At 71.0% G+C, this 56,536-nt stretch carries 53 protein-coding genes and 3 pseudogenes (1 of these 56 cut by a window edge); 35 read left to right on the forward strand and 21 right to left on the reverse strand.

The window, feature by feature from the left end; genetic code table 11:
- The 7 genes from ABD299_RS10210 to ABD299_RS10240 form a co-directional block, all read left to right on the forward strand.
- Window positions 1-2,919: type I polyketide synthase (locus ABD299_RS10210; RefSeq protein WP_344260681.1), on the forward strand; the 2,919-nt coding region annotated here is incomplete at its 5' end.
- Between the two features lie 81 nt (window positions 2,920-3,000).
- Window positions 3,001-3,780: a thioesterase II family protein gene (locus ABD299_RS10215; protein ID WP_344260683.1), complete on the forward strand. Its 780-nt coding sequence runs from the start codon at window positions 3,001-3,003 to the stop codon at window positions 3,778-3,780.
- A gap of 48 nt (window positions 3,781-3,828) precedes the next feature.
- Window positions 3,829-5,082 (forward strand): activator-dependent family glycosyltransferase, encoded by a 1,254-nt coding sequence (locus tag ABD299_RS10220; RefSeq protein WP_344261005.1) that lies wholly within the window; start codon window positions 3,829-3,831, stop codon window positions 5,080-5,082.
- 149 nt (window positions 5,083-5,231) lie between these two features.
- On the forward strand, window positions 5,232-6,140 hold the full coding sequence (locus tag ABD299_RS10225; protein WP_344260685.1) for an ABC transporter ATP-binding protein: 909 nt from the start codon (window positions 5,232-5,234) through the stop codon (window positions 6,138-6,140).
- A 25-nt stretch (window positions 6,141-6,165) separates the two neighbouring features.
- Window positions 6,166-6,903, forward strand: coding sequence for an ABC transporter permease (locus tag ABD299_RS10230; protein WP_344260687.1), 738 nt, complete (start codon window positions 6,166-6,168; stop codon window positions 6,901-6,903).
- 10 nt (window positions 6,904-6,913) lie between these two features.
- On the forward strand, window positions 6,914-8,236 hold the full coding sequence (locus ABD299_RS10235; protein WP_344260689.1) for a sensor histidine kinase: 1,323 nt from the start codon (window positions 6,914-6,916) through the stop codon (window positions 8,234-8,236).
- Window positions 8,237-8,875, forward strand: coding sequence for a response regulator (locus ABD299_RS10240; RefSeq protein WP_344260691.1), 639 nt, complete (start codon window positions 8,237-8,239; stop codon window positions 8,873-8,875).
- A 97-nt stretch (window positions 8,876-8,972) separates the two neighbouring features.
- Here the strand turns inward: ABD299_RS10240 and ABD299_RS10245 are convergent, their stop codons facing one another.
- Window positions 8,973-9,188, reverse strand: a complete 216-nt coding sequence (locus ABD299_RS10245; protein ID WP_344260693.1) for a DUF5988 family protein — start codon at window positions 9,186-9,188, stop codon at window positions 8,973-8,975.
- A gap of 188 nt (window positions 9,189-9,376) precedes the next feature.
- Here ABD299_RS10245 and ccrA point away from each other — a divergent pair, with 188 nt between their 5' ends.
- The 4 genes from ccrA to ABD299_RS10265 all read left to right on the forward strand — a co-directional run bounded on the left by ccrA (window position 9,377) and on the right by ABD299_RS10265 (window position 14,481).
- Window positions 9,377-10,717: a crotonyl-CoA carboxylase/reductase gene (ccrA, locus tag ABD299_RS10250; protein ID WP_344260695.1), complete on the forward strand. Its 1,341-nt coding sequence runs from the start codon at window positions 9,377-9,379 to the stop codon at window positions 10,715-10,717.
- 42 nt (window positions 10,718-10,759) lie between these two features.
- The gene (locus ABD299_RS10255; protein ID WP_344260697.1) at window positions 10,760-11,368 is read left to right on the forward strand and encodes a dTDP-4-dehydrorhamnose 3,5-epimerase family protein; all 609 of its coding nucleotides are present in this window, start codon (window positions 10,760-10,762) and stop codon (window positions 11,366-11,368) included.
- Entirely contained in the window at window positions 11,361-12,317 is a 957-nt protein-coding gene (locus ABD299_RS10260) for an NAD-dependent epimerase/dehydratase family protein (RefSeq protein ID WP_344260699.1), read from the forward strand. The genes ABD299_RS10255 and ABD299_RS10260 overlap by 8 nt, the downstream gene beginning before the upstream one ends.
- A gap of 190 nt (window positions 12,318-12,507) precedes the next feature.
- A complete protein-coding gene (locus ABD299_RS10265; protein ID WP_344260701.1) occupies window positions 12,508-14,481 on the forward strand; it encodes an AfsR/SARP family transcriptional regulator in 1,974 nt (657 codons plus the stop codon).
- Here the strand turns inward: ABD299_RS10265 and rfbA are convergent.
- Window positions 14,478-15,392 carry a glucose-1-phosphate thymidylyltransferase RfbA gene (gene rfbA, locus ABD299_RS10270; protein ID WP_344260703.1) on the reverse strand — a complete coding sequence of 305 codons (915 nt, stop codon included), beginning with the start codon at window positions 15,390-15,392 and terminating at the stop codon, window positions 14,478-14,480. The two genes, ABD299_RS10265 and rfbA, sit on opposite strands and share 4 nt — an antisense overlap.
- A 145-nt stretch (window positions 15,393-15,537) precedes the next feature.
- On the opposite strand from rfbA, the gene ABD299_RS10275 reads away from it, so the two are divergent.
- Window positions 15,538-16,647: a DegT/DnrJ/EryC1/StrS family aminotransferase gene (locus ABD299_RS10275; RefSeq protein WP_344260705.1), complete on the forward strand. Its 1,110-nt coding sequence runs from the start codon at window positions 15,538-15,540 to the stop codon at window positions 16,645-16,647.
- A 109-nt stretch (window positions 16,648-16,756) separates the two neighbouring features.
- Here the strand turns inward: ABD299_RS10275 and ABD299_RS10280 are convergent, their stop codons facing one another.
- Window positions 16,757-18,211 carry an NDP-hexose 2,3-dehydratase family protein gene (locus tag ABD299_RS10280; protein WP_344260707.1) on the reverse strand — a complete coding sequence of 485 codons (1,455 nt, stop codon included), beginning with the start codon at window positions 18,209-18,211 and terminating at the stop codon, window positions 16,757-16,759.
- 347 nt (window positions 18,212-18,558) lie between these two features.
- Here ABD299_RS10280 and ABD299_RS10285 point away from each other — a divergent pair.
- Both ABD299_RS10285 and ABD299_RS10290 read left to right on the forward strand, forming a co-directional pair.
- A pseudogene (locus tag ABD299_RS10285) lies at window positions 18,559-18,845 on the forward strand (ATP-binding protein); the annotation flags it as partial.
- 123 nt (window positions 18,846-18,968) lie between these two features.
- A complete protein-coding gene (locus ABD299_RS10290; protein ID WP_344261007.1) occupies window positions 18,969-19,646 on the forward strand; it encodes a leucine-rich repeat domain-containing protein in 678 nt (225 codons plus the stop codon).
- Here the strand turns inward: ABD299_RS10290 and ABD299_RS25125 are convergent.
- Both ABD299_RS25125 and ABD299_RS10300 read right to left on the reverse strand, forming a co-directional pair.
- Window positions 19,537-20,325 carry a phosphotransferase gene (locus ABD299_RS25125; protein ID WP_425581296.1) on the reverse strand — a complete coding sequence of 263 codons (789 nt, stop codon included), beginning with the start codon at window positions 20,323-20,325 and terminating at the stop codon, window positions 19,537-19,539. The genes ABD299_RS10290 and ABD299_RS25125 overlap by 110 nt on opposite strands.
- 41 nt (window positions 20,326-20,366) lie before the next feature.
- Complete coding sequence (locus ABD299_RS10300) at window positions 20,367-21,170, reverse strand: adenosylcobinamide amidohydrolase (RefSeq protein WP_425581297.1); 804 nt, start codon at window positions 21,168-21,170, stop codon at window positions 20,367-20,369.
- Window positions 21,171-21,428: 258 nt separating this feature from the next.
- Between ABD299_RS10300 and ABD299_RS10305 the strand changes: the two are divergent.
- The 7 genes and pseudogenes from ABD299_RS10305 to ABD299_RS10335 form a co-directional block, all read left to right on the forward strand.
- A pseudogene (locus ABD299_RS10305) lies at window positions 21,429-21,929 on the forward strand (ATP-binding cassette domain-containing protein); the annotation flags it as partial.
- A gap of 202 nt (window positions 21,930-22,131) precedes the next feature.
- On the forward strand, window positions 22,132-22,809 hold the full coding sequence (locus ABD299_RS10310; protein WP_344261029.1) for a hypothetical protein: 678 nt from the start codon (window positions 22,132-22,134) through the stop codon (window positions 22,807-22,809).
- Complete coding sequence (locus ABD299_RS10315) at window positions 22,806-23,414, forward strand: hypothetical protein (protein WP_344261031.1); 609 nt, start codon at window positions 22,806-22,808, stop codon at window positions 23,412-23,414. Before ABD299_RS10310 ends, ABD299_RS10315 begins: the two co-directional genes overlap by 4 nt.
- Before the next feature lie 93 nt (window positions 23,415-23,507).
- Window positions 23,508-23,894 (forward strand): nucleotide pyrophosphohydrolase, encoded by a 387-nt coding sequence (locus ABD299_RS10320; RefSeq protein WP_425581298.1) that lies wholly within the window; start codon window positions 23,508-23,510, stop codon window positions 23,892-23,894.
- Between the two features lie 5 nt (window positions 23,895-23,899).
- Entirely contained in the window at window positions 23,900-24,817 is a 918-nt protein-coding gene (locus ABD299_RS10325) for an LLM class F420-dependent oxidoreductase (protein ID WP_344260713.1), read from the forward strand.
- 14 nt (window positions 24,818-24,831) lie between these two features.
- Complete coding sequence (gene mmuM, locus ABD299_RS10330; protein ID WP_344260715.1) at window positions 24,832-25,764, forward strand: homocysteine S-methyltransferase; 933 nt, start codon at window positions 24,832-24,834, stop codon at window positions 25,762-25,764.
- Between the two features lie 84 nt (window positions 25,765-25,848).
- Window positions 25,849-26,499, forward strand: a complete 651-nt coding sequence (locus tag ABD299_RS10335) for an O-methyltransferase (RefSeq protein WP_344260717.1) — start codon at window positions 25,849-25,851, stop codon at window positions 26,497-26,499.
- 82 nt (window positions 26,500-26,581) lie between these two features.
- Here ABD299_RS10335 and argF read toward each other — a convergent pair whose 3' ends face one another.
- The 4 genes from argF to ABD299_RS10355 all read right to left on the reverse strand — a co-directional run bounded on the left by argF (window position 26,582) and on the right by ABD299_RS10355 (window position 30,104).
- Complete coding sequence (argF, locus tag ABD299_RS10340) at window positions 26,582-27,580, reverse strand: ornithine carbamoyltransferase (protein ID WP_344260719.1); 999 nt, start codon at window positions 27,578-27,580, stop codon at window positions 26,582-26,584.
- Window positions 27,581-27,696: 116 nt separating this feature from the next.
- The gene (locus ABD299_RS10345; protein ID WP_344260721.1) at window positions 27,697-28,935 is read right to left on the reverse strand and encodes an arginine deiminase; all 1,239 of its coding nucleotides are present in this window, start codon (window positions 28,933-28,935) and stop codon (window positions 27,697-27,699) included.
- A gap of 290 nt (window positions 28,936-29,225) precedes the next feature.
- Window positions 29,226-29,759 carry a hypothetical protein gene (locus ABD299_RS10350; protein ID WP_344260723.1) on the reverse strand — a complete coding sequence of 178 codons (534 nt, stop codon included), beginning with the start codon at window positions 29,757-29,759 and terminating at the stop codon, window positions 29,226-29,228.
- A 138-nt stretch (window positions 29,760-29,897) separates the two neighbouring features.
- Window positions 29,898-30,104: a hypothetical protein gene (locus ABD299_RS10355; RefSeq protein WP_344260726.1), complete on the reverse strand. Its 207-nt coding sequence runs from the start codon at window positions 30,102-30,104 to the stop codon at window positions 29,898-29,900.
- Between the two features lie 370 nt (window positions 30,105-30,474).
- Here ABD299_RS10355 and ABD299_RS10360 point away from each other — a divergent pair, with 370 nt between their 5' ends.
- The 3 genes from ABD299_RS10360 (at window position 30,475) to ABD299_RS10370 (ending at window position 31,837) form a co-directional block, all read left to right on the forward strand.
- Complete coding sequence (locus tag ABD299_RS10360) at window positions 30,475-30,900, forward strand: RlpA-like double-psi beta-barrel domain-containing protein (protein WP_344260729.1); 426 nt, start codon at window positions 30,475-30,477, stop codon at window positions 30,898-30,900.
- A gap of 11 nt (window positions 30,901-30,911) precedes the next feature.
- Window positions 30,912-31,526: a cell wall protein gene (locus tag ABD299_RS10365; protein ID WP_344260730.1), complete on the forward strand. Its 615-nt coding sequence runs from the start codon at window positions 30,912-30,914 to the stop codon at window positions 31,524-31,526.
- Window positions 31,527-31,678: 152 nt separating this feature from the next.
- Window positions 31,679-31,837 carry a hypothetical protein gene (locus ABD299_RS10370; RefSeq protein WP_344260732.1) on the forward strand — a complete coding sequence of 53 codons (159 nt, stop codon included), beginning with the start codon at window positions 31,679-31,681 and terminating at the stop codon, window positions 31,835-31,837.
- Window positions 31,838-31,895: 58 nt separating this feature from the next.
- On the opposite strand, the gene rpsR is transcribed toward ABD299_RS10370, so the two are convergent.
- The 5 genes from rpsR to rpmF form a co-directional block, all read right to left on the reverse strand.
- Window positions 31,896-32,132, reverse strand: a complete 237-nt coding sequence (gene rpsR / locus ABD299_RS10375; RefSeq protein WP_344260734.1) for a 30S ribosomal protein S18 — start codon at window positions 32,130-32,132, stop codon at window positions 31,896-31,898.
- Between the two features lie 89 nt (window positions 32,133-32,221).
- On the reverse strand, window positions 32,222-33,409 hold the full coding sequence (locus ABD299_RS10380) for a CobW family GTP-binding protein (protein ID WP_344260736.1): 1,188 nt from the start codon (window positions 33,407-33,409) through the stop codon (window positions 32,222-32,224).
- Complete coding sequence (locus ABD299_RS10385; protein WP_344260738.1) at window positions 33,406-34,299, reverse strand: class I SAM-dependent methyltransferase; 894 nt, start codon at window positions 34,297-34,299, stop codon at window positions 33,406-33,408. Before ABD299_RS10385 ends, ABD299_RS10380 begins: the two co-directional genes overlap by 4 nt.
- A gap of 107 nt (window positions 34,300-34,406) precedes the next feature.
- Window positions 34,407-35,579, reverse strand: coding sequence for a GTP-binding protein (locus tag ABD299_RS10390; protein ID WP_344260740.1), 1,173 nt, complete (start codon window positions 35,577-35,579; stop codon window positions 34,407-34,409).
- A 9-nt stretch (window positions 35,580-35,588) separates the two neighbouring features.
- Window positions 35,589-35,759 carry a 50S ribosomal protein L32 gene (gene rpmF, locus ABD299_RS10395; RefSeq protein ID WP_344260742.1) on the reverse strand — a complete coding sequence of 57 codons (171 nt, stop codon included), beginning with the start codon at window positions 35,757-35,759 and terminating at the stop codon, window positions 35,589-35,591.
- A 222-nt stretch (window positions 35,760-35,981) separates the two neighbouring features.
- On the opposite strand from rpmF, the gene wrbA reads away from it, so the two are divergent.
- Window positions 35,982-36,593, forward strand: coding sequence for an NAD(P)H:quinone oxidoreductase (wrbA, locus tag ABD299_RS10400; RefSeq protein ID WP_344260744.1), 612 nt, complete (start codon window positions 35,982-35,984; stop codon window positions 36,591-36,593).
- A 105-nt stretch (window positions 36,594-36,698) separates the two neighbouring features.
- On the opposite strand, the gene ABD299_RS10405 is transcribed toward wrbA, so the two are convergent.
- The 3 genes from ABD299_RS10405 to ABD299_RS10415 all read right to left on the reverse strand — a co-directional run bounded on the left by ABD299_RS10405 (window position 36,699) and on the right by ABD299_RS10415 (window position 40,201).
- Complete coding sequence (locus tag ABD299_RS10405; RefSeq protein WP_344260746.1) at window positions 36,699-37,025, reverse strand: hypothetical protein; 327 nt, start codon at window positions 37,023-37,025, stop codon at window positions 36,699-36,701.
- A gap of 48 nt (window positions 37,026-37,073) precedes the next feature.
- Entirely contained in the window at window positions 37,074-37,421 is a 348-nt protein-coding gene (locus ABD299_RS10410; RefSeq protein ID WP_344260747.1) for an ATP-binding cassette domain-containing protein, read from the reverse strand.
- A 761-nt stretch (window positions 37,422-38,182) separates the two neighbouring features.
- On the reverse strand, window positions 38,183-40,201 hold the full coding sequence (locus ABD299_RS10415; RefSeq protein ID WP_344260749.1) for a helix-turn-helix domain-containing protein: 2,019 nt from the start codon (window positions 40,199-40,201) through the stop codon (window positions 38,183-38,185).
- A gap of 1,222 nt (window positions 40,202-41,423) precedes the next feature.
- Here ABD299_RS10415 and ABD299_RS10420 point away from each other — a divergent pair.
- The 8 genes from ABD299_RS10420 (at window position 41,424) to ABD299_RS10455 (ending at window position 51,789) form a co-directional block, all read left to right on the forward strand.
- A complete protein-coding gene (locus tag ABD299_RS10420; protein ID WP_344260751.1) occupies window positions 41,424-42,596 on the forward strand; it encodes a 3-deoxy-7-phosphoheptulonate synthase in 1,173 nt (390 codons plus the stop codon).
- An 18-nt stretch (window positions 42,597-42,614) separates the two neighbouring features.
- The gene (locus ABD299_RS10425) at window positions 42,615-42,827 is read left to right on the forward strand and encodes an FAD-dependent monooxygenase (RefSeq protein ID WP_344261009.1); all 213 of its coding nucleotides are present in this window, start codon (window positions 42,615-42,617) and stop codon (window positions 42,825-42,827) included.
- 362 nt (window positions 42,828-43,189) lie between these two features.
- Window positions 43,190-43,735 (forward strand): SRPBCC family protein, encoded by a 546-nt coding sequence (locus ABD299_RS10430; RefSeq protein WP_344260754.1) that lies wholly within the window; start codon window positions 43,190-43,192, stop codon window positions 43,733-43,735.
- Window positions 43,736-43,843: 108 nt separating this feature from the next.
- Window positions 43,844-45,457: a class I adenylate-forming enzyme family protein gene (locus ABD299_RS10435; protein ID WP_344260757.1), complete on the forward strand. Its 1,614-nt coding sequence runs from the start codon at window positions 43,844-43,846 to the stop codon at window positions 45,455-45,457.
- Window positions 45,457-46,869: a nitrate/nitrite transporter gene (locus ABD299_RS10440; RefSeq protein WP_425581306.1), complete on the forward strand. Its 1,413-nt coding sequence runs from the start codon at window positions 45,457-45,459 to the stop codon at window positions 46,867-46,869. Before ABD299_RS10435 ends, ABD299_RS10440 begins: the two co-directional genes overlap by 1 nt.
- Complete coding sequence (locus ABD299_RS10445) at window positions 46,862-49,018, forward strand: molybdopterin oxidoreductase family protein (RefSeq protein ID WP_344260763.1); 2,157 nt, start codon at window positions 46,862-46,864, stop codon at window positions 49,016-49,018. Before ABD299_RS10440 ends, ABD299_RS10445 begins: the two co-directional genes overlap by 8 nt.
- A complete protein-coding gene (locus tag ABD299_RS10450; RefSeq protein WP_344260765.1) occupies window positions 49,015-50,415 on the forward strand; it encodes an FAD-dependent oxidoreductase in 1,401 nt (466 codons plus the stop codon). Before ABD299_RS10445 ends, ABD299_RS10450 begins: the two co-directional genes overlap by 4 nt.
- Window positions 50,416-50,508: 93 nt before the next feature.
- The gene (locus tag ABD299_RS10455) at window positions 50,509-51,789 is read left to right on the forward strand and encodes an NAD(P)/FAD-dependent oxidoreductase (RefSeq protein ID WP_344260767.1); all 1,281 of its coding nucleotides are present in this window, start codon (window positions 50,509-50,511) and stop codon (window positions 51,787-51,789) included.
- A 210-nt stretch (window positions 51,790-51,999) separates the two neighbouring features.
- Here the strand turns inward: ABD299_RS10455 and ABD299_RS10460 are convergent, their stop codons facing one another.
- On the reverse strand, window positions 52,000-52,449 hold the full coding sequence (locus ABD299_RS10460) for a carboxymuconolactone decarboxylase family protein (RefSeq protein ID WP_344260769.1): 450 nt from the start codon (window positions 52,447-52,449) through the stop codon (window positions 52,000-52,002).
- 158 nt (window positions 52,450-52,607) lie between these two features.
- On the opposite strand from ABD299_RS10460, the pseudogene ABD299_RS10465 reads away from it, so the two are divergent.
- Window positions 52,608-52,859, forward strand: a pseudogene (locus ABD299_RS10465) (GntR family transcriptional regulator); the annotation flags it as partial.
- Between the two features lie 196 nt (window positions 52,860-53,055).
- Window positions 53,056-53,709, forward strand: a complete 654-nt coding sequence (locus ABD299_RS10470) for an NADPH-dependent FMN reductase (RefSeq protein ID WP_344260771.1) — start codon at window positions 53,056-53,058, stop codon at window positions 53,707-53,709.
- A 110-nt stretch (window positions 53,710-53,819) separates the two neighbouring features.
- Here ABD299_RS10470 and ABD299_RS10475 read toward each other — a convergent pair whose 3' ends face one another.
- From ABD299_RS10475 to ABD299_RS10485, 3 genes are all read right to left on the reverse strand, one after another.
- Window positions 53,820-54,188 carry a hypothetical protein gene (locus tag ABD299_RS10475; protein WP_344260773.1) on the reverse strand — a complete coding sequence of 123 codons (369 nt, stop codon included), beginning with the start codon at window positions 54,186-54,188 and terminating at the stop codon, window positions 53,820-53,822.
- A gap of 106 nt (window positions 54,189-54,294) precedes the next feature.
- Window positions 54,295-54,678, reverse strand: coding sequence for an ATP-binding cassette domain-containing protein (locus ABD299_RS10480; protein ID WP_344260776.1), 384 nt, complete (start codon window positions 54,676-54,678; stop codon window positions 54,295-54,297).
- A 164-nt stretch (window positions 54,679-54,842) separates the two neighbouring features.
- On the reverse strand, window positions 54,843-56,536 hold the 3' portion of the coding sequence (locus ABD299_RS10485; protein ID WP_344260779.1) for a glycogen debranching protein. It continues 670 nt past the right edge of the window; the window shows 1,694 of its 2,364 coding nt (coding positions 671-2,364); its start codon lies off the right edge, out of view; its stop codon occupies window positions 54,843-54,845.

Below are 56,536 nucleotides of genomic sequence, written 5' to 3' on the forward strand. Positions count from 1 at the left end.
TACGGCATCCACCCCGCACTCCTCGACGCCGCACTCCACGGAATCGCCCTGGGTACCCTCTTCGACAGGCCGCAGGAGAACGAGGGAAGCCAGGGCCGGATGCCGTTCTCCTGGACAGGGGTGTCGCTGCACGCCGTCGGCCCGGACGAACTGCGGGTGCGGATCTCTCCCGCCGGCAGCGGCGAGACCGTGTCGCTCGATGTCGCCGACACCGCCGGAGCCCCCGTGGCGCGTGTCGACGGACTCCTGCTGCGGAAGATGGCAGGTGACCAGCTGCGAGCCGCGACGTCGCGGAGTGACTCCTCCCACGAAACGCTCTTCCGGCTCGACTGGCCCACGCAGGCCACCAAGGGCTCCGCCACGGCCCCGCTCGCCCGGGCCGCACTCATCGGCGAGGACAGCCTGAAGATCACCGAGACGCTTTTCGACACCGGGGTCCATCTGGAGTCCTACGCCGACTTCGGGGCACTGGCAGCCGCGGCGGACGCCGGTACCGCGGTGCCGGACATCGTGCTGCTGGCCTGCTCCCCGGAGCCGGCCGGGCTCGCGGAGCCGGTGCACACCGCGGTGCACCGGGCGCTCGAACAGGCCCGGAACTGGCTGGAGGAGGAGCGGTTCGCCGAGTCCGTGCTGGCGATCGTCACCCGCGGCGCGGTCGCCACGGAGCCCGGGGAGGACGTCAGCGACCTCGCCCACGCCGCGGTGTGGGGACTGACGCGTTCCGCGCAGTCCGAGAACCCGGGCCGCTTCCTCCTCGCCGATCTCGACGACGACGAGCGGTCCGTGCGGAAACTGCCGGACGCCCTGGTCTCCGGCGAACCGCAGCTCGCCCTCCGCGGCGGAACCGTCCGGGTACCCCGGCTTTCCCGTGCGCGGGTGGAGGTGGACAGCCTGCCGGCCGGCCTGGACCCGGACGGAACGGTGCTGATCACCGGAGCGCTGGGTTCGCTGGGCAGGACGCTCGCCCGGCACCTGGTGAGCTGGCACGGTGCCCGGCACCTGCTGCTGACCAGCCGGCGCGGCCCGGCGGCCGAAGGGGCCGAGGAACTGCGGGCCGAGCTCGAACAGATGGGCGCCACCGTCACCGTGGCCTCCTGCGACGCGGCCGACCGCGACGCGGTCGAGGCGCTGCTCGCACAGGTTCCTGTCGCGCACCCCCTGACCGCCGTCTACCACACGGCCGGCGTGCTGGACGACGGGACTCTCTCCTCTCTCACCCCCCGGAAGGTGGACCGGGTGCTGCGGCCGAAGGTGGACGCCGCGCTGCACCTCCACGAACTGACCCGCGAGCTGGACCTCTCGGCGTTCGTACTGTTCTCCTCCGCCGCCGGTGTGCTCGGTGGCGCCGGCCAGGGCAACTACGCGGCGGCCAACGGCTTCCTCGACGCCCTGGCCCAGCACCGCAGGGCCCACGGCCTGCGTGCCACCTCCCTTGCCTGGGGACTGTGGGCGCAGGACGGCGACGGGATGGCCGCAGGCGCCTCAGCCGCCGGGGACACCGACGGCGCCCCGACGACCCGTTCGGGCATCGCGCCGCTCAGCACCGAGGAGGGCCTGGAACTGCTGGACACGGGCATCGTGCTGGACTCGCCGCTGCTGATCCCGATGAAGATCGACATCCGGGCGTTGCGGGCCCAGGCCGGCACCGGCTCGGTGCCGCAGCTGCTGCGCGGATTGGTGCGAGCCCCGGCGCGCCGTGCCCGGACGGCCACCCGTGCCGCGTCGGGCGCCGGCTCGCTGCGCGACCGTCTGGCCGGCCTGGCGGAACCCGAGCAGACCTCGATGCTGGAAGAACTGGTCTGCCTCCACGTGGCGGCTGTCCTCGGCCATCAGGACGCGTCCGCCGTCGTGCCGGATCACGAGTTCGCCGATTCCGGCTTCGACTCGCTGACCGCGGTGGAACTGCGGAACCGGCTGAACACCGCGACGGGGCTGCGGCTTCCCGCCACCCTCGCGTTCGACCACGCGACGCCGGCCGAACTCGCGGCCCGGCTGCGCACCGACCTCTTGGCCGCACAGCCGGCCACAGCCCGCACCTCCGAGGCGGCAGCACGGCCGGGCGCCCCGTCCGACGGAGAACCCTCCCACTCACTCCTGACGCAGTACACACGAGCCTTCGAGACGGGGAAATGGAAGGAGATCTTCGACCTCCTCCACGCCACCGCCGCGCTCCGGCCCCGTTTCCGTACCGCGGCAGAACTCGACCGCCTGCCCAGGCCGGTGCTGCTCAGCAAGGGATCCGCCGCGCACCCGATGTTCTGCTTCTCCTCCTGCCTGGCGGTAGCGGGCATCCACCAGTACGCGCGTTACGCGGCGTCGTTGCGGGGCCGCCGGAACGTGTCGGCGCTCGCCCTGCCGGGCTTCGGGCGCGGAGAGAGTCTGCCGGAGGACATCGGCGCGGTGATGGAAGCCCAGGCTGTCGCGGTGGCGGAGGCCGCCGACGGCGCGCCGGCCGTGCTGCTCGGTTCCTCCGCCGGGGGCTGGTTCGCGCACGGCACGGCCGCCCGCCTGGCCCGGATGGGAGCCGAACCGGCAGCCGTCGTACTGGTGGACACCTACGTGCCCAAGAGCAGCATCCTCAACCAGTTCGGGCTCTCCCTCATGGACGGCATGACCGAGCGCGAGGGCGTCTTCGTCACCATGGACGACGACCGGCTGTCCGCCATGGGCTGGTACCTGAACATGTTCGGGACCTGGGAACCCGAACCGCTGCCGACGCCCACTCTGCTCGTCCGGGCCACGGAACCGCTGTCCACCGGCTCCATGCTGCTGGACGACCTTCCGGACTGGCGTTCCTTCTGGGAACTGCCGCACGACACCGTGGACGTGCGGGGCAACCACTTCTCGATGATGGAGGAGTACTCCGTCGAGACCGCGCAGGCCATCGAGGACTGGATCGAGCGGCGGCTGCCCCGGTGAGGGCCGTACCGAGCTGATCCGCTCACCGGTGTCCAGCCGGACACCGGTGAGCACCACGTGACGAAAGGAGTACCACGATCCATGGCAACACCCGCGACCGATGAGGCCCTGTGGCTGCGCCGGTACCACCCCAGGGCGGAGGCCGAGGTCACCCTTGTCTGCCTGCCGCACGCCGGCGGCTCCGCGAGCTTCTACTTCCCCCTGTCGGAGCTGCTGCCGCCTCAGGTGGAAATGCTGGCCGTTCAGTACCCGGGGCGGCAGGACCGGCGGCACGACCCGTGCATCGAGAACATTCAGGACATGGCGCGCGGAGTGTTCGACGCGCTGGGCCCCCGGCCCGCCGGCGGGCGGCCTCTTGCGCTGTTCGGCCACAGCATGGGGGCCAGCGTCGGGTTCGAGCTGATCCGCCTCCTGGAGGAGAAGCTGGACCTCGTACCGGAGGTCTTCTTCGCCTCGGGCCGGCCCGCCCCCTCGCGGCACCGCAGCATTGACGTCCATCTGCGGGACGACGCGGGCATCATCGCCGAACTGCAGAAGGTCAGCGGCACCGACCGGCGGATCCTGGGCGACCCCGAACTGCTGCGGTTCGCCCTGCCCGCGATCCGCAGCGACTACAAGGCGGCCGAGACCTACCAGTACCGGCCCGGCCCGCCGCTGCGGTGCGACATCGTCGGCCTCATCGGCGACAGCGACCCGCGAGTCGAGCCGGAGGAGGTGGGGAGCTGGCAGGAGCACACCACCGGACGATTCCGCCTGGAGGTCTTCCCCGGCGGCCACTTCTACCTCGGCGAGCAGAAGCAGGCCGTCGCGAATGTCATCGCGGAAACCCTCCATGCCTCCGCGTCCGGCCCCCGCGCCTGACAATCCGTATCCACCCCGACCCGCTCCGACAAGAAAGGCCGCGTGACGATGCGCGTTCTCTTCGCCACAGTCTCCGAGAAGTCCCACCTCTACACGATGGTCCCGATGGCCTGGGCGCTGGCGAGCGCCGGTCACGAGGTGCACGTCGCCAGCAACCCGTCCCTGACCGAGGCCATCAAGGGCACCGGCCTGACCGCGGTCTCCGTCGGCACCGACCACAACCTGCACGAGATGCTGGCGGCCAACCGGGACAACCTGGAGAACCCGCTCTCGGACTGGAGCAATCCGGTGCCGGAGGAGCACACCTGGGAGCAGGTGCACATGAAATTCAAGGTGAGCGTCATGTTCGCCTACCAGACCTACAACGACTGCATGGTCCACGACCTGATCGACTATGCCCGGCACTGGGAGCCGGATCTGGTGATCTGGGACTCCTCCTGCTACGCCGGGCCGGTCGCCGCCCGGGTGACCGGCGCGGCGCACGCCAGGCTGCTGTGGTGCATCGACATCTACTCCCGGATGCGCGACACCTTCCTGCAGCGGATGGCCGAGCAGCCCGAGGAGCGTCGCGAGGACCCCATGGCGGAGTGGCTCGGCGGCCTGCTGTCCCGCTACGGTTCCGACTTCGACGAGGAGGTCGTGGTCGGCCAGTGGAGCATCGACCAGATCCCCTCCAGTCTCCAGCTGCCGCTGAGTGTCGAGCGGCTCCCGATGCGCTACGTCCCCTACAACGGCCCCTCCGAGATCCCCTCCTGGCTGCGGCAGGCACCGGAGCGGCCGCGGGTGATGCTGTCCTCCGGGATCTCCTCCGGGGCTCTGGGCGGCACCTTCATGCCGATCGAGGACATTCTCGCCACACTGGGCGACATGGACGTCGAGGTGGTCGCCGCCCTGGACGCCGGGACGGCGGCGAAGCTCCCCGCCGTCCCGGAGAACACCCGCGTCGTCGACTTCGTCCCGCTGCACGCCATCCTGCCCAGCACTTCGGTCCTCATCCACCACGGAGGATTCGGCTCCTGGAGCACCGCACTGGCCAATGGCGTTCCGCAGTTCATTCCCACCATCCGCCACGGTGACTGGTGGAACAAGGGAACCAGCCTTCAGGAGGCGGGCGCCGGCCTCTCGCTGCACGCGGGAGAGCTGACACCTCAGACGCTGCGCACCGGTGTCGAGAGGCTCATCAGGGAGGAGTCGTTCCGCAAGGCCGCCGAGCGGCTGCGCCACGAGAACCTGGACAATCCCACCCCCAGCCGGATGGTGCCCGAACTGGAACGGCTCACCGCGCGCTACCGCGCTCGGTGACCTTCGGCATCCACCGATCGGTTGATACCGGGATCAGCCGATCGGTGGGTGAGGATCATCCGTTCCCGCACCTGATAGGCCGATGTCCGCCGCGCTCCGGATTCCTATGCTCAACGGGTGAGACAGGGCAATAGGAAAGGTGGGGAACGATGCCGCTGATCGAAGTCAGGAATCTACGGAAAGAATACCCCGGCCACGTGGCCGTGGCCGACGTCTCTTTCGACGTGGAAGAAGGCGAGATCTTCGGAATTCTGGGGCCCAACGGGGCGGGAAAGACCACTGCCGTCGAATGCATCGAGGGCATGAGGAAACGCGACGGCGGCCAGGTCAGCGTCATGGGACTGGACCCGCTGCACGACGTGGCGGAACTCCGGCAGAGTATCGGTGTCCAACTGCAGCAGAGCGAACTGCCGCCCAAGCTGAAGGTCTGGGAGGCTCTGGAGCTCTACAGTTCCTTCTACCGCGACCCGGCCGACTGGCGCCGGCTCATCGAGGACTGGGGGCTGTCGGAGAAGGCCGACTCGGCCTTCGAGCAGCTCTCCGGGGGGCAGCAGCAGCGGCTGTCCATCGCCCTGGCGCTCGTCGGAAACCCGAAGATCGTGGTGTTCGACGAGCTCACCACTGCCCTCGACCCGCACGCGCGGCGGGAGACCTGGAAGCTCATCGAGAAGGTGAGGGCCCAGAATGTCACCGTCCTGCTGGTCACTCACTTCATGGAAGAGGCGGAACGGCTCTGCGACCGCATTGCCATCATCAAGGCGGGCCGAGTGGTCGCCCTGGACACCCCCTCGGGACTGGTGTCCAGAGTCAGCGAGGAACAGATCATCCGCTTCAAGCCCTCGGTGCCCATCGAGGAGGAGCTGCTGACCCTGCTGCCCGAGGTCACCCACATCACCCGCGCCGGATCGCAGGTGACCGTGGTGGGCAAGGGCAACGTCCTGTACTCGGTCATCTCGGTGCTGGCCCGCAACCAGATCGTGGCGAACGAGCTGCGTCTGGAGCAGGCGACTCTCGATGACGCCTTCGTGGCGCTGACTGGCTCTCAGCCGGCCAACTGATCCCATCCCGGAGGAGAACCGTCCCATGTCAGGGCGTACCAAACTTACCTATGTCGAGAGCAAGCTCTTCCTGCGCGACCCCACCGCGGTATTCTTCGTCGTCGCGTTGCCGATCATGCTGCTGGCCATCTTCGACATCATCACGACGAGCTCGACCGACGACGCGGCGACCAGGGAGGCCATGGCGGCCTTCGTGCCGGCCATGGCCATGGCCATGTGCATCACGATGCTCGCGCTGAATGTCCTGCCGACGACGCTGGCCACCTACCGGGAGAAGCAGATCCTGCGGCGCATGGCCGCGAGCCCTGTTCACCCGTCCAATCTGCTGTTCGCGCAGCTCTTCATCAACCTGGTCACCGCGGTGATCGCCGCGACCTTGGTGCTGATCGTCGGGCAGACCGCCTTCGGCACCAGGATGCCCGATCACATTGGCGCCTTCGGGCTGGCCTTCGGCCTGGGCACCTGTGCCCTGTTCGCCGTCGGACTGTGCGTGGCCGCCATGGCACCGGGCAGCAAGGCGGCAACCGCCATCGGTCTTTCCCTGCTGTTCCCCAGTCTCTTCTTCGGCGGAGTGCTGCTTCCCAAGGAGGACCTGCCCGACGCGGTCGCCACCATCGGCGACTACACCCCGCTCGGGGCGGCACTGGAGTCCCTGCGCAACGCCTGGGACGGGCTGATGCCCCAGACCTTGCACCTGGTGGTTCTCCTGGTCACTGTGGTCGTGGCGAGTACGGTGGCGGCAAAGTTCTTCCGATGGGAGTAGGTTGACGCCGATGGCTGACGAGTACCGGAGGTGGGAGCGGCACTCCGATCTGGTTTTCGGGGCGCTGCCCTACCTCCTGCTCGGGCTTTCCGTGGTAGTGAGCCTGGCCGACTCGGACCTGGACGCCTGGGGCGAGGAACATCTCAGCACGGGCTTCTGGGTACTGACGGCAGTGGTGTGGATCGGCCTCACCTTCACCCTGCCGACCCGCGGTCACTACCGCCGGGCCCGCGGGCACCCCCTGACCGTCCTCTACTTCATCGGACTGCTCGCCATCGCCGCGGTGCTGCTGAGCAGGGACGAGGCGTTCCTGCTCTTTGCCGCCACCATCTTCCTCCAGGCCCTGGTACTGCTCTCCACCGGCTGGGCGTTCGTGTGTGTGGCCTGCGCGTCGTTCGTCGTCAATACCGTCCCCGGAGGGCTTCCCGAGGCGGAGCCGGTGGCCCTGAGCTGGTACCTGGGCACGATCACGGTCCAGACACTGGTGGTCGGCTGGATCAACCTGCTGTTCTCCAAACTCGACGAACTCCATGAGCAGCGCCGGAAGACGGTCAGCGAGCTGCAGACCGCGCTGGCCGAGAACGAGGGGCTGCACGTACAGCTCATCGCCCAGGCACGCGAGGCAGGCGTGCACGACGAACGACAGCGGATGGCGGCGGAGATCCACGACACGCTCGCCCAGGGACTGGCCGGCATCATCCGGCAGTTGGAGGCGATCGGAGCCGAGGACGCCCAGGTGCTCCCGGACGAGACGTGGCGCCGCCGGGTGGTGGCCGCACGGAACCTCGCCAGTGAGAGCCTGGCCGAGGCCCGGCGGTCGGTACAGGCGCTGCGCCCCGAACAGCTCGAGACCTCGACGTTGCCCGATGCGATCGCCGCACTGGCCGTCCAGTGGTCGGACGAGCAGAGCCCATGCGCCGAGTTCACCACCACGGGTACCGCCCGCGCCATGCACGGGGATCTGGAGGCGACCCTCTACCGGGTGGTGCAGGAGGCGCTCGCCAATGTCGCCAAGCACGCCAGGGCGACCAAGGCGCGGATCACCTTGTCCTATATGGAGGAACTCGTGATGCTCGACGTCGTCGACGACGGCGTGGGCTTCGACCCGTCGTCGGCACCGGACTCCGCCGGCCGGTACGACGGAAGCGGGCTCGGCCTGGTGGCCATGCGGACCCGGCTGCGTCGCGTCGCCGGCACGCTGGAGGTCGAGTCCGCCCCGGGCGAGGGCACCGCCGTCAGCGCGTGTGTCCCCTTCATCCCCGCTCACATCGCGGACGGTCCGGCACGGACCGTCCGGGAATCTCCCGCAGCACAGGTCACAGGAAGCCGGTGAATGAACGGTAACGGCACGCTCATCCGCATTCTCATCGTCGACGACCACCCCGTGGTCCGGGACGGACTGCGCGGTGCGCTCGAAAGAGATCCCGGCCTCGTTGTCGTCGGCGAGGCGTGCGACGGGTCGGAAGCGGTCGCCCTCTACCGTCCCGGCGAGGTCGATGTCGTGCTGATGGATCTGAGAATGCCGCGCATGGGCGGCGTGGAAGCCACCACAAGACTGCTGAAGCGGCACCCCGAGGTACGGATCCTGGTGCTCACCACCTACGACACAGACACCGACGTGGCCGGCGCCCTGGCCGCCGGAGCGACCGGCTACCTGCTCAAGGACACCCCGCGCGATGAACTCATCCGCGCGGTGCGATCAGCGGCCGCCGGGCAGTCGGTGCTTTCGCCGGCGATCACCAGCCGGGTGCTCAGCCAGGTGCGCAAGCCCTCGAAGGGCCCGCTGAGCGAACGCGAACTGGAAGTGCTGAAGCTGATCGCCGACGGCAACACGAACCGGCAGGTGGCGTCCCTCCTTGTCATCAGCCAGGCCACCGTCAAGACGCATCTGCTGCACATCTACGGGAAGCTCGGCGTCAAGGACCGGGCGGCGGCCGTCAGCGAGGCGCACAAACGGCAGTTGCTGCGGTGAGCCGGCCTCCGTGCCGCGGAGGGCCGGCAACGGCGCAAGTACGGCGCACGGCGGTGGCAACGGGCCGTGAGGCCCGCGCCATGGCTGTCGGCCGGGCTCACTCGGCGACGTAGGTGCGGTGGTCCCAGCGGAAGACTCGCAGCTCCCGGCCGGCGACGGAGATTTTCTCCTGGGTCGGCCGGAAGTGTTCGTAACGGTGGCCCATGAAGAGTTTGAACGTGGAGTCCACATTGGCCGTGTAACGGACCCGCAGGTGGTCGGGGACGAAATCCGGGGAACCACCCTGGAGGACAATGTTCGGCATTTCATCCATGCGGCGAGCGTAGGACGGCACACCCGCGCGAGTAACCCCTGTCCTCCGGCCCGGCCACCCCTACTCCACCCCGTGCCGTACACCCCCTACGTTCCCGAGAGGGCTCGAACATAGGGGTTGTTGGGGCCGTCCTCCCCTCGTACCGTGAGGTTCGCATTGACGGCCGAAAAGGTGCCCGGGAGTTTATCGTGCAGGAAATCGTGAATGCCGCACTGTCGGACGACGTGAGCAGTTCGGATTTCTCTGCCCTGATTCTTCCCGACTCCTACCGGGCGGCGGTGGTCCTCAAGGAGGAAACCGAGATGTTCGCCGGCATGGCCACGCGTGACAAGGAGCCGGAGAAGTCGCTCCACGTCCGCGATGTGGCCACACCGGAACCCGGGCCGGGGGAGGCACTGATCGCCGTCATGGCCAGCGCCGTCAATTACAACACGGTATGGACCTCCATCTTCGAGCCCCTGCCCACCTTCGGCTTCCTGGAGCGGTACGCGCGGTCCGGTGACCCCTGGGCGGTACGGCACGACCTGCCGTACCACGTGGTGGGCTCCGACCTGTCCGGCATCGTGCTGCGGACCGGGCCGGGTGTGCGCAACTGGAGACCCGGTGACCGGGTGGTGGCCCACTGCCTGTCCATCGAACTCACCTCGCCCGACGGACACGACGACGCGATGCTCGACCCGGAACAGCGAATCTGGGGCTTCGAGACCAACTACGGAGGGCTCGCGGAGCTCTCGCTGGTCAAGGCCAACCAGCTGATGCCCAAGCCCGCGCACCTGAACTGGGAGGAAGCCGCCGCCTCCGGCCTGGTCAATTCCACGGCCTACCGGCAGCTGATCTCCCGCAACGGCGCAGCTCTCAAGCAGGGAGACATCGTGCTGATCTGGGGCGCGGCCGGAGGGCTCGGCTCGTACGCCACCCAGCTCGTCCTCAACGGAGGAGGGATCCCGGTCTGCGTCGTCTCCGGGGCCCGGAAAGCAGCACTGGCCCGCGCCATGGGAGCCGAGCTGGTGATCGACAGAGCCGAGGAGGGTTACCGGTTCTGGCGCGACGAATCGACGCCCGACCCCCGGGAATGGAAACGGCTGGGAGCCCGCATCCGGGAACTCACCGGAGGCGAGGACCCCGACATCGTCTTCGAGCACCCGGGCCGGGAGACGTTCGGCGCGAGCGTCTTCGTGGCGCGGCGCGGAGGTACGGTCGTCACCTGCGCCTCCACCACCGGTTACCGGCACGAGTACGACAACCGGTACCTGTGGATGGGGCTCAAGAGCATCATCGGCAGCCACTTCGCCAATTACCGGGAGGCCTGGGCGGCCAACCGGCTCATCGCCAAGGGCATGATCCACCCGAGCCTGTCCACGGTGTATCCGCTGGCCCAGGTGGGAACGGCCACCCAGTCCGTGCACCGCAACCAGCACGCGGGAAAGGTCGGCGTGCTGGGTCTGGCACCCGAGGAAGGTCTCGGGGTCCAGGACCACGAAATGCGACACCGGCACCTCGGCGCGCTCAACCGCTTCCGGAACTGCTGATGCGTGATTGCCCCCACACGCCCACGAGAGAAGTGAGTCTCCATGCCCGCTGAGTTCCGCCCGCTCAACGTCGAGGGCGCCTTCGTCTTCACCCCCAAGGTGTTCCCCGATGACCGGGGACTGTTCGTCTCGCCCCTCCAGGAGCCGGCGTTCCGTGAGGCGCTCGGACACCGCCCGTTCCGCGTGGCGCAGAGCAACCACAGCCTCTCCAAGCGCGGTGTGGTCCGCGGCGTGCACTACACCCTCACCCCGCCCGGCGTCGCCAAGTACGTCTACTGTCCCCGCGGCAGGGCGATCGACATTGTCGTCGACCTGCGCATCGGGTCACCGACCTTCGGGCGCTGGGACGCCGTGGAACTCAACTCGGAGACCTTTCAGAGCATGTACTTCCCGGTCGGTGCCGGGCACGCCTTCATCGCTCTGGAGGACGACACCGTCATGTCCTACATGATCTCCGGTACCTATGTGCCGGAGTACGAGCTGGCGATCTCCCCACTGGACCCGCAACTCGGCCTGCCGATCCCCGAGGACATCACCCCTCTGATGTCGCCCCGGGACGAGGCCGCCCTCACCCTGGAACAGGCCCGGGACCAGTCCCTGCTCCCGGACTACGCCACCTGCCTGGAGATCGAGGCAGGGCTCCATGACTGAGCCGCGGTCCGGCCGGGCGCGCACCGCGGTGGTGGGAGCTACCGGCTTCCTGGGGCGACACGTCTGCCAGGCCGTGGAACAGGCCGGCCACGACCTGCTGGGCATCGCGCGGGCCCCTGGGGCGAACCCGCCCGCCCGGCAGTTCACCGCCTTCGATATCGCCGCCGCCGAACCGGAGGACCTCGCCGGACTCCTCCGCTCCCAGAACATCACCACCGTGATCAACACGGCCGGTGGCTGGGGGAGAACCGAGGAGGACATGGTCTCCGCCCATGTCCGTCTGGTCCAGCGCCTGACCGCGGCGGCGGCGCTGAACACCGCCCGGGGCGTCGCGCCACTGCGTGTGGTCCAGGTCGGTTCCATCCATGAGTACGGGCCGGTGCCCGAGGGCACCGCCATGGACGAATGGGTGTCTCCGAAGCCGGTGACCCGCTACGGGCAGACCAAGCTCGCCGGCTCGCAGGAGATCCTCCGGGCCGCCGGGGAGGGACACGTGCACGGCGTGGTGCTGCGCGTGGTCAACGTCTGCGGCCCCCGCACCACGCCCGCCAGCTTCCTCGGCACGGTCGTCTCCCGGCTGCGCGACATTCGCCCAGGCCAGCGGCTCGAACTGAGCATCGCCCCGGCACGCCGCGACTACGTCGACGTCCGTGATGTCGCCCGCGCCGTGCTGCTGGCGGCCCGGGCCCCCCTCACCGCCCGGGTCGTCAACGTCGGGCGCGGTGAGGCGGTGCCCATACGGGACCTGCTGGCCCTGCTGACCGAAGCTGCCGGACTGCCGCCGGAAACCCTCCACGAGACCGGCGGCCGAGTGGAGAGCAGGGGCGGTGACTGGGTTCAGGCAGACATCCGTCTGGCCCGGGAACTGCTCGACTGGACTCCCCGTATCGGACTCCGCGAGTCCATGCGGGACATGTGGGAGGCGGCGGACGCCACCGCGTCCGTGTGACCCACGACCACAACGGATCGCCCTGGCCGCACCGACCTGCGTGCTGACGGCGACCCGCTGACCGACGAAGAGAGCCCTGCGCCTGGCACACCGGACCGGTGCTGCCGGGCGCAGGGAGAAGCGGAAGACCGCCGTTGTCCGGCGAGGTCTTGGGAAATGACGGGGACGGGGTGTTTCTGTGGAGTTCCGGGTGCTCGGCCCTCTGGAGGTCGTGGAGGACGGTCGCACGGTCCACGTGACGGCGCCCAAACTCCGGCAGGTCCTGTCCCTCTTCATCCTCCGCAGAAACTCGTTCGTCAAGCTCTCGGAAATCGTCGACGAACTGTGGCCCGGCAACCCCCCGGCCAGCGCGGTGTCCACCGCCCAGACCTACGTGTACAAGGTCCGCAAGCTGCTGGCCCGGCACGGAGCGGCCGGGGCGCTGCGCAGCCGGCCCGGCGGCTACCTGCTCGCTGTCCCTGACACCGGCATCGATCTGCACGCCTTCGAAGCAGCCATGGACCGGGGCCGCGCATTCCTCGACCAGAGCGAACCGGCGGCCGCCTCACAGACCCTGGCCGGTGGACTGGCACTGTGGCGCGGCCCGGCACTCGCCGACGTCACCTGCGGGGAACTGCTCTCCGCCTACCTCACGCGCATCGAAGAACTCCGCCTTCTCGCTCTCGAACTGCGCATCGAAGCCGACCTCCGGCTCGGCCGGCATCTGGAACTTCTCAGCGAACTCAAGTCGCTCGTGGTCGCGTACCCCCTGCACGAGCGCTTCCACATCTCCCTCATGACGGCACTGCACCATGCCGGCCGGCGCAGCGAAGCGCTCGGCGTCTATGCCGCACTCCGGCGTGCCATGGTCGACGGCCTCGGCCTGGAACCGGGCGAGGAGGTACGACAACTGCACCACGAACTGCTCACCGCCGAACCTGCCGGTGGCCAGGACCCCGGCCACCGGCCCGTCGCTCCCGCCCTGCTCCTCCCCCCGTCGGCTCCGGACCGGATCACCGCACCGCCCGCCCAGCTTCCCCACGACATCGCCGACTTCACCGGCCGGGCCCGCGACCTCCGCCGGCTCACCGAGGCACTGACGGCACAGCCCGGAAGCGGCACCCCCCGGACAGCCACTCCGATGGCGGTGCTCACGGGGCCACCGGGCTCCGGTACCACCGCGTTGGCCGTGCACACCGCCCACCGCCTGCGGCCCAGCTTTCCCGACGGGCAGCTGTACGCCGATCTCGGAGGCTCGGGCACCACCCCCTGCGACACCGCCGGGGTCCTGGCCGGGCTCCTGAGATCACTGGGCGTGCCGGACGGGGAGATCCCCGGGAGCATCGAGGAACGCAGCGGCCTCTTCCGTTCCACCACAGCCGGCCGGCGGCTGCTGCTGGTACTCGACGACGCCGGCACCGCCGAGGAGATCCGGCCGTTGCTTCCGGGCGACCCGAGCTGTGCCGTGCTCATCACCGGGCACCGGCGAATACACGGCTTGCCCGGGGCGCTGCACCTGGCACTGGAACCGCTGGACCCGGCCGAAGGGCTTGCCCTCCTGGAGCGCGCCATCGGCCCCGAACGAGTCGAACGGGAACCACGGGCCGCCGCGGAACTCGTCCGACTGTCCTCGGGCCTGCCCCTGGCCCTGCGCTGCGTCGCCGGCCGGCTGGCCATCCGTCCGGGGGAACCCCTGCACGCCGCGGCCGAGCGGCTTCGCGGTGCCCCCGACCTGTCGGCGGAGTTCCGCTTCGGCACCTTTGACGTGCGTTCGCGCTATGAAGCCTGCTACCGGAAGCTGGGATCCGCGGAGCAGCGCCTGGTCCGCATGCTGGGTATGTTCCCACGCAAGCCCTTCACTGCCGAGACCGCGGCAGGGCTGCTGGGCTGGGAAACCCCCATTGCGGAGCGCGCGATGGAAGCGCTGCTCGACAGCCACCTGCTCGACATCGAGAGCTACGGCCCTTCCGGCGAAAGCCGTTACGTCTTTCCGGTGTTCGTCTGGCACCACGCCCGGCAGCATGTCGCCGCCCCACTGCCGCGCCCTGCGGGCCGGCCGTTGCTGTCCGCTCTGCCGTCGGCTACAGGGCAGGCACCGCCCACCGGCCGGGTTCTGCTCTCCCGGCTCGACGGCCAGGCGCCGCCGTGCAGGCGCGTCCGCCGGGGGGTACGGGACAGCCCTTAGCCCGTGGAGCCGTTCACGGGCTCCACGGCTCCTTCGGCCGACGCGAACTCCCGGGCGATGTCCATGACATAGCGGCCGTACTCCGACCCCGTCATGGTCTCTCCCAGACGGTGGCACGCTCCGGCCCCGATGAAACCCATCCGCAGGGCGACTTCCTCCACGCAGGCGACGCGCACGCCCTGGCGTTCCTCCAGCATCCGTATGTACTGCCCGGCTTCCAGCAGCGAGGCCGGTGTTCCGGTGTCGAGCCAGGCAAAGCCGCGTCCGAGATCGACCAGCCGGGCTCTGCCACGTCGAAGGTAGTGGCGGTTGACGTCCGTGATCTCCAGCTCGCCCCGGGCCGAAGGACTGAGGTTCTTGGCAATGTCGACCACCTCGTTGTCGAAGTAGTACAGGCCGGTGATGGCCCGGTTGGAGCGAGGGCGCGCGGGCTTCTCCTCCAGGGACAGCAGCCGGCCGTCGGCGTCGACCTCCCCGACGCCGTACCGCTCGGGATCCTTGACCGCGTAGCCGAACAGCACACAGCCCTGGACGTCCTGGGCGTTGTCGTGAAGAATGTCGGAGAATTTCGGGCCGTGGAAGATATTGTCCCCCAGGACCAGGGCCACCGAGTCGTCGCCCACGTGATTGGCGCCGATGCGGAATGCCTCGGCGATGCCACGGGGGTGTTCCTGCTCCGCGTATGTGATGTCCAGCCCCAGTTGCGAGCCGTCCTTGAGCAGTCGGCGGAACTGTGGCAGGTCCCGCCCGGTGGAGATGACAAGGATCTCCCTCACTCCGGCCAGCATGAGCGTGGAGAGTGGGTAGTAGATCATCGGCTTGTCACTGACGGGAAGTAGCTGCTTCGATACCGTGAGTGTTGCCGGGTGGAGCCTGCTGCCGGTACCACCGGCCAGAATGATCCCCTTCATGCACCCAAGCATCACCGCGGCCGATGGAATTCTGATCTCAGCCGCTTCGAGAGAGGCTGGATGGTCTTCCGGGATCATGCCTCCACAATGCTCTGGGCCGTGGCCGGCCCGCTTGAGGGCTGTGGGAACAAATGGGGAGAGACTTATGACGATGCATGTGTGGAGTTACCTGGAGGAGTACCGCGAGGAGCGCGCCGACATCCTGGACGCGGTCGAAACGGTCTTCGAGTCCGGTCAGCTCGTGCTCGGGCAGAGCGTACGGGGCTTCGAGGAGGAGTTCGCCGCCTACCACGGGATCAGGCACTGCGTTGGTGTCGACAATGGCACCAACGCCATCAAGCTTGGTCTCCAGGCGCTCGGAGTCGGGCCCGGCGACGAGGTCATCACCGTCTCGAACACGGCGGCTCCGACCGTCATCGCCATCGACTCGGTCGGGGCCACTCCGGTGTTCGTGGACGTGCGCCGTGAGGACTACCTCATGGACATGGAGCAGGTCGAGGACGCCATCACCGGCCGCACCACCTGCCTGGTGCCGGTCCACCTGTACGGTCAGTGTGTCGATATGGCACCACTCAGGGAAATCGCCCGCCGGCACGGACTGAAGATCCTTGAGGACTGCGCCCAGGCGCACGGTGCCCGCCACCACGGCGCCCTCGCCGGGACCATGAGCGACGCGGCGGCCTACTCCTTCTATCCGACCAAGGTGCTCGGCGCCTACGGCGACGGAGGCGCGGTCATCACTCCGGACGACGAGACCGAGGAGAACCTGCGCCGGCTGCGCTACTACGGCATGGAGAAGGTCTACTACGTCACCCGGACGCCAGGACACAACAGCCGACTGGACGAGGTGCAGGCGGAGATCCTGCGCCGCAAACTCACCAGGCTGGACGCCTACGTCGCCGGCCGGCAGGCCGTCGCCGCCCGGTACACCGAAGCGCTGGCGGACACCGGCCTGGTCCTGCCCGCCCTCGCCGAGGGCAACACCCACGTCTACTACGTGTACGTGGTACGTCATCCTCGCCGGGACGCCATCATCGAAGCGCTCAAGCCGTACGGCATCTCGCTCAACATCAGCTACCCCTGGCCGGTCCACACCATGACGGGCTTCTCCCACCTCGGCTACGAGAAGGGCTCCCTGCCGGTCACCGAGGAACTCGCCGGCGAGATCTTCTCACTGCCCATGTATCCCTCGCTGAGCCCCGAGGCGCAGGACAAGGTGATCGCCGCCCTGCGCGACGTACTGGCCACCGTCTGAGGGGCACCGCCCGGCGGCAGAGACCGCAGATCCGGAACACCCGGAGCAGAGCCCTCCCACGCGGCAGCCCCGCCCGGCCGCGGGCGTGGCTGCCGCGTGGCTTTGCCTCTCACCGCGAACCGACGCCGACAGGGCCCGGCACCAGACATCCGGTCAGGCAGGCCGTCAGGCTCCGTGCCTGGACGTTGAGGTAGTTGCTGTGACGCAGCAGCCCGGCAAGCTGGTGGACCGCGACCCACCGGAAGTCGGGGTCATCCCGCGGGACATCGGCGTCCGTCTCGACCACGAGATACCGGTTGAGGGCGTGGTGGAAGCGCCCTCCTTCCTCGGAGAGGAGCGTGTCGTAGCGGATCCGCTCGCGAGCGGCCCCCATGACCTCGTCGAGGAACGCGGGCCGGGCCGAGGACGGAAGCGTCTCGTAGTTCTCCGGTGTGCACTGCACAGTGGGGCCCAGTTCGACCGCATCCAGGAAGCCCGGTTCGGCCCGCTGTCTGACCAGAGCGTGCACCACCCCGTCGAACTCCCGGACCAGGTAGGCGATGACGCCAACTCCTCGCGGAGCGATCATCGGCTGTGTCCACCGGCGCACTTCACGCCCCACTGCTGTCACCTCCACCCCGATGACGTCGAAGAACCCGCCGCTCTCGTGCGAGATCCGGCCTTCGGACCGCTTCCAGCCGCGGACCTCGTTCAGCGGCATCCGCCGGGTGCGCAGCGCCGTCCGGCTCCGCGCGTCGGTGATCCAGCTGAGCACCGCCGCCGTCGAGTGCACCGTGCGGGCCCCGGAGCTCAGCGAACGGGCAAGAGACGTCCGGAACGGGTCGGCCGGGTCCGCGAACTCGCCATCGGTTCCGTCCGCTGACACAGGAAGACAGGACAGCACGGTGCGGGTGTCCATATTGACCAGGTCCTCCTCCGCCAGCAGCCGGTAGAGTTGGCCCAGCGTCAGCCAGCAGAAGCCCTCACGCTCCTCCACGTAGCCGTCCGCCTCGACGATCATGTTGCGGTTCCGCTTCCGGTAGAACCATGAACCCTGTTCCGACTGCCGGACATCCGCGATCACCCGGTGGGCGGGAGGGGACTGGAACCAGTGCAGAAACGGCACCGGGCTGCCGCCGTGCACCCCGGTGTAGTTGCTCCGAGTGGCCTGGACGGTGGGAGAGATCTGAAGCCCGTTGCGGTTACCGGGCTCGGCCTTGGCCTGCATCAGACAGTGCAGGACCCCGTCGATCTCCTTGACGAGGATGCCGAGGACGCCCGTCTCGGGCTGGTTGATGATGGGCTGCTGCCAATGCTCCACCGGGCCTTGGGACCCGCTCACGTCCAGTCCCTCCACCGAGAAGAACCTTCCGCTGTCGTGCACGATGTCGCCGCTGACCGGCTCGCTACGCCAGCCGGTCAGTGCCTCCAGCGGAATCCGGTCGGCCTTCGCATACGACCCCAGCCCCTCCCACCAGGACAGGAACTCGCTCGTACCGGAGAACCGGCTCCCGGGCGCGTGCAGTGACTGGGTGATCAGTGCCGCCATGCGGTGGACATCGTGGTGTGCGGCCAGGGGAGCCATGGGCCTCTCCTCGTATCGGTGCCGGCCTGAGCCGGGCAGCGCTCCGGCGAGGCCGCAACCGGCGTCGCCGCCCGGAGAATGCCGCACCCGCTTGGCAGTTCGGACGCAGCGGGGCGCAGCCGACTCCAGCGTCGGTGGACCGGAATGCGAGCCTTCCGGGTGTGCCCGTGCTGACAGTCCGGGAACGGGGCACCCAGGCGCCCGTCGGTGGCCCCATACGGCCAACTGCTCCGTCGCCGCCGCACCGGCGGCGGCGACCGCCATGGGGGGAAGCACAGTGACCACTCCGCCCCGCCGGCGACGCTTGACCGAGCAGGCCGCCGACGCCGCGCCGGGCACCGCCTGCCGCCTGCTACGGCCGCGTCGACCTCCTCCGCATCGACGAACCCGTTGCATGGAACCCGACCGCCACGGCGCCGGACTCCTCTTCCAAGTGCTGACCGAGCGCGAGGAGAAGAACAGCGTCGCCATCGCCTCCAACGAGTCCTTCGGCGGCTTTGACCAAGACCTTCACCGGCCCCGCCTCTGGGCGGCCATTGCCGACCGCCTCACCTTCAACGGCGTGATCATCGAGACCGGCACCGACTCCTACCGATTCGCCGGCATGCGTGCACGCGCCGAAAACGCCGAGGCCGGCCGATCCCGTTCCCGCCGCCCGTTCCGAAGCCCCGGGCGAGAATCAAGGCCCAAGACCACTGGCGAAGGTGAGAAGACCGTGAGGCACGCACTGAACCTATGGCGTGAAGAGCTCGGAGAAGTGCCCGACTCGGTCTGGCAACAGACCGAACTCCGCGTGCTGATCCTTGCCGACAACGGACTCACGGCCCTCCCACCAGAGATCGAACGACTGCACCGGCTGATGACCCTGGACCTGGGCCACAATGCGCTCACGTCGGTTCCCGATGAGCTGGGCAGGCTGACGGAGCTCAGAGACTGCCTCTACTTGCACGACAATCAGCTGTCACGGATTCCGGACGTCGTGGGAAAGCTGACCAGGCTGCGATACCTCAACGTTGGCGAGAACTCCCTCACGACCCTCCCCGAGGCCATCGGGAGGATGGCCAGCCTCATCGAGTTCAGAGCACAGCACAACCGGCTGACCAGGTTGCCCGACTCCATCGGCCGGCTCCGCAACCTGCGTGAGCTCTGGCTCCGAGGAAACACGATCGAGCACTTGCCGCCGTCGACTGCTGAACTGCACGAACTTCGTTACTTGGACCTGCGCGAGAACTCCGTGGCGGAGCTGCCGCCTTCACTGGCCGGCCTGTCGCGGCTGCGTCAGATCGACCTGCGGAGCAACCGCCTCTGCCACTTGCCGGACTGGCTCACTCTGCTTCCATCGCTGGAGAAGCTCGACCTGCGCTGGAACGACATCGATCCCTCCCTGCCGCTGCTGACCGAACTCGAGCGGCGGGGATGCTTCGTCTTGACATAGGCGAGACAATATGTGACCTCTCGCAGCAGTGAAGCCACGAATGTGACGACAATGCACCGACCGCGTCACCGCGCCCCTCGTCGAGGACATCGGAGCGGTCTGCGACGTTGGCCTGACCCGAGATCTCGAGCGACTTCCCTGCGGCTGTCCCTGTGAGCTCCGAGCCCATCAGGGTTCGGCAATCGGCCAGACACTTGCCGACCCACTGGTCGCACGGCTTGAGACTTCCCCCGCGATACCAGCTGAGGGCATCCGTACGCGTCGCTCCCATGAGGTCGGCACCGCGGAGCTCCCTCACCACTGTTGCCAGGTCGGCCCCGAAGGTGGCCCAGTCCCGGACGGTGTCCGGGCCGGCCTCGGCGCCGTCGATCCAGCGGTGGACCGACCAGACCAGAGGAAAGGAACGCGCGGGTACCCCGGAGTGGACGGGCTCGGGAATCGGGCAGGAGAGGAAGGGTGCCAGGCGAGGAAGCCATTCCTGCTCCTTCCGGATGGCCTGCTGTTTGTCGGCGGTTCTCGGAAGCCGTACGAGCAGGTCCTCGCCCAAGCGGTACATGGTGTTCTCCGTACCCGCACCTGCGAGTGACAGCGGCAGGTCGGCCCACTCCGGGCACTGTTCCTTCAGCAGCGACCTGACCAGCGTCTCGTGGGTCGGGATCTCGTTCTCGTGGAGCGTCACGACGGAAGAGCCTCGTGCCGGACGAGAAGGAGGGCAAGTGGTTATCCGTCACCGGCCATCTGCCGGTCCGAGGTGCCCTCCGCTCCGGCGTTGCCTCGGTCCTGCCGGGCCCTCGGGGCGGGGGTTCGCTCTGCCGGGCCGGTGCGGACGTGGGAGCTGTCGAGGTGAGGGAGGGCGCGCAGGCAGGCGCGGTGGGTGGCGTGGTGTACCGCTCTGGCGATGCGTGCGCCCCACAGTGAGCGGGGGCCCGCGAACGGCTCGGCTCGCTGCCCGGTGCCGGGGCGGGGCGCGGCCACGCAGACGGCGTCCGTGGGAGTGCCGGAGGCGTCGATGCCGGCGTCGCGCAGCGCCTGCACCTTGGCCTCCGTGGCGGTCGCGACCGCGTTGACCAGCGCCGCGTCGCTCAGCGGCACCGGGACGGACACCACGATGTTGATCGTGCCGGCGGGCGCGGGGTCCGCGGAGCCGGACTGTGCGACGGCGGCCCATCCGTGCACCCCGATGCCCGCCGTCACCAGGGCCCGCACGCCGCCGTCCCGCGCACCGCAGCGGTCCCGGACGGACGCGGCCGTCATCAGGCCCACCCCTGGGCCGGTGGCCCCGAGGGCCGCAGCGATCTCGGAGAGGTGTGCGGCGGGGTCCATCCGCCGGTAGCCGGGTGTCACCTGGGCGTTGAGCACCCAGTGCCGTTCGCCGAGGCCGCCGCCGAGCGGGGCGCTGGAGATCATGCGGCGGCTCCCGCCCGGCACCCACAGCAGCAGCGGCCAGGCCGTGCCGTCCTCCGACCTGGACATTGGCGCCAGTGTGTCGAGGTCGTGCAGTGTGCCGGTCGGGGTGCGGAGCATGCGGCACCTTAATACGCCCGACGTGGTCAGGGGGACGGCGGGTGGGCCGGGCCACCGGCCGTTTGCCACGCCCCGTGGGGCGACCCGAACGCATCGGTTTCTGTCCGGCCGCGGGTTGCGGTGTGGGATTCTCGGTCCGGGGGTGCCCGGCGGCGCGGCGGGCGAGGGAGGGTCTGCTTCCTGGGGAGGGACGCGGTGAACACAGTTGAGGCCGAAGGGCTTGTGCAGCGGCGGGGGCGCAAGGTGGTGCTGCGGGATGTGTCGTTCGGGCTGGGAGCGGGGGTCACCGGCCTGCTCGGCCCGAACGGTGCGGGCAAGACCACGCTCCTGGAAACACTGGTGACGCTCCTTGCGCCGCAGGGGGGTTCGGTCACCGTTCTCGGTGAGCGGCTGGACAGCCGGGCCGGGCGGGCGGCGGTCCGGGCCCGTATCGGCTTTCTGCCGCAGCGGTTCGGCTATCACCCCGGCTTCACGGTCGCGGAATTTCTCTCCTATGTCGCCTGGACCAAGGGCATGAGCGCGGTGGACGCCTCGGAGGCCGTCGACCGGGGGATCGCTTCGGTCGGCCTGACGGACCGGGCCGGCACCAGGATGCGGAAACTGTCGGGAGGGATGCTCCAGCGGACCGGTATTGCCGCCTCGCTGCTGCACAGCCCCGAGTTCCTGGTCCTTGATGAGCCGACGGTCGGCCTCGACCCCCGCCAGCGCTCGGAGTTCCGTGCCCTCGTCCGCCGGATCGCGGAGCGGACACCGGTGCTGCTCAGCACCCACCTGACCGACGACGTGGACGCGATGTGCGGCGACGTCCTGGTGCTGGCCGAGGGGCGCATTGTCTTCGCGGGCAGCCGGCAGGAGCTGGCCGCCGCAGGGGCCCCCACGGATGTGGGTGACAACGACCTGGAACGCGGCTACAACGCGCTGCTCGACCGCGCCGCGGGCGTCGCAGGCGGCCAGGTGCGAGGTGGGGGATCGTGGCCTGGTGGCCTGCCTGGCCCTGCTGGGCGCTGTCCGGGGTGTGCTGCGGCCGGCCGGCGCGATGGTTCCGGCGGCGGCAGCCGCCGCGGCCGGGGTTCTTCTGCTGACCGCGTTCGAAGGCAAGCTTCACGCACCCTCGGACGACACGGCCGACTCCGCGTCGCTCGCCACGGCCTGCCGCGAGGCCGGCGGGCTGAGCATCTGTGTCCACCCCGCCTACCGCACGGCACTTGCCGGGCTGCACGACGTGTTCACCGAAGAACTCAGGGGCCGCCTGGACGGCACACCCGGAGCTGTCGACCGGCTGGTCCAGCGGGAGCAGGGCCACACCGGCACACCTGCCTCGATCCACCTCACCTCGCTGCGTGCGGGGTGGCAGCACGAGGTCGAAAGCGACTTCCTGGCCTCTCTGGTGGACGGGACCCTCTGCGTTCGCGGCGACATGGAGAGCGGCGCGCTCACCGACCTCACCGCGCAGTGGATCGCCGGCGGCCGGGCGGAGGCGGCCTCCCTCCCCGGATTTTCCGAGCCCACCGACGCCATGAACCGTGCCGAGCGGTTCCTCAACTCGGCGCCGCCCCGGGAGGTGAACCGTTGGCTGGCCGGCCACTGGGAGCTGTTCCGGACCTGCGCCCTGATCGGAAGCGACTTCCCGGCCCGATGACCCGACCCCTCCGGCTCTTCGCCCGCAGCCGACGCCTGCCGACCGCCGCGTTCCTGCTCGCCGCCGCAACCACCCTCACCGCGCTCCTCGGGGGCAGTCAGGTCCGGGTGGGCCAGCACACCGCACACATGGTGCCCTCCGCGCTGCTCCTGCTGCCGGCCCTGGCCGGGGCCGGCATCGCCGCCTGCGCCCACAGCCCCATGCGGGAGTGGGACAGGCTCGGCGCGGGACGGGTGGTCCGTGCCCGGTGTGCCCAGGCCGCCGCGCTGACCGCCGTGCCGTTCGGCGGGGCCCTGCTCGCCCTGCCCGCGGAGATTCTGGACGGGCGCGGCGACCTGGCCGTGGCCCGCAACACCATGGCGCTCGCCGGGATCGGCCTGCTGGCGGCGACGCTGTTCGGCGCTGCGGCCGGATGGCTGCCGCCTCTGCTGATCGCCGGACTCGCCCTCACTCTCGGTGACGACCCGGCTGTCGCCGGGTTGTGGTCCTGGCTGTTGAAAACGGATGCCGACGCGTCCGCTTGGGGGGTTGCCGTGGCCTGCTGGCTGTCCGGTGCGGTGCTTCACGCTGTCCGCGGCGACCGGGGGCATCTCCTGTCGGGCTGATGTGCCGGGCGCCCGCCCGGGCGCCCGGAGGTGAGGGACCGGTGAGGGAGCCGTGAGGCGGGTGGGTCTGGTGGGCTCCAGGTGCTTGCGCGAATGCGCAGGTCGCGTGGTACACCTTGCCGGGTGAACGACGGAAAGCCCCCGGAGCACGACCTGGCCGCGTTGCAGCGCAGGCTTGCCGACTTCGCCGCGGTCCGCGACTGGGGGCAGTACCACACCCCCAAGAACCTGGCCTCGGCCCTCAGCGTGGAGGCCGGTGAACTGCTGGAAATCTTCCAGTGGATGACGCCGGAGGCGTCCGGGACGGTGATGGACGAGGTGGAGACCGCGGAGCGGGTCGAGGACGAGATCGCGGACGTCCTCGCATACCTGTTGCAGTTGTGCACGGTGCTGAAGATCGACCCGGCGGCGGCGCTCGCGGCCAAGATCGACCGCAACGAGCGGCGTTTCCCCGTGCCGCTCCACCGCGCCGCACAATAGGGCGCATGGATCTTCGCATCTTCACCGAACCTCAGCAGGGCGCCGACTACGACACTCTTCTGGCGGTCGCGAAGGCGACCGAGGACCTCGGGTTCGACGCCTTCTTCCGCTCGGACCACTACCTGCACATGGGCGGTGACGGGCTGCCAGGGCCGACCGACGCGTGGATCACGCTGGCCGGCCTGGCCCGAGAGACCCGCCGCATCCGGCTCGGCACCCTGATGACGGCCGCCACGTTCCGGCTGCCCGGCGTGCTCGCCATCCAGGTCGCCCAGGTGGACGCCATGTCCGGCGGGCGCGTCGAACTGGGCCTGGGCGCCGGCTGGTACGAGGCGGAGCACACCGCCTACGGCATTCCTTTCCCGGAGGAGAAGTTCCCCCGCCTGGAGGAGCAGCTGGAGATCATCACCGGGCTGTGGGGGACCGCGCCCGGCGAGCGGTTCTCCTACGACGGCACCTACTACGAACTGGCCGATTCCCCGGCCCTGCCCAAGCCCGCCCAGTCCCGGGTGCCGCTGCTGCTGGGCGGCCTGGGCCCGCGCCGCACGCCCCGGCTCGCGGCCCGCTTCGCCGACGAGTTCAACATCCCGTTCGCCTCCGTCGAGGACAGCGCCCGCCAGTTCGACCGGGTGCGGGAAGCCGCCCGGGAACAGGGCCGCGACCCGGGGGAACTGACTTACTCCAACGCCCTGGTTGCCTGCGTCGGCAAGGACGACGCGGAGGTGGCCCGGCGCGCGGCGGCCATCGGCCGCGACGTGGACGAGCTGAAGCGCAACGGCCTCGCCGGGTCGCCCGAGGAGGTCGTCGACAAGATCGGCCGCTACGCGCAGACCGGCTCCTCCCGTATCTACCTGCAGATCCTCGACCTGCACGACCTGGACCACCTGGAGCTGATTTCCTCCCGGGTGCAGGACCGGCTCTGAGCGGCGGCCCGCCGGTGGACCTCCGGACGCCGCTGGTGCTGGACGGCGGGCTGTCCAACCAGCTCGCCGCCCAGGGCTGCGACCTGTCGGGCGGGCTGTGGTCCGCCCGGCTGCTCGCCGACGACCCCGGTCAGCTCGTGGCCGCCCACGCCGCTTACCTGCGGGCGGGCGCCCGGGTCCTGATCACCGCCTCCTACCAGGCGTCGTTCGAGGGCTTCGCCCGTCGTGGCATCGGCCGGGGGGAGGCCGCCCGCCTGCTGCGGCGCAGCGTCACCCTGGCCCGCCGGGCCGCAGCCCGGGAGGCCGAGAGGTCCGCGGGGGCGGGGGAGAAGGACGGGGGCCGGGTGCTCGTGGCGGCGTCCGTCGGCCCGTACGGGGCGGCGCTGGCCGACGGGAGCGAGTACCGCGGCCGGTACGGCCTGAGCGTGGCTGCCCTGGAGCGGTTCCACCGGCCGCGCATCGAGGCGCTGGCCGAGGCGGGGCCGGACCTGCTGGCCCTGGAGACCGTGCCGGACGCCGACGAGGCCGAGGCCCTGCTGGGGGCCGCGGCCGGGTGCGGGCTGCCGGTGTGGCTGTCCTACACCGTCGCAGGCGGGCGCACCCGGGCCGGGCAGCCGCTGCCGGACGCCTTCGCCGTCGCGGCGGGCAACAAGCAGGTGGCGGCGGTGGGCGTCAACTGCTGCGATCCGGCAGAGGTGACGGACGCGGTGCGGCAGGCCGTCGCCGTCACCGGCAGGCCCGCCGTGGCCTACCCCAACAGCGGCGAGCGCTACGAGGCGCGCGGTGGCGGCTGGCACGGCCCGGTGACCTTCGCCCCGGTGCTGGCCGCCGACTGGTACGCCGCCGGGGCCCGCCTGATCGGCGGCTGCTGCCGCGTCGGCCCGGACACCATCGCCCGCCTCCCCGCGGTCCTGGCCGCCGCCGCAGGAATCCACCCCGGGACCTGACCGCATGCCCGGGCGGGGCGGGTTTCGCCGCTGGCTCAGGCGGAACGCTGCGGGCGTCCGCCCGGGACTGCCACCATGACGGCCATGGCTGAGATGGGAACGGACGCCTACCGGAACGTCTCCGGGCTGCCGGAGGCGGTGGTGCGGGCGGTGGAGACGGCGGTGCGGCACGGCTTCGCTCATTCCTGCCGGCCCGAGCAGGGCCGTCTGCTGCGGACACTGGCCGGGGGCGCGGGGGAACGGATCGGCGAGACCGGCACCGGCTGCGGCGTCGGCCTGGCCTGGCTGGCCTCCGGAGCGCCCCCGGGCGCCCGGCTGGTCTCCGTCGAGCGCGACCCGGAACTCGCCCGGCTGTCGGCGGCCCTTTTCGAGAACGACGAGCGGGTGAAGGTGGTCTGCGGCGACTGGCGGGAGATCACCGCGCACGGACCGTTCGGGCTGCTGGTCCTGGACGGTGGTGGCCAGGGCAAGACGGACGAGCCCGCCGACGTGGAGCAACTGCTTGAGCCCGGGGGGACCGTGGTGATCGACGACTTCACTCCCTGCGGCTCATGGCCGCCGCTGCACCGTGGGCGTCCGGACCGGGCGCGCATGCACTGGCTCGACCACCCCGGACTGCGCGCCGTCGAACTGCGGCCGGCACGGGATCTGAGCACCGTGGTGGGAACTCGGCGCCTGCCGGCGGACCACCCGCGGCCGACGCCCGGGCCCGGCCGGCGGGCCGCTTCCCGGTAACCGCTGCCCGCGGCACCGTCGTCAGTGCAGTGCAGTGCAGTGCAGTGCAGTTCCGGGGCCGGACGGCGGTGCCACCGGTCGCTCAGGCGAGGGTGGCGACGAGGACGGCCTTGATGGTGTGCATGCGGTTCTCGGCCTCGTCGAAGACCACCGAGTGCTCGGACTCGAAGACCTCGTCGGTGACCTCCAGGGACTCCAGGCCGTGCCGGGCGTGGATCTCCCGGCCGACAGCGGTGCCCAGGTCGTGGAAGGCGGGCAGGCAGTGCAGGAAGCGCACGTCCGGATTGCCGGTGGCGCGCAGCACGTCCATGGTGACGGCGTAGGGGGTGAGCAGGGCGATCCGCTCGTCCCACACCTCCTTGGGCTCCCCCATGGACACCCAGACGTCGGTGGTCACGAAGTGCGCGCCGCGCACGCCCTCGGTGACGTCCTCGGTGAGGGTGATCCGCGCCCCGGAGCCTTCTGCCAGCTCCCGGGCCCGGGCGATCACCGGCTCCTGCGGCCACAGCTGCCGGGGGGCGGCGATGCGCACGTCCATGCCGAGGAGGGCGCCGGTGATGAGGTAGGAGTTGCCCATGTTGTTGCGGGCGTCCCCCAGGTAGGCGTAGGCGATCCGTTCCAGCGGCAGGTCGCTGTGCTCGGTCATGGTGAGGACGTCGGCGAGCATCTGGGTGGGGTGCCACTCGTCGGTGAGGCCGTTGTAGACGGGAACGCCGGCGTGGGCGGCCAGTTCCTCGACGGTGTCCTGGCCGCTGCCCCGATACTCGATCGCGTCGAACATGCGGCCGAGCACCCGGGCGGTGTCCTTCGTGGACTCCTTGTGGCCCATCTGGGAGCCGGCCGGGTCCAGGTAGGTGGTGGAGGCGCCCTGGTCGGCGGCGGCCACCTCGAACGCGCAGCGGGTGCGGGTGGAGGTCTTCTCGAAGATCAGCGCGATGTTGCGGCCGGTGAGGCGGCGCTGCTCGGTCCCCGCCCGCTTGGCGGCCTTCAGCTCGGCGGCCAGGGCGATCAGGTGGCGGAACTCCCCGGCGGTGAAGTCCAGCTCCTTGAGAAAGTGGCGGCCCCTGAGGTCCGTCGCCATGAAGGGCTCCCTCGGTCGAAGACGGCAGCGCGGTAGCGCGGAATGCTGGAATTATATACAGGCCATTGAATCTCTATGCAGGGGTCCTCGGGGAGTGGTCCTGCCCGCCCTGCCGGTCACGCCGGCACCGGGTCCCGTTCCACCGGGCAGCTCATGCAGCGCGGCCCGCCCCGGCCCCTGCCCAGCTCGCTGCCCGGGATCTCCACCACTTCGATGCCGCTGCGCCGCAGATGCGTGTTGGTGGTGACGTTGCGCTCGTAGGTCACCACCACACCGGGCTCCACGGCGAGGACGTTGCACCCGTCGTCCCACTGCTCGCGCTCGGCGGCGTGCACGTCCTGGGTGGGGGTGAGTACCCGGATGCGGTCCAGCCCCAGGGAGGCCGCGATCGCCCGGTGCATGTGCTCGGGCGGATGGTCGGTCACCTTCAGCTCCGCCGCGCCGGAGCCCGGTTCGATGGTGTAGGAGCGGAGCATCCCCAGCCCGGCGTACTGGGTGAACGTCTCCCGGTCGACCATGGTCATGACCGTGTCGAGGTGCATGAAGGCGCGGCGCTTGGGCATGTCCAGCGCCACGATGGTGCGCGCCGAACCGCAGGCGAAGAGGTTCCGGGCCAGCAGTTCCACGGCCTGCGGGGTGGTCCGCTCGCTCATGCCCACCAGCACCGCGCCGTTGCCGATCACCAGCACGTCCCCGCCCTCGATGGTGGACGGGTGCGGGCCGTGCCCCTCGGACCAGGTGTGGAAGTCGCCCGCCGGGCCGCCGGTGAACAGCGGATGGTGCCGGTAGACCGCCTCGTAGTGCACGGTCTCCCGCTGCCGGGCCGGCCAGCGCATGGCGTTGATCGCCACGCCGTCGTAGACCCATGCCGAGGCGTCCCGGGTGAACAGGTGGTTGGGCAGCGGGTGCAGCAGGAACTCGTCCGGCTCCATGATGTGGAAGCGCACCGACGTCAGGTCGGCGTGCCGCTCCAGGTACTCCCGCTTGGTCATCCCCCCGATCAGCGCCTCGGCCAGCTCGCCGGTCGGCAGTTCCTCGAAGACCGACCGCAGCCGCTCGGTGGCCAGCGGCCCGTACTCCCGCTCCTCGAACACCCGGTCCAGCACCAGGGCGCGCGCGGCCGGGATCTCCAGGCTCTCGGCGAGCAGCTCGCCGAACAGGTGCACCCGCACCCCCCGGTCCCGCAGCACGGCCGTGAACCGGTCGTGCTCCTCCTGCGCGCGGCGCACCCACAGCACGTCGTCGAAGAGCAGGTCGTTCTTGTTCGTCGGCGTCAGCCGCTTCAGTTCGAGGCCCGGCCGGTGCAGGATGACGCTGCGCAGCCGCCCGGTCTCGGAGTCGACTCGGAATCCCATTTCCTCATCCTCCCCGGGCCGCGGCCCGGGCACCCCCTCCCGGCGCCCGTTTGCCGCCGGTGCTTCCGCCACGAGGCGAGGGCGGTCCCGCGTCTTCCTGCCGGTCGGACGCGCGCGAGGAAGGACCGTGCTGCTCCCGGCCCTGCCGCACGCTCGGCCGAGCGGCTCTGCGGCCGCGAGGAACGGAGACGGGATCCGCCTGTGCCGGGAAGGCCAGCAGTGGCTGGTGCGAGACGCCATCTTCGCCGGTGCTCGATGAGGCAAGTACACCTGCCGCTTGCCGGGGAAAGTCACGGTGAGTGGCTGGGTCCCGTGTGATCAAATCCGGTCGGCTGCGAAGATCTGAGCCCGTTATCGGCCCGGCGTAGTTCCCCTGCCGTGAAAGCGAGAAGTGCGGCCGCGGCGAAAAGCAGGCCCGGGATCACGTACATCATGCGCTGATCGCTCTCGACGACAGCTATGTATTGGCTGTACGAGACCTCGATCTCACCACGCGCATAGGGGGTCGTGTCGAGAACGTAGTACCGGCCGTCCCTGATCTCCGGTGACTGCAAGCTCCCCGCGCTGCCCATTCCCAGAACCGCCAGTACGACGCCCGATACGACCAGCACCCCGAGAGCTGCCTGCACCTTTCCGGGCAGGCAACGAAAGGCGAGCCTCAACAAGTGCTTCTCCGGTCCCGCCAGGATCAGGCGTAGCAAGGCACCCGCAAAGATCGGGAAGAGCAGTAAGAAGATCACCACTAGCGGCCACGGCGAGCCGGTGAGCGGCAAGGTCCCCGGAAGCCAGGTGAGTGCGGCGAGCATCAGCAGTACGGCGCTCAATCCGGCCGCTGTCCCCCCGTGCAGCTTGTAAGTCCACCCCATACCGCCGGAGCCTGGCACACGTTCCGCCCATACTCAATGAGATAACTCGCCAGAGTTGCCTGCTTTCCGGTACCCGGGTTCGCTCACGGGCGGCCTTCACGGCCGCCGGTTCCACCAGCTCTCCTCGTTGTCGCGGGCGTTGGCGGTGAACCGGGCTGCCATCAGGGTCAGCATCGCCAGGACGGCCATGGCGACCGCCACCGGGACCGACCACAGCCGCACGAAGGCCCAGGAGCTGATGAACAGGGTCAGGCAGACCGCCATCAGCGCGAAGAACAGGGGGCGCCTGCGCCGTGCGTTCATACCGCCAGGGTACGGGCGGCCCGCCACGGCGGGAGAAGCCGCGCGCGAGGCCATCGCGGGCCGCCATTCCGGGGCGCCGCCCGGCAGCCGGGACGCGTCGGGCCGCTCCCACCTGGGCGGACACGGAGGTGAACCGTACCGTCACACGTCATACCAATGTTTGCTCCGGAGTCCTCTTCTCCCGTGGGGGAGGGGCGAGGATGATGAGCCCGGTCCGACGCATCGCCTGCACTGCCATGACGTTCCGCGCGCATCTCCGGCACCAGGAGGACGCCTCCCTCGCACCGCTCCGCCCCGGGGCGCCGGATGACGCCCCGCGTATGTCATGTACGGGTCAGGCCTGCGCCTCACGTCACGAAGGGAGACCACCGTGGCCTGTTCCAACAGAAACCTCTGGGCCGGCGAGACCACCTGGTTCTGCTGCGGCAACGCCTGGGGCCCGTGCGGCACCCACGGCGGCGGCGCCTGCGGCAACTGCCGCTCCTCCGCCAACCACGGCGCCTGGCCCAACGCCTCCCAGGCCTGCTACGACATCACCCGCCCCGACCTCTGCGGCGAGGGCAACATCCCCCGCCGCGGCTGCGGATCGGTGATGAACGTCCGCCACCAGTGCTCCGGCGCCACCGTCTGCATCACCATTACCGACTGCGGCCCCCGCATGCGGCTGTGGTGCGGCGAACAGACCTGCTGCGGCGGGAACTGCCGCGTCAACCGCGTCCTCGACCTCACCCCGGCGGCCTACTCGGCCATCGGCGACCTGGCATCCGGCAAGCTCCCCGTCCTGATCCACGGGTGAGGAGCACCCCCATGACCTCCACCCCCTCCCGTGACGGCCTGGGCCGCAGACGCTTCCTCACCTCCGCTGCCCTCGGCGGAGCCACCATCGTCGGCGCCTCCGCCCTCGGTGCCCTGGACGCCGACGCCGCGTTCGCCGCCCCCACCCCCTCCCTCGACCCCGCGACAGCCCACACCTCCTTCGCCGAAGGACGCGTCACCGCCATCGACGGCAGCCTCCTGCACGTGGCCGGCTCGCACGGAGAGAGCCACCGCATCCGGCTCACCAACGCCACCAGCATCTGGAAAGTCCGCCCCACCACCGCCGACGCCATCGACACCGGCGACGGCATGTACGCCCGCGGCGTCCCCATGCCCGACGGCACCATCGCCGCCGACGCCGTCTGGGTCAACATCGTCAACCTCCACACCACCATCCGCGGCATCGAACGCGGCCGCCTCCATCTCGCTCACGGCAGCCACACGTTCATCGGCCGCACCCTCCCCGACACCTCCGCCTCCTACGCCGGCGGCGCCCTCACCTCCGACCTCACCCGGCTGCGCATCGGGCAGCCCGCCCAGGTCCTGGGAGCCTGGCGGCCCTCCGACAACTCCGTCGACCTGGTCCGCGTGACCGTCGGACACTGAGCCGGGGAGGCAGGACATGATCACCCACACAGCCGCACTTCTCCCCCTGCTGCCGGCCGCCCTGCTCGGGGCGAGCGGCACCGGCAAGCTGGTGCGCCGCTCCCTGCTCGTCCCGGCGGAACGCTCCGACCGGTACCTACCGGGGCCGCCCGGTGGCGGTGCTGTTCGCCCTGGACGCGGCGGCCCACCTGGACCGGCCGCGCGGCAGCGCCGTCCGCGTCAGCGTGGTGGACCCGGACACCGAGGAGGTGATGGCCGCCGCCCTGCACGACGCCGGGCCCGACGGCCGTCGGCTGCCGGTGGCCGGCTGACGCCCGTCCCCGGCCCGGGCACGTGGGTGCCCGGGCCCGGGGACGGCGCGGGCAGTGCCTACCGGCTCACGTACGGCAGCAGTGCCATCTCCCTGGCGTTCTTGATCGCCCGCGCGAGCCGACGCTGCTGCTGCACGGTGACCCGGGTGACCCGCCGGCTGCGGATCTTGCCCCGGTCCGAGATGAACTTCCGCAGCAGATCGGTGTCCTTGTAGTCGATGTAGGTGATGCCCGCCTGGTCCAGCGGATTGGGGCGGGACTTGAGCGGCTTGCGGGAGTCGTGACGACGGGGCATGGGGTTTCCGTTTCCGGTGAGTCGGGTGCGGGGTGTCTTCCCGATGCCCACCGCCGGCGGATGGTGCCGGCGCCGGGCAGCGGCGGGCGTCAGGAGACGGGGTCGAGCAGGCTCTCGAACGGGGAGCGGATGCGGCTCCAGGCGTCACGGCCGGCGGCGTACTCCTCGTCCGTCAGCAGGCACGCCTCCAGGAGGTGCTCCAGGCCGTCGCGGTCCAGCCCGGGGGAGACGAAGACCAGGTGCTGGCAGCGGTCCCCGTGCTCCGGGTGCCAGTCCAGCGCCGCCGCCGCCCGGCGCTCGGGCGGCACCATCTCCCACGCGGCGTCCGGCAGCGACGCCAGCCACGGCCCGGCGTTCTCCACGCACAGCGCGCCCCCGGCCGCGTCCCAGGACAGCAGGGTGTCTGGGCGGTCGGCCAGCCAGAACCGCCCGCGGCTGCGGGCCGCCGCGCAGGCGAGATCCTCCAGCGCCTCGTAGAGCCGCTCCGGGTGGAAGGGGCGGTGCCCCCGCCACACCAGCGTGGCGACACCGGACTCGTCCGCCTCCTGCGGCAGCAGCGCGCACGCCGGGTGCTGCGCGGCGGCCGCCGCCGCGATGTCGAACCCGGCGAGCGCGGCACGCACCAGTTCCGGGCCGTCCACGGGCACCTGACGGGCGGTGGGGTGGAGCTGGGCCAGCATCGCCCGGTCCTCGTCGTCGGCGGCCTCGCTGTCGGCCACAGCGAGGACGGACGCGTACTCCAGCTGCCGCGCCCAGGTGTCGCCGACGGTGCGCTGGTCGGCGGCAGATGCCGCGAGCCCGCAGTCGGCCAGGTCGTTGCCGTCGGCCAGGAAGGAGACCACCAGCGCCGGATCCACGGCCGTCAGCACGCCGGTGATCCGCAGGGCGTCCCCGCCGTGCTCGGCCAGGGCCTCGGCCATGCCGCGGGGCTCGACGGAATCCCACAGTTCGAGGACCGCCAGGCGGCACCAGTCGTCCCCGGCCAGGCGCCGGAGCTCCGGCACCAGGTCCTCGCGCAGCGCGCAGCAGGCGCAGTCGTTGACGAGCGGGACCGGGTCCGACGCGGTCTCGCCCGCCGCGTCCCGCAGCACCCGCCGCACGGTGCCGCTCGCCGCCGCGGACAGGTCGTGGTGCAGCGAGACGCTGCCGGGAACGGACCGCAGGAGCCGCTCGACCGCCTGCCGCCGGACTGTCGCGTGCAGCCCGCCGACGATGACGACGGGGAGCGCGCCGCCGGCCGCCTGCCGTGGGTCCGGGCATGGTTCGGTGCTGGTCATGAGGTCCAGTATATGACAACGATTTTCATTAGCGTCAAGTGGTCCCCCGGACCGTGCTCCCGCGTCACGCCAGCCGCAGGAGACTCATCCGGTAGCCCTCGACCTGGGGAAGGCGCTGCTCGGCCAGACCGGCCGAGCATCTCCCGGTACGAGGAGGACAGCGCGGCGGTGAGGGCGGACGGCAGGGTGACCAGGGTGTGCGAGGCGAGCACCTCCGTCCCCGGACGCCACTCCCGGAGCTCCGCCGCGTCCGCGCAGCCCCAGCGCATGCGGGCGGCCACCTTGCTCAGCGCGTCGTGGGTGTCCTGGTTCCCGACGATCCACGGGCTGGAGGTGTCCAGGGCCGGCAGGGAGCCGGGGAACCGCTCGGCGAGCATGTCCACCACGCCGCGCACGGCCGCCTCGTCGAGGAACGGCAGCACGGCCTCGGCGCTGAAGAAATACGGCCCGCCCGCGCCCGCGACCTCCCGGGTCCAGGACTCCTCGGTCACGGACGCGGCCGGCATCCGCCGGTTGGGGGTGTCGTCGAGGAACACCCGGCGCAGCTCGGCGACGTCCGGCAGGTCCAGTTCGAACCAGGTGGCCCGGCCGTTGTCCACGCGCTCGTAACGGGTGTTGAGGCCGGCGCCGATCTCCACCACGGTCCCCGTGGGGTGCTCGGTGAGGAATGCGCGCACCCAGTGGTCGAACAGGCTGGTGCGCAGCACGGAGCCCAGCAGGCTCTGCAGACCGTCGAGGCGGGCGAAGTCGTAGTCGATCGCCGCCACGATCTCCTCGGCCCGTGGGTCCCGCGGGGCGGGCTCCGGTTTGCGGCTCTCCACGGCCCGGCCGTAGAGGGGGATGAGGAGGGTCTCCTGGACCGTCCCCGGCTGTACGCGGTACGTGCTCATCAGCGCCTCCGAGTGGTGTCGGTGCCGGTGCCGGCCGGTGCCGGTGCGCCCGTGCGCCCGCCCCGGCCGGCGTGGAGGGCGGCGGGTAAGCCGTCCGGCCCGCCGTCTCAGGCCGGCAGCCGCAGCCCGGGCTCCTCGTGTTCGCAGGCGTCGTCGAAGCCGTGCGTCTCCCAGGCGGGGAACGGGTCGTGCGGCGGGAGCTGTTCCCCCTCGGTCATCAGGCAGTCGTCGAGGGCGGCGTGCAGAGCCTCGGCGCGCAGGCCGGTGCCGATGAACACCAGCTCCTGGCCCTGCGGGGTGCTCTCCTCGCGGGCGCCGGAGGGCTCGAACCGGGCCACCGACCCGGCCTGGGACCACAGCCCTGTCACCTCCGAGCGGCCGGCCAGCCAGAAGAAGCCCTTGGAGCGCAGCACGTCCCCGAAGTCCCCGCTGTCGAGCCGCTCGGTGACGAATGTCCACAGCCGGCCCGGATGGAAGGCGCGGCCGGAACGGTAGACGGTGCTGGAGATGCCGTACTCCTCGGTCTCCGGCACGTGGTCGCCGTTGAGCTCCCGCACCCAGCCCGGTGCCTGCTGGGCGCGCTCCAGGTCGAACAGGCCGGTGCCTAGCACCTCGCCGACCGCCACCCGCCCGTGCCGGGCGGGGACGATACGGGCGACGGGATTGAGGCGGCTGAGGGCGGCCCGCAGCCTGGTGGCCGTCCCCGCGTCGACGAGATCGAGCTTGTTGAGAACCAGGACGTCCGCGAACTCGATCTGGTCCATCAGCAGATCGCTGACGGTGCGCTCGTCGTCCTCGTACTGGTCGAGCCCGCGCTCGGTCAGGGCGTCCCCGCCGGCGAGCTCGGGCATCAGATTGGCGGCGTCCACGACGGTGACCATGGTGTCGAGCCGGGCCAGGTCCGCCAGGGTGGCGCCGTCGTCGCGCGGGAAGGAGAACGTGGCGGCCACCGGCATCGGCTCCGAGATGCCACTGGACTCGATGAGCAGATGGTCGAACCGGCCCTCGCGGGCGAGACGGTCCACCTCCTCCAGCAGGTCGTCGCGCAGCGTGCAGCAGATGCACCCGTTGGTCATCTCGACCAGGCGTTCCTCGGTCCGCGACAGCGCGGCCTCGCCGCCGCGCACCAGGGCCGCGTCGATGTTGATCTCGCTCATGTCGTTGACGATCACCGCGACCCGCAGGCCCTCGCGGTTGCCGAGCACATGGTTGAGCAGGGTGGTCTTGCCCGCGCCGAGGAAGCCCGACAGGACGGTCACCGGCAGTCGTTCGCGCGTCATGTCGTCCCGTCAGCTCTCGGGGCTGAGCAGGCCGCGCTCGTAGGCCTTGAGCAGCCGCTGCGGCACCAGGTAGGTGGTGCCGTCCAGGGTGAACGGCACCAGTTGCGGGGTGGTGGCCTTCCACTGCGCGCGGCGGTGGCGGGTGTTGCTGCGGGACATCTTCCGCTTGGGAACGGCCATGGCGGACCTCCAGGACACGGGGACGGACGTGGGATACCACGCTACATGGAAATGGATGTCGTTTGCGAACGGCCTGGTTCCGAACCGATCCGGCGGCCGGTGTGCCGGCCGGTGGCTCCTGCACCGATACTGGCTCCGCCGGTCGGACAGCTGACGCTCTGTTCAGCAGCGGCGCCGCACTCCGGCTCACCCCCAGGAACGAAAAGTGGAGCAGCAGCAGTCATGACGAAGATCGCAGTGGTCGCGCACAGCCTCGCCGGATCCGCCCTCTCCCTCGCGGCCGCGGTCGCCGAAGGAGCGGCCAAACAGGCGGAGGACAACGAGGTGCGCCTGCTGCGCGTCCGCGACCTGCGCGGCGACGAGGAACTGGCCGCCGATCCGGGCATCGGGGTCCTGTTCGCCGAGCGCGTCGCGCCCCACCCCGTCGCCACCGGCGAGGACCTGGTCTGGGCCGACGCCGTCATCCTGGGCTGCGGCGTACGCTTCGGTGGCATGTCCGCCGCCATGCGCCGCTTCCTGGAGGATGCCGCCGGCCTGTGGGTGAACGGCGGCCTTCAGAACAAGGTGGGCGCCGCCTTCTCCGTCGCCTCCACCCCGCACGGCGGCATGGAGCAGACCGTCCACGACCTGCTGACGGCCATGATGCACTTCGGCATGCTGATCGTTCCGCCCGGCTACGGAGACGAGGTGCAGTACCACGCCTCCAGCCCGTACGGCGCGGTCGCCCAGGCCGGCGGCCCGTCCGGACTGGCCCCCACCGAGGCGGAGTTCGAGGCCGCGCGCTTCCTCGGCGGTCTCGTCGCCCGCACCGCCGCCCGCCTCACCCCGGCCTGAGACTCCCGGACCGGCGGGGGACGCGTGCCGGCGGGGGACGCGTGCGGCGGGGGACGTGCCGGTGAGCGGGAACATCACCGGCCGGGGCCGGGGCAACGCGCAGCGTCACGAGACCGCGTCCCCGGCCGCCGCGGCGCGCCCGTTCTGCGTGGGCAGCGCCGGGGCGGAGTCCGCCGCACCCCGCCTGCGGGGGGCCCGCTGCTGGAGCTGCCACAGTTCCCGGAAGAGTCCCGGCTCCGTGCTCAGCCGGTCGAAATCCCCCTCCTGCTCGATGCGGCCACGGTTCAGGACGACGATGCGGTCGGCCACGGCGACATTGGCGAGACGATGCGTGATCGGCAGCACGGCCCGGTCCCGGGCGAGGCCCCGGAGACCGGAGAACACCCGGTGTTCGGCACGCGCGTCGAGGGCGGCGGTGGGTTCGTCCAGCACGAGCAGACCGGCCGGGCGGTGGTAGGCCCTGGTCAGAGCGGCCCGCTGTCACTGCCCTCCGGAGAGCTCCTGGCCGCCGAGCCACTCGTTGGCCAGCAGCGTGTTGATGCCCGACCGCAGGCCGGGGAGAACCTCCGCGGCCCCGGACGCCTCGCAGGTGGCGAGCACGGCCGCGTCGCGGCTGTCCCCCTGCCCGAGGGTGACGTTCTCCCGCAGGGTGAGCGGGAGGCGCACGTAGTCCTGCGGGACCAGGCACACGTGCCGCCACGCCTGCCACGGGTCCAGATCGCGCGTCGGGATGCCGTCCCAGGCCGCCTCGCCCCCGGTGGGCAGATAGAGACCCGACAGGACCCGGGAGAGCGTCGTCTTGCCGGAGCCGTTCTCCCCGCATGACACGTGCGGGGGAGACACCGCTGAGGCTCTCCGCCGGCGCGCCGTCGTACCGGTAGATCACCTCCCGCAGCTCGAACCGCTGCGGGCGGGAGACAGCCTGGACGGAGCCCCGGGAAGCGCTCATGGCCTCCCCGCCCGCGGTGTCCACGAAGTTCCGCCAGTCCTGGACGTACCGGCCGGTGCGCAGCAGGCGCGCGCCTCCGTTGACGATCCCTCGCACGGAGCCGGTGGCGGTCTGCAGGGCGAAGACGGCGCCGCCCGCATCCGCCAGTTCCATCCGGCCCGTGGACAGCAGCCAGAGCAGGGTGGCCCAGACCAGCGCGGAGGCGATGCCGCCCGCTCCCGCGCCGGCCAGCCCCATCCACGCCCCCTTGTCGGCGGCGGCACGTTCGGCCCTGTTGATCCGGGCCGGCCAGGTCGCGGTAGCGGCGCAGCAGGAACGGGGCCATCGTGCGGGCGCGCATCTCCGCCCCGGCCTCCCCGTGCACCATTTCCCAGCGCAGCCGGTGCAGCATCCGGGAGTGCCCGGACATGGCCAGGGCCGCCAGGTAACGCACGCGGGCGGCCCGGACATAGGCGGCCGCCTGCGGAACGCAGGCCAGCAACAGCAGCGGCAGCAGCGCCGGATGGAGGACGGCGAGGACGGCGGCCCCGGCGGCGCGGTCGAGGCGTCGGCGCCCGGCGGCCGTTCCGCCGGACGGCCCGTCCGGTGGGTGCCGCCGGTGTCCCCGGCCGGCCCGGGAGCCACCGGCGGTCATCAGGCCTCAGGAGCCCGACCGCAGCCCGTACCCGATGTGGAGTATCCGCAGGGCGAGCTGTATGTGCAGCGCGCGCTCGGGTGACTGCCATTCCGGTCCCAGTAGTTCGCCGATGCGTTCCAGTCGCCGGGAGACCGTGTTGGGGTGCACGTGGAGCAGTTTGGCGGCGTGAGTGGGGCTCCCGCCGGCGTTGAAGTAGGCCTCCAGGGAGCCCGTGAGCTCGCTGAGATGCTGCTTGTCGTAACGGATCAGTGGGCCGATGGTGGCATCAAGGAACGCAGGGACGTCGTCGCCCCGGGAGAGCAGAAGACCGAAGAGCCCCACGTCGGCGGCCGACCCGCCGACCCCGGTGGCGCCCATCGCCGCCATCGCCTCCAGGCAGCGCCGTGCCTCCCGGAAGATGCTCGGGACGCTTTCCGGGCTGTCCGACGGGCCTGCCGAGCCCACTGTCACGGGCTGGCCGAGCACCTGGGAGAGCTCGCTGCTGACGGCATGCGCCGCCGCGTTCGGATCGCGGCCCGGAAGCATCAGGATGACGCAGTCCTCGCGGATCAGGTGAAGGCCCCTGGTGCGCTGGGCATGGGAGACGGCCCACACCTGCGCGCTGCCTGCGGGGCCGTGCTGGGGGCGGGCGGCGAGCATGACGTAGGGCTGTCGCAGGTTCACTCCCAGGCGCGAGGCCCGCTGTGTCAGTGCCTCAGCGGTCTCGCTGGTGCTGTCCAGCAGCAGCCTCAGCAACTCTGCGCGGTCCTGACTGGCGGTGACCCCGGCAGCGGGAGCCACCAGGTGGGACACTGCCAGGGCCTGGACGAAGAGGGTCAGTAGCGGGGGTGGTTCGCCGCCGTGTGCGGCGTTGCCCAGGGTGGCCTCTTCGCTGCCGGACGCACCGGGACTGCTCTCGTTGTCGCGGGCGGTGCCGGTCCCGCCGGCTTCCTGGTCCGGCCGGGGCGATGACCGCGCGCACCGCACGTGAACGCTGCTCAGCCACTGCTCCCCGGCGAAGACGACGGTCGTCCACGCGCCGTCCGGGTGCCGCACGGCGTGTCCGCGCGCGTGTGCCCGGGTGGCGGCGGCGATCAGGTCCCCGCACTGGCCAGGCAGTTCGCCTGTCTCGGCCAGGATTTCGCCGTCGGGTGCGCAGACCCGCACTGCCGCGCGCATGTGACGGCCGAACTTCCTCGTGAGCGCTGCCGGCCCGGCACCCTCGAGGGCCGCCTGGATCAGCTGCCGGCCGGCCAGGCTGTCGGCCGACACCTTGAGTAACTGCCGGGTGGTGCTGTCCTGGTCGCGGGGCAGGTTCCGCAGGCGCAGGTTCGCGGCGTCCGTGGCGGCGCCCCGGACCACCGCGGCGGCGCCCAGCTCGCCCAGCGTGCTCATCAAGGCCACCTCTTCCCGGCTGAACTGACGGGGGGCGCGGCAGGCGGTGTAGAGCACGCCCACGTGCCGGGACGCGTGCACCAGCGGCGTGGCGATGACCGCGCGCAGCCCCTCCGCCCGCACCATGTCGTCGGTGACCGCGCGGTGCTCGAACGTGTGGTCGGTGAGAAAGTCGGAGGTCCACACGGGGACCGCGGACTCCAGTGCGCGCTGCCCGAGACCGAGATGCTCGGGGACGCGCAGGCCGATGGTCAGCGGTGAGAGATGGCCGCCGGCGGCACGGACCACGAGCGGGCCGGACAGGGCCGCGCCCTCTCCCAGGGCGACACAGGCCATGTCGGCGCCGAGCAGCATCCGTGCCCGGCGGGTGAGCACGGCGAGGGCGTCGGCCAGGATCTCCTGCTCGGCCAGGTCGACGGCGGTGTCGAGAAGGAAGGTCAGTGCCGCACTGCGCTGCTGAACGCTCTCCAGCCGCCGGCGAAGCTGGAGGACCGCGCGACGCACGCGATCGCGTGCGTCCTGTCCCGCACCGCTCTTCCCGTCGGCCGGCTGTTCTTCGAGTGCCTCCTCCAGATGTTCGTCCTGCGCGCCCGCCGCGAGCAGTTCGAGCGCCGCGACGGCACCCTCATGGATCGCTTGCTGAGCCACCCATCCCCCGAAGTCAATGCTTGTCTTTGATCGCCCAACGCGGGCAGAACGCTAGAAGTGCCCTGTGGCCTGCGATGATGGGAGTTCCTCAGGCTTCCAGCACGCACGATCAGCAAGGGCACTTCGTCAGTGAAATCTTCCCACACGGCGATGGCGACGTTCGCGGCGGCCGATGACTCCGATCCGATCGCGTATGGCGGCCCGCCCCGGCTGGGAGCACCGGAGAACCTGTGGACGGCTGTCGGCCACTGTCCGCGCACCTGACCAGCCGGTCCGACTGCCCACCCACGACCCGAAGGACCTCGGGGACTCCGCCACCGAGACGGTCATCCGGCGCCCACCCCTGCCGACACCGGAAGACCATCCGGAACCGGTGAGCCAACCCGCTCAGGATGCACACGGTGGAGCCAGGTTCGGAGCGGTGAGGCCGTGGCCCTGAGCGCGAACACGTGCCAGCCCTCGCAGCCGCCGCCCGGGCTCCGCAGTCGTCCCGGAACCTTCGGCCGTCCCGTCCTGCCGTCCACGCCCTCACTTGGGTGCCCGGCCCGAGAGACGGGGAAGGCATGAAGTGCGGCACAGGATAACCTGCGGCGGCTCACGCCCGGTGGAGTTCGTCATGTTCCTTCCAGTACTTGACGGACTCCAGGAAACCTGACGAACTGATCGGGCCCGGACTGGTGTTCCGCGGAGTGGTCCCGAAGTATGTCGGCTATGGTCAATACGGACCCAGCTCTTCGAGGAGTGCAGCGCCGCCACCGCCAAAAGCGAGACGGCCGCTCTCGACGACCTGGAGTGGGCGGATGGCGCCCTGGGGCGTGCCGGGCCGCTACGGTCTCCCCGCCGGTCCGCTCAAGCAGTTCATCGACCGGACGCTTCCCCCGCACAGCAGGAAGGGCTGGTCGGCAAGGTGATTCATCCATCACTTCCTCGGCCGCCCTGCACGGTGGCCAGGAAAGCACGCTGCTCGCCCTGAACAACGCCTTCTGTCACTGGGGGGCCATCATCATGCCGCCCGGCGTGGCCGACGCCATTCAGCTCGCTCCCAGGAACAAGAATTCTCACGGAGTCAGCAGCACGTCACGGAATCAGCCCGCAAATGTGGACGATGACCAGCTGGCTGCCATGGAATTACCAAGCCCGCCGAACGGTGGAAATCGCCGCTGCCCTGCGGCGTGGATTCATACAGTCCTGAGTACCGCCGACCACGTCGGGGAGAAGAACCATGGACCAGTCCGTACGGGAAGCGTGTGTGAGACCGGCGCAGCAGCAACCGGATTGGGGAGATAATCATCTGCTCGCCCAGGTGCGTGAGGAACTCGCCGCCCGGCCGCCCCTGGTGAGCACGGGGGAGGTCCGCAGACTGCGTTCACTCCTGGCCGAGGCGGCCGCCGGACGGGTGAACGTACTGCAGGCCGGAGACTGCGCAGAGGACCCGGCGGAGACCAGCAGAGGCCATGTGATGCGCAAGGCCGCCGCACTGGATCTGCTGGCCGGGGCCCTGAAGATCATCACGCGCAAGCCGGTGATCCGGGTCGGCCGGATCGCGGGGCAGTTCGCCAAGCCCCGGTCGAGTCCCGTCGAGCGCGTGGACGGCAGGGACATCCCATCGTTCCGGGGACATCTGGTGAACAGTCCGGTGCCCCGGCCCGCCGAGCGGCGGCACGACCCGAAGCGGATGCTGCACTGTCACGACGCGGCCGACGACATCATGCAGCATTTCGGGGTCGAGGCCCGCCACCCGGCGGCCGGCGCCGAGTCGCCGATGTGGGCGAGCCATGAGGCGCTGGTGCTGGACTACGAGGTGCCGCAGGTCCGGCGCGACCCGGCGGGCGGGCGCGTACTCACCTCCACGCACTGGCCGTGGATCGGGGAACGGACCAGGCAGCCCGACGGGTCGCACGTCGCCCTGTTGTCGCTCGTTACCAACCCTGTCGCGTGCAAGGTCGGCCCCGGTGCGACCACCGAGGAACTGCTCGCGCTCTGCGAGCGGATCGATCCGCACAGGGAGCCCGGCAGGCTGACGCTGATCGCCCGCATGGGCGCCGCAACCGTTGCCCAGCGGCTTCCGGGGCTGGTACGCGCGGTCCGCGACGCCGGCCACCCGGTGTGCTGGCTGACCGATCCGATGCACGGCAACACGGTCACCACCGACGGCGGCCGCAAGACACGCTTCCTGACAGATGTGTGCGCCGAAGTGGCCGCCTTCGTCCAGGCGGTGCGGTCGGCCGGCGGCGTGGCGGCCGGGCTGCACCTGGAGGTGACCCCGGACGATGTCACCGAATGCGTGACCAGTGCCGAGAGCGGCCCGCACACCTTTCCCCGGTACACCACCCACTGCGACCCCCGTCTCAATCCCGACCAGGCGGCGTCCGTCATCTCGGCGTGGAAGGAGTGACCGAGCCGTGTCCCAGAGATCGCCGGGGCCGGTCCCACCGGGCTGTTCACCGTCAGCGAGCCGCTCCGCAGGAACGTGCGGGTGCGCATCATCGACCGGGCGACGGAGCCCACGTCGGTGCCCGAGGCACTCTCGCTGCGGCCGCGCGCGATGGACATCCAGGACGACCTCGGTGTGGACGAGGAGGCGCGGCGGCCCTCGGCCCGCACCGACACCTTCAGCTACTGCTGACCGGGCGGCGGCCCTCTCCGGGCGGGAAGGCCGAACGAGGGGTGCGGCTGCTCTGCCTCGATGACTTCCCGCCCGCCGCCGCCATCGCCGGCGCTCCGCCCGCCACCGCGGTGCTGGAGCAGGCGGCCGGCTCAGTGGTGCGAGCTGTGGTGCCCTTCGTGATCGGCGCGGATGGAGGGAGCAGTAGGTCCGCGGCCGGCTCCAGGGTCCCGTTCAGCGGAAGCACCCACGAGATGGCCTCGCGGACGCCGCTTCATCCTGCACGCGCCACACGGTGGCGGGCCCTGACCGGGCCATCCGCGTGAACCGCAGCAGAGCCCGAACGGAATCACAACCCCGAAATCCCGTGAAATGAGGATGCCATGACCGTTTCCGTCATCGACAGCAGCCCGCTCTTCGAGCTGAGCGCCGAGATTCACGTCGACGCCACTCCCGAGGAGGTGTACGACGTGGTGAGCGACCTCGGTCGCAGCGGTGAGTGGAGCCCCGAGTGCCAGGGCGGCACCTGGGTGTCCGGAGCGCCTCGCGCGGTCGGCTCCGTGTTCAGGGGCGAGAACCTGCGCAGCCCCGAGGTCGTTGCCTGGGCCCCGCTGGTCCGCGGTACCTGGTACACGGAGAGCCGGGTCGTGGCAGCCGAACGCGGCGTCACCTTCCGCTGGATGATGCTCAGTCACGCCCAGGAGGACCAGGAGAGCATCTGGGGCTTCGACACCAGCCTGGCCCCGCAGGGCGGCACCACCCTGGTGCATCACTTCCGGATGGGCAAGGCCACCGCGGGGATTCACAAGATCACGGCTGACCTCGACGAACCGGGCAGGGAGCGGTTTGTCAAGGAGTGGACCGAGAAGCTGGTCCAGGACCTGGGCGAGACACTGACCCGCATCAAGGAGGTCGTGGAGAAGTCCTGAACGTCTCCGGGGCGCCGCACCGGAACGGTCCGGGGCGGCGCCCGTACAGCAGGTCACCGGAGACAGGGCCGGTCTCCGGGTTCTCACCAGGACAGGAGTCACGTCAAGATGTTTCTTCAGCGATTGGGCAACCGGGGCATACGGCTGGGTACTGTCTTCGACCGGGCGGCAGCCCGCCATCCGGTCGGTCTCGTCGTACTGGATCACCGGCTCGACATCGCTCCGGAGCTGGGCACCCGCATGACGCTCACCCAGCTGGCCGCACTGGTGGACGACTTCGCGTCACGGCTGTGGGCCGCGCAGGTCCGCCCCGGCGACCACGTCGTCGTCCACAAGTCGGACAACTTCGATATTTCCCTGCTGGCCTGCGTCATCGCCCGGATCGGCGCCATCCCCGTCCTGCTCTCCACGAAGCTGGACGGGACAACCGTTGCCGCGCTGCTGCGGCGGGTGCCCAGCCCGGTTCTTCTCACCGACCAGGACAAGCTGGACCACCATCTGCCGGCCGAGGTCTTCGAGACGGCCACTCAGGTCCTGCTGGCCTCAGGAAGCCGCTCCGGCGCCCGGGAGCTGGCCGGGCTGGCGGGCGCCGCACGGGTTGCCGCGGTCCCCATGCCACCCGACCACCCCACCTTGATCACCCACACCTCCGGCACCACGGGCATCCCCAAGCTGGCGGTGCACACCGGCTTCACCTTCCAGGCCCGCTACCGCCCGCAGGCCACCATCGTCGCGGCCGGCGTCCGCAGTGACGAGGCGATCGCGGTCCACGTCTCGTTCGTGCACTCCCGGATGTTCACCGCGATGCCGATCGCCGTCCTGCAGGGCCACCCGCTCATCGTGCTGCGGGACGACGACCCGGAAACGGTGGCGGAGATCTTCTCCCAGGTACCGCCCGGGGTCATCGAGGCACACCCCAACACCTTTCTGCGCTGGGAGATACTGGAGGACCACCCGTCCCGGCCGCTGGCCAACGTCAAGTACTTCAGCAGCACGTTCGACGCCATCCACCCCCGGACCGTCCACCGCATGCTCGCCGCCTCCCGCCGCCGCAACGCGCTGTTCGCCCAGGCCTACGGCCAGAGCGAGGTCGGCCCCATCGCGGCACGCACCTACGGCCGCCGCCGTGGCATGACCGAAGGGCGCTGCGTGGGGCGGCCGTTCCCCGGTATGACGAGCGTCCGGGTGGTCAGCCGGGACGGCAAGCCCGTCACCGAGCGCTCTCCCGGCTACATCGAGGTGCGCAGCGACGGACGCATCGTCACGTACCTGGGTGAGCGGCAGCGGTGGGAGAAGCAGGTCAACGACGGCTGGTGGCGGATGGGGGACCTCGGATACCGCACCCGGTGGGGCTGCCTTCACCTGCTGGACCGGGAAGTGGACGAGATCCCGGGTGTCGGGAGCACGCTCAGGATCGAGGACACGCTCTTCTCACGGCTCCACGAGCTGGTGGAAGTGATCATCATCCCCGGCGGCGACGGGACGCCCGTACCGGTGGTCTGCACGAGAGACGACAAGCCCCTGGAGCCGCAGTCCTGGCGGGCAGCCACCGAGGGACTGCCGCCGCTCGCCGAGCCGGTCCGCCTGCGCCTGGACGAACTGCCGCAGACCGCGACCACCAAGATCCGCCGGCTGGAGCTGGCCCGCACGCTCAACGCGCGAGACCCACGGGACGTGAGCGGCGGGGACACGGGCGGAGAAGCGAACCGGGAGCTGACATGATGCGTGACCGCCGACGGGCGGAACTGCCCAGGTGGGACCCCGAGAACGAGACGTTCTGGGAGCAGTCCGGGCGCCGCGTCGCCCGTCGTAACCTGCTCCTGTCGGTGCTCACCGAGCACATCGGCTTCTCGGTGTGGAGCATCTGGTCGGTGCTGGTGCTGTTCATGTCCCCGGAACTGGGCATGGACTTCACTCCCGACCAGAAGTTCCTTCTGGTGATCGTGCCGACCGTGGTGGGCGCACTGCTGCGGCTGCCCTACAGCTGGGCCGTGGTCCGGTTCGGCGGACGCAACTGGACTGTCTTCGCCACCCTGATCCTGCTGGTTCCCGCCACGGGCGCCTGGTGGGCGGTGCAGCGGCCCGGCACCCCCTTCTGGGTGTTCCTCGTCATCGCGGCGCTGGGCGGGGCCGGGGGCGGCAACTTCGCCTCCTCGATGACCAACATCACCCGCTTCTTCCCCCACCGTCACCAGGGCTGGGCTCTGGGACTCAACGCCGGGGGCGGCAACGCGGGCGTGGCCGCGGTCCACATCGTCGGCCTGCTGGTGATCGCGGTGTTCGGTGACACCCATCCGGCCCTGGTGGCGGCGACGTACCTGCCGCTCATCGTCGTGGCCTCGCTCGTGGCCGCGCTCGCCATGGACAACCTCCCTCGGGTGCAGGCCGGGAACAGCCCGGACGGCAGCGCCGGCGGAGAAGGACTGCGGGCCGCCGCACGCAGCGGTCACACCTGGTGGATCTCGCTGCTGTACATCGGCACCTTCGGGTCCTTCATCGGGTACGGCTTCGCGTTCGGGCTGGTTCTGCAGACGCAGTTCGGGGTGAGCGCCCTGGAGGCTGCCTCCTGGACCTTCCTGGGCCCGCTGCTGGGCTCGATCAGCCGCCCGGTCGGTGGCTGGTGCGCGGACCGCTGGGGTGGCGCCCGGGTCTCACTGGTGCTGTTCGCACTGATGGGCCTCGGCACCGTGGTCCTGCTGGTCGCCGGAACCACCGGCTCTCTCGCGGTGTTCGCGGCCGGCTTCATCGCGTTGTTCGTGCTCAGCGGCGCCGGCAACGGCTCGGTCTACAAGCTGCTCCCGGTCGCCTTCGCCCGGGAGGCGGCCAGCCTGCCCGGGGACCGGGCGGCAGCGCTGGCCCGGGCGCGGCTGCTGGCGGGAGCCGCGATGGGCATCTCCGGAGCGATCGGCGCCCTGGGGGGCGCGGGCATCAACCTGGTGCTGCGGGCCTCGTACAGTGACGGCGGCAGCGGGACCCTTGCCTTCTCCGCCTTCCTGGCCTGGTACGCGGTGTGCGCGTTCGTGGTGTGGCAACGGTATCTGCGCACGGACGACATGTCCCGCCCGGCCGGGCGGGGCACCGGCAGGCTCTCGCCCCGCGACGACGAACACGACCGGACGGCGGCCCATGTCTGACCCCGGAAGCACGCCCGGCACGGACAGCCACTGTCCGTACTGCGCTCTCCAGTGCGGCACCGTCCTCACCCGCACGCCGGGCTCCGACGGCACCCCGGGGACGGTGGCCGTGTCCCCGTCGCAGTTCCCCGTCAACGAGGGCGGGCTGTGCCAGAAGGGCTGGACCGCGGGCACCGTACTGGACGCCCCGGACCGGCTGCGCTCCCCGCTGCTCAGGGACAGCGGCGGACGCCTGGCCCCGGTCGGCTGGGACACCGCGCTGGACACCGTGGCGGCCCGGCTCCGCGAGATCCGGGCAGCCCACGGCCCCGATGCCGTCGGTGTCTTCGGAGGCGGCGGGCTCACCAACGAGAAGGCCTATCTGCTGGGCAAGTTCGCCCGGCTGGCGTTGGGCACCAGCCAGATCGACTACAACGGCCGGTTCTGCATGTCCTCGGCGGCCGCGGCCGGCAACGCCGCGTTCGGCCTGGACCGCGGCCTGCCCTTTCCGGTGACCGACCTCGGCAGGTCCGACCTGGTCCTGCTGGCGGGTGCCAACCCGGCCGAGACCATGCCCCCGCTGATGCGACACCTGAACCGGGCACGGGCGCTGATCGTCATCGACCCGCGCCGCACCGCCACCGCGGAACGGGCCGCGCTGCACCTGCGTCCGGAGCCGGGAACGGATCTCGCCCTCGCGCTCGGTCTGTTCCACATCGCCGTCACCGAGGGGCACTGGGACAAGGACACCGTGGCACGCCGCACGACCGGCTTCGACGAGGCCTGGCAGCGGGCCGCCGCCTGGTGGCCCGAGCGGGTGGAGCGACTCACCGGCGTACCGGCCGCCGCCCAGTACGAGGCCGTCCGCCTGCTGGCGCGGGCGCGGCGGGCCCACATCCTCACCGGACGAGGAGCCGAACAGCACCACAAGGGCACCGACACGGTCTCGGCGTTCATCAACCTCGCCCTGGCCCTCGGGCTGCCCGGCAGGCCCGGCAGCGGCTACGGCTGCCTGACCGGTCAGGGCAACGGTCAGGGCGGACGTGAGCACGGCCAGAAGGCCGATCAGCTCCCCGGCTACCGTTCCCTCACCGACCCCGCGGCGCGGCGGGCAGTGGCGCGCGTGTGGGGCGTGCCACCGGACCGGCTTCCCGGGCCCGGCCGCAGCGCCTTCGAGCTGCTGTCAGCACTCGGTACCGACGACGGGCCCCGCGCACTGCTCGTCTTCGGCTCCAACCCCGTGGTATCGGCACCGGACGCCTCCCGGATCACCGAGCGGCTGCGGGCTCTGGACCTGCTCGTGGTCGCCGACTTCGTGCCCTCGGAGACGGCCCGGCTGGCGCACGTGGTCCTGCCGGTCACCCAGTGGGCCGAGGAGGAGGGCACCATGACCAGCCTGGAGGGCCGTGTCCTGCGACGCCGGGCCGTGCGCCTGCCGCCGCCGGAGGTACGCAGCGATCTGCGGGTGCTGCACGGGCTGGCCGTCCGGCTCGGCGAACCTCCCGAGCGCTACCCCACCGAGCCCAGGGTGGTCTTCGACGAACTGCGCCGCGCCTCACGCGGCGGACCGGCCGACTACTCGGGTATCAGCTACCGGCGGCTGGACCGCGGGGAAGCCCTCCACTGGCCGTGCCCCGGCCCCCGGGAGGGTGGACCCGGCCTCGACTCCGCGGCCGATGGCGGGGAACACCCGGGCACGCCCCGGCTCTTCCTGGAACGCTTCGCCCATCCGGACGGCAAGGCCCGCTTCCAGCCGGTGGACCACCGCCCCCCGGCCGACACCCGTGACGAGGACTTCCCCCTGTGGGCCGTCACCGGCCGGCTCCTCGCCCAGTACCAGAGCGGCAGCCAGACACGCCGGGTTCCCGATCTCCTCGCCGCGGCACCGGAGCCGTTCGTCGAGGTCCACCCGGACACCGCGGCCCGGTACGAACTGGCGGACGGCGCACTCGCGAGCATCTCCTCCGCCCGGGGGACCGTCACCGCCCGGGTCCGGATCGACCCGGGGGCACGCTCCGACACCGTCTTTCTCCCGTTCCACTATCCGGGGGAGGGCAGAGCCAATCTGATCACCGGAGGAGCACTTGACCCGCGAAGCCGCATGCCGGAGTTCAAGGTGAGTGCGGTCCGGCTGGAACCGGCACCGTCCGGCTCGGGAGAGATCCGATGACCGGCCGGGTGCTGATCGTCGGTGCCGGCCCCGTGGCGCACCGCCTGGCCGGACGCCTGGCGGCCCTCGGACACGGGGACGGCACCGTGCTCCTGGGCGCGGAGCCCCATCCTCCGTACCACCGGTCCCTGCTCACCCGGCTGCTCAGGCCCGGGACGGAACCCCGCCTGCTGGCGATGCCCCCGCTGCCCCCAGGCACGGAGATACGCGCGCGGGTACGGGTCCGCTCCCTGGACAGGCACCGCCGCAGGGTGCTCACCGATGCCGGAGAGGCCGTCGGCTACGACACACTGGTGCTCGCCACGGGAGCCCGGCCCCGGCTTCCCGGTCCCCAGGAGCTGTCCGGACTGCGGACGGAGGGCGGACGCCTGCTGCCGGGCGCCGGACCCCTGCGTACTCTGCGCGACGCCGCCGAGACCTCCGGACGCCGCGTGGTGGTGCTGGGCGCCGGCCCGCTGGGAGTGGAGGCCGCGGCGGCGCTGCGCCGGGCGGGCCGGGAGACCGTCCTGGTCCACCGCGGACCGCACCCGCTCTCCGGACATCTGGACGCCGCGGCCGGGGAACTGCTGGCCCGCGCGCTCACGGCCCAGGGCATCGGGCTGGAAACCGGGCGGACCGCCGTCTCGGCCGTCCCCGGCAAGCTCACGCTGGACGACGGACGGGTACTGGCCTGGGACAGGCTGCTGCTGTGCACGGGAGCCCAGCCGCGCACCGAGCTGGCGGCGGAGGCCGGGATCCGGGTGCGCCGGGGCATCGTCGTCGACGCGCTGCTGCGGACCGGCGACCCCCGCATTCACGCGATCGGTGACTGCGCCGAGCCGGAAGGCGGGCACACGGGCTCCCTGGAGGAGGGCTGGTCCCAGGCCGACGCGCTCGCCCGGACCCTGGCCGGGCGGCCCACGGCCTTTCACCCCCCGGCCCCCCTGCTGCGGCTGCGGCACGGCGCGGACGTCGCTGTCCTCCACCCGGCCCCGGGAGCCGGGACAGGAGTCCGGCGCGTCACTTTCCGCGATCGGACGCGTGGCCGCTACGCCCGTCTGGACCTGGACGCCGCGGGGCGGCTGGTGTCCGCCGTCACGGTGGGCCTGCCGGAGGCGCCCGCCGCGCTGAGCCAGCTCCACGACACCCGGATGCCGGTCCCCGCGGACCCCCTGCCTCTCCTGCTCGGGGCCCCGGCGCGCAGTACCACCGAAGAGGTGAGGCTGCCGCAGGCTGCCCTCATCTGCCGCTGCAACAACGTGCCGCGGAGGCAGCTCGACCAGGCCTGGCAGCAGGGTGCGCGGACCGTGGAGGCGCTCGCCGCCGCCACCCGGGCCACCACCGGCTGCGGGACCTGTACCGACCAGGTACGCCGGATCTGCAGCCAGCTCGACGCGGCCTCGAAGACAGCACGGTGACCGAGGGCCGGCCCGGCGCACGCCGCCGGCCGCCCCGTGCCGCCCCGTGCCGCCCCGTGCCGCCCCGTTCCGTCCCGTCCTGGAGGAAGCCCGATGACCACCACGCCCACCGCCGCGACCGGCACCGCTCCCGGACCGGACGAAGAGGGAGGGGCTTCGTCCCGGCGCCGGCTGGTCGTGGTCGGCCACGGCGTGGCGGCCCACCGGCTGATCAGCGAGCTCCGGATGCACGACCGGGCCGGCGCCTGGCAGGTGCTGGCCGTCGGGGACGAACCGTACGCCGCCTACAACCGTATAGGACTCCCCGGGCACCTGGCCGGTGGCCCGCCGGACGCACTCGCCCTGGCCGCCCAGGACCACGATCCGCTCGTGGAGATCCGGCTCGCCACGCCCGTGGCGTCCGTCGACCGCGCCACCAGGTCGGTGCTCACGGCGGACGGGGAGCGGCTGGGCTACGACGCCCTGGTGCTGGCCACCGGCGCCGCGCCGTTCCGGCCCCCGGTCCCCGGACTGGATCTCCCCGGCTGCCACCCCTTCCGGACCCTGGACGACGCCCGTCGTATCCGAGGCGCCCTCCGCCCCGGGGTGCCGGCCGTGGTGATCGGCGGCGGGCTGCTCGGTCTCGAAACGGCCTGGGCGATCCACCGGCTGGGCGCCCGCGCCGCTGTGGTGGAGACGGCTCCCCGCCTGATGCCCGCCCAGCTCGACGACACCGCCGCCGCGATGGTCGCCGACCGGCTGCGAGGGGACGGGGTGCGACTGCACTGCGCGGCTTCCGTCCGCAGCGTGGAGGCCGGCCGGGACGGCGGCGCCGCGGCGGTGCTGCTGGAGGACGGCACTCGTCTCCCGGCCGAGCTGGTGGTGTACTCCGCCGGGGTGCGTCCCCGGGACGAACTGGCGGCTCCGGCAGGACTGGCGCGCGGTGAGCGGGGAGGCTTTCTCACCGACGGACTGTGCCGCACCGAGGACCCGCTGGTGTGGGCGATCGGCGACTGTGCCGCCCTGCGCGGGCGCTGCCACGGGCTGGTCGCCCCCGGCTACCGGATGGCGGAGGCCGTGGCCGCACAGCTCCTGGGCCGGCCGGCCCAGGAGCTCGCCGAGTCCACCGCTCCGACCCGGCTCAAGGTGCCCGGCGTCGCGGTGGCCAGCCTGGGCGACGCACACGCCAGAACGCCCGGCGCGGTGGAACTGAGCTTCACGGCCCCGGGGGCCGGCGGCACCGGCGAACGCTACGCCAGGCTCGTCCTGGACGCTGCGGCCCGGCGACTGCTCGGCGCCGTCCTGGTGGGCCACGACGACGCGTACATGCTGCTCAGTTCCCTGGTCGGGGAGGAACTGCCGGCCTCCGCCGACCGGCTGCTCACCGCGGCCTGACAGCCGGCCGGCCGGTCGCCTCCCCCCGGGCACCGGGAATCCGGGGCAGGCCGCGGTCAGCGCGCAGGCTCACCAACAGGGCGTGGCGGAGTCTCCCATCTCTTCAGGGAAGTGAGCCCGTGGGGCTGCGCTCCAGCCGCGCACGCCGCCCCGGGGGCAACCGGGGCGGCGCACGGGGACGAGCGGCGTCATGCGGCACTGCCCGCCGGCTCAGCGGCCCATCGGGGGTGTGCGGGTGGCGACGTTCATCCGGTTCCACCCGTTGATGGTGGTGATCAGCGCGATGAGCTGGGCCAGTTCGCGCTCCTCGAAGTGCTTCGCGGCCTGCGCGTAGACGTCGTCCGGCACGAAGCCGTCGGTGAGCACGGTGACGGCCTCGGTCAGGGCGAGGGCGGCGCGCTCCTTCTCCGTGTAGACCCCCTCGACGTCGTCGAATGCGTTGAGGAAGTAGATCCGCTCCTCGGTCTCCCCGGCCTTCCGCGCGTCCTTGATGTGCATGTCGATGCAGAAGGCACACCGGTTGATCTGCGAAGCCCGGATGAGGACCAACTCGGTGAGGACCGGGTCCACGTCCTTCTTGGCGGCCTCGTACAGGGCGCGCATCGCCTGGTAGACCTCGGGGGCGTTCTTCCACATGTTCATTCGCTGAGTCGCTGTCATGGTTCTGACCGTACTAACCCAAGTGGCCGAGATTATGGTCCAGTTCTGTGTCTGTCCATGGAGCCGCTTCGCGCGGGCGGCCGGACTTCGACCTCCACCTGGACCTGCGCTTCGACGTGACAACCGCGCGGAACGAGGGCGGCAAGCGCGAGAGCCTGATGCGCGCCCTGCGCGAGGCCATCACCGACGGCCGGCTGGCCTCCGGCACCCGTCTGCCGTCCACCCGCACCCTGGCTGCCGACCTCGGCGTTGCCCGCAACACCGTGTCCGACGCCTACGCCGAACTCACGGCCGAAGGCTGGCTGGTGACGCGCCAGGGCTCCGGCACCCGCGTCGCACGCCGCGCCGGCGCCGGAGAACCGTACGCCGTCCCCCGCGCGTCGCGTGCCCCGGCCACGCCTTCCCGTCCGCCCTGACCGCCCTGTGCCAGGCCCTGCGTCAGGAACTGGCCAGCAGCCCGGGAGGCGCCTGCCCGGGCCGGTGATCCCGGCCAAATCCGGGGCCGACCTTCGACTCTCTGCCACCCGGTGTTGAGCCGATGGCGGGCCGCCCTCTACGGTGGCCCCCACCGCCGGAACGATCAGACCTTCACCGGGAGTCACCGCTGTGTCCGCGCCCACCACGCCGACGTCCTCGACGTCACCGACCACCACCGGACTGCCCGCGGCCACGGACCACACGGGTTCCGTACGCCGGGTACTCGCGATCTCCGGCAGCCTGCGCGCGGCCTCGTTCAACACCGCGCTGCTGCGTGCCGCCCCCGCCTACGCGCCGGCCGGAGTCGAGATCGAACTCTACGGTGGCCTGCGCGACCTGCCGCCCCTCGACGAGGACCTGGAAGCCGGCCCGCTGCCCACCGCCGTGGCCGATCTCCATCACCGCGTCCGCGAGGCGGACGGCCTGCTGATCGCCACCCCCGAGTACAACTACTCCGTGCCCGGAGTACTGAAGAACGCGCTGGACTGGGCGAGCCGCCCGGGCACGGAACCGCACCCCCCGCTGCGTGACAAGCCCGTCGCCATCATGGGCGCCTCGCCGTCCGCCTTCGGTACCGTCCGCGCGCAGCTGGCTCTGCGGCAGGTGCTGCTGTGTACGAAAAGCAGGGTGGTGCCCGCGCCCGAGGTCATGCTCTCGAGCGCCTACCGGCACTTCGACGAGAAGGGCGCACTCATCCCCGCATCCGCGGAGAAGCTCTCGGAGCGCCTCACCGCCCTCCTCGCGGCCCTCGACTCCCTCATCGCCGCCTCGCGCCCACGGTAGAGAGGGCCCGCTCCCTCTCTGACGTGCAGAGGCGGGCCGGAATACCGGAACAGTCCCCGCCCACGGATATCCGGCAGTGGACGCCACCTCAGGTGAGAGAACCGGGGGCTTCATCCGGAGTCCGGGGCAACGGCTTTCGGGCGCGGTGTGCGGCGGAGGTGGCGGAGTCGCCATGGGGTGGCGAGGTGGGCGAGCGCGGCGGCTGCCAGGCTTGCCGCGGCCAGGGCCCAGCAGGCCGGGGCCTGGGGTGGTGCCCACATCCAGTTCCACCAGCGGACGGTGCCCGCGGGGTCCCAGCCGAGGTAGGTGAGCGGGAAGAGGGTGAGCAGGGGCAGTACCCAGGCCTGTGCCCGGCCCAGGAGGCGGGCGCAGGTCAGGGCCAGGCCCAGCCGGATGAGTTCGGCGCGGATCAGTGCGGCGGCCGCTTCCGGGCTGCGGACCAGCGCTTCACAGACGCCGAGGAGAACAGTGGCGGCCACCGCGGCGGCGACCGTGTGTGCCAGTTCGGCGCGGCCCCAGCTCGGGCCCGCCGACCACCGCCGCCGCGATACCGGCCCGCCGGAGCATCCCCCCCGGACAACGTCTTCATCCGCGACCCCGCCCGGCCCTCCAGCCCCACACGACGCAACGCGTCCTCCGTGGCCGCGCCCGCCTCCGCACGCGGCACCTCACGCAACCACGCGCAGTACCGCACGAACTCCCGGACCGTGTGGTGCGAAAGCAGCCGAAGTCCTGCGGCAGATAGCCGATGTGCCGCCGCGCCCGCCGGGCCGACCGCTCGCAGTCCACCAGCTCGCCACGGGCCCGCAACTCCCCGCGCACCGGCGGCGAGGCGGTCGCCAGCGTACGCAACAGCGCACTCTTTCCCGCACCATTCGGACCCAGCAGCCCGAAAGCCCTCGGCCCGACCCTCAGATCCAGCCCCGAAATGACAGGATCCCTGCCATGGCCCTGCACCAGATCCGACACCTACGACCGCCCGCACACGTTCTCACCCTCACTCAGCGGGGCGCGCGCCCGCTCCGGACGCACGCCCCGTGGCACCGTCGCCGCTGACAGGCGCACACCGAGGCCGTGCGGCTGAACGCCGGCCGGGGGGCCGGGGCGGGCAACNCAGGCCCGCTACGGCCGTGTCACTTGGCGATGAGCACGAGAACAGCGCGGCCGTGCAGGTGATAGGAGCTTCCGGCGCCCCCGACCGGCGCTTCGCTGCCCGGTGCCGCGACCTGGCCGCTGCCCTCCGCCCAGTTCGAGGTGTCCGTCACGCGGTACCACTGCTTGCCGGGACCGGCCGACGGCAGGGTGAAGTCGACGCCGCCGGACCAGCCGTTGTAGGCGATGTACAACGCGCTGCCGGGGTCGTCGAACTCGGTCCCGTCGATGCGCCAGGCCAGCGCGTGGTTGTCGGGGTTGCTCCAGTACGCACCGCTCGGGGCCGTGCCCTGCGGGGTGAACCACTCCAGCTGCCCCATGCCGTTGCCGTTGGTGTCGGCGGAGGTGTAGAAGCCGGCCGGGCGCAGAGCCGGGTGCGCGGCGCGGAACTCGATCATGCGCTGCACGTAGGTGCGGAAGGTGCGCTGCTCACTGGTCCACGAGGTGGTGAGCCAGTTGGCGGCGGAGTCCAGGTTGTAGGGGTTGTTGTTGCACCGGATGCCGCGCAGGTACTCGTCGCCGCCGGTCATCATCGGCGTGCCGGCCGAGAGCATCAGGAAGGCGAAGCCGTTGCGGGCGGCCTTCCGCTGGTCGGCGGCGACGCCTCCCTGGTCCCACGAACGGTTGTGGTCCGAGCCGCCGTCGGAGGGACCGTAGGGCCAGGGCTGGTTGTTGTTCTTGGCGTTGCACGAGTACAGGTCGGCCAGCGTGAAGCCGTCGTGCGCGACCATGAAGTTCACGGAGTTCCAGGGGCTCCGGCCGTCGTCGTAGAGGTCCGAGGAGCCGGAGAAACGGGTGGCGAGCGCACCGGGGGTGACCTGCTCCACCCCCATCATGTTCTGGTCGCTGCGCAGGGTGTCACGGAATTTGTCGTTCCACTCCGACCATCCGGCGGGGAAGTTGCCGACCTGGTAGGTACCGGAGCCGATGGCCCACGGCTCGCCGATCCAGTCGGTGCCGGTGCCGCCGGAGGCGGGGCGCGGCGGCATCAGTGCGGTGATCCGGTTGAGCGCGGTGTCCGGGTCGTTGCGGCTGAACCGGAAGCAGCCGTGCTGGCAGGTGTTGCCGAGCACGCTGGCGAGGTCCAGACGGAAGCCGTCGACCCCGAACTCGTCCTTCCAGTAGGCCAGTGAGTCGGTGATCATGGCGCGGGCCACCGGGTGGTAGGTGTTGACGTTCCCGCCGACGCCGGTGTTGTCCCAGGGGCTCTGGAAGTCACTGGTGAGGGAGTAGTAGGTCGGGTTGTCCAGTCCGCGCCACGAGTACACGCTGTAGGTGTTCTTGTCGGCCGGGTTCCACGGGCCGCCCTCGGCCGTGTGGTTGTAGACGACGTCGACGAAGACCTTCAGCCCGGCGTCGTGGTAGGCCCGCACCATCTCCTTGAACTCACGGGTGGGCCCGCCGGCGCTCTTGTCCGAGGAGTACCGCCGGTCCGGCGCGAAGTAGTTGAGGGTCATGTACCCCCAGTAGTTGTCGCCGTCCGTGCTGGTGGGGTCGACGTCGTTGGCGTCGTTCAGCGTCTCCTGCAGGGGCAGGAACTCGACCGCGGTGACGCCGAGGGCCGCGAGGTCGGCGGCCTTGAGGGCGGCGCCCTTGTAGGTGCCGCGGTAGGCGGCGGGTATGGAGGGGTCGTTCATCGTGAGGCCGCGGACGTGCACCTCGTAGATCACGTCGT

It is taken from the genome of Streptomyces sodiiphilus (assembly GCF_039529215.1).
GTDB classification, from domain to species: Bacteria; Actinomycetota; Actinomycetes; order Streptomycetales; family Streptomycetaceae; genus Streptomyces; species Streptomyces sodiiphilus.

Coding starts and splice junctions, on each gene's coding strand:
- ABD299_RS10325 (WP_344260713.1), top strand. CDS start 23,900: ATGGATCTTCGCATCTTCACCGAACCTCAGCAGGGCGCCGACTACGAC.
- ABD299_RS10260 (WP_344260699.1), top strand. CDS start 11,361: ATGACTGAGCCGCGGTCCGGCCGGGCGCGCACCGCGGTGGTGGGAGCT.
- ABD299_RS10365 (WP_344260730.1), top strand. CDS start 30,912: ATGACCTCCACCCCCTCCCGTGACGGCCTGGGCCGCAGACGCTTCCTC.
- ABD299_RS10255 (WP_344260697.1), top strand. CDS start 10,760: ATGCCCGCTGAGTTCCGCCCGCTCAACGTCGAGGGCGCCTTCGTCTTC.
- ABD299_RS10455 (WP_344260767.1), top strand. CDS start 50,509: ATGACCACCACGCCCACCGCCGCGACCGGCACCGCTCCCGGACCGGAC.
- ABD299_RS10430 (WP_344260754.1), top strand. CDS start 43,190: ATGACCGTTTCCGTCATCGACAGCAGCCCGCTCTTCGAGCTGAGCGCC.
- rpmF (WP_344260742.1), bottom strand. CDS start 35,759: ATGGCCGTTCCCAAGCGGAAGATGTCCCGCAGCAACACCCGCCACCGC.
- ABD299_RS10320 (WP_425581298.1), top strand. CDS start 23,508: ATGCGCAGGTCGCGTGGTACACCTTGCCGGGTGAACGACGGAAAGCCC.
- ABD299_RS10235 (WP_344260689.1), top strand. CDS start 6,914: ATGGCTGACGAGTACCGGAGGTGGGAGCGGCACTCCGATCTGGTTTTC.
- ABD299_RS10390 (WP_344260740.1), bottom strand. CDS start 35,579: ATGACGCGCGAACGACTGCCGGTGACCGTCCTGTCGGGCTTCCTCGGC.
- ABD299_RS10300 (WP_425581297.1), bottom strand. CDS start 21,170: ATGCTCCGCACCCCGACCGGCACACTGCACGACCTCGACACACTGGCG.
- ABD299_RS10355 (WP_344260726.1), bottom strand. CDS start 30,104: ATGAACGCACGGCGCAGGCGCCCCCTGTTCTTCGCGCTGATGGCGGTC.
- ABD299_RS10445 (WP_344260763.1), top strand. CDS start 46,862: ATGTCTGACCCCGGAAGCACGCCCGGCACGGACAGCCACTGTCCGTAC.
- ABD299_RS10385 (WP_344260738.1), bottom strand. CDS start 34,299: ATGAGCACGTACCGCGTACAGCCGGGGACGGTCCAGGAGACCCTCCTC.
- ABD299_RS10230 (WP_344260687.1), top strand. CDS start 6,166: ATGTCAGGGCGTACCAAACTTACCTATGTCGAGAGCAAGCTCTTCCTG.
- ABD299_RS10275 (WP_344260705.1), top strand. CDS start 15,538: ATGACGATGCATGTGTGGAGTTACCTGGAGGAGTACCGCGAGGAGCGC.
- ABD299_RS10380 (WP_344260736.1), bottom strand. CDS start 33,409: ATGACCAGCACCGAACCATGCCCGGACCCACGGCAGGCGGCCGGCGGC.
- ABD299_RS10335 (WP_344260717.1), top strand. CDS start 25,849: ATGGCTGAGATGGGAACGGACGCCTACCGGAACGTCTCCGGGCTGCCG.
- ABD299_RS10240 (WP_344260691.1), top strand. CDS start 8,237: ATGAACGGTAACGGCACGCTCATCCGCATTCTCATCGTCGACGACCAC.
- ABD299_RS10220 (WP_344261005.1), top strand. CDS start 3,829: ATGCGCGTTCTCTTCGCCACAGTCTCCGAGAAGTCCCACCTCTACACG.
- argF (WP_344260719.1), bottom strand. CDS start 27,580: ATGGCGACGGACCTCAGGGGCCGCCACTTTCTCAAGGAGCTGGACTTC.
- rfbA (WP_344260703.1), bottom strand. CDS start 15,392: ATGAAGGGGATCATTCTGGCCGGTGGTACCGGCAGCAGGCTCCACCCG.
- ABD299_RS10245 (WP_344260693.1), bottom strand. CDS start 9,188: ATGGATGAAATGCCGAACATTGTCCTCCAGGGTGGTTCCCCGGATTTC.
- ABD299_RS10420 (WP_344260751.1), top strand. CDS start 41,424: ATGGACCAGTCCGTACGGGAAGCGTGTGTGAGACCGGCGCAGCAGCAA.
- ABD299_RS10315 (WP_344261031.1), top strand. CDS start 22,806: ATGACCCGACCCCTCCGGCTCTTCGCCCGCAGCCGACGCCTGCCGACC.
- ABD299_RS10280 (WP_344260707.1), bottom strand. CDS start 18,211: ATGGCTCCCCTGGCCGCACACCACGATGTCCACCGCATGGCGGCACTG.
- ABD299_RS10215 (WP_344260683.1), top strand. CDS start 3,001: ATGGCAACACCCGCGACCGATGAGGCCCTGTGGCTGCGCCGGTACCAC.
- ABD299_RS10450 (WP_344260765.1), top strand. CDS start 49,015: ATGACCGGCCGGGTGCTGATCGTCGGTGCCGGCCCCGTGGCGCACCGC.
- rpsR (WP_344260734.1), bottom strand. CDS start 32,132: ATGCCCCGTCGTCACGACTCCCGCAAGCCGCTCAAGTCCCGCCCCAAT.
- ABD299_RS10435 (WP_344260757.1), top strand. CDS start 43,844: ATGTTTCTTCAGCGATTGGGCAACCGGGGCATACGGCTGGGTACTGTC.
- wrbA (WP_344260744.1), top strand. CDS start 35,982: ATGACGAAGATCGCAGTGGTCGCGCACAGCCTCGCCGGATCCGCCCTC.
- ABD299_RS10345 (WP_344260721.1), bottom strand. CDS start 28,935: ATGGGATTCCGAGTCGACTCCGAGACCGGGCGGCTGCGCAGCGTCATC.
- ABD299_RS10225 (WP_344260685.1), top strand. CDS start 5,232: ATGCCGCTGATCGAAGTCAGGAATCTACGGAAAGAATACCCCGGCCAC.
- ABD299_RS10440 (WP_425581306.1), top strand. CDS start 45,457: ATGCGTGACCGCCGACGGGCGGAACTGCCCAGGTGGGACCCCGAGAAC.
- ABD299_RS10460 (WP_344260769.1), bottom strand. CDS start 52,449: ATGACAGCGACTCAGCGAATGAACATGTGGAAGAACGCCCCCGAGGTC.